Below are 57,671 nucleotides of genomic sequence, written 5' to 3'. Positions count from 1 at the left end.
AACAACGCCGCTACCAGATACTGACATTGCTTTAGTTGAAATACCTGACGTGTACCATTTCGCCCCAGGTAATTCGGATGAATGGAGCACGTGTGTTCCCTCTGCTAGCTCCGAACGGACGTTTCCAACAACCTGCGAATTCGGCTCTGATACCGCAGAAAGAACTGTTGTTCTAACCGGGGGTTCCCACATTGGACAGTGGTGGCCGGCGTTTGAAGGCATGGCAAGCGATTATGATTGGGACTTAATACTCGTTGAACGTAGCGAGTGCCAACTTGGGTTAGACCAAGACATTCATGAACCCGATTTAAATATCAGCGGATACTGCATGAGATGGAATGATGAGGCTGTGTCCTACATTCGTGACGAAATTCGACCAGACCTCGTCATCACGCTTGGGACAACAATGCAATTCGGGCAACCAGAAGCCGTAAACGCAAGTCAACAAGCAGCGTGGGAGCAGCTAGAAGGAATTCCGCTTCTGCTGCTACGTGACAACCCTGTGTTATATGAAAAACCAACCGAATGTCTCCAGCAACGCGCTGACATCAAAAATCCCGAAACCTATACACAGTGCACATTGAATCGGGATGACTATGGATACTCAAACAAATTTGATGATGCACATCATGCCGAGCATCCAACTAATAGCTACTACGTTAATACGGCCGCCATTCTCACCGTTGATGACACAATTCCTCCGGTAATCGGTAATGTGCTTGTATGGCGCGATAGCAACCACGTTACAAGTCTCTATTCACGAAGTGCTAGAGAGTTCTTTGAACGAGCTTTGAGCGAGTTTCAGCCCGGACTACTGAGATAGCAATTATTGAAAGTTTTCAAATGATATTAACGCCTGCATCGAAGCACCCTAGAAATCAGACGGTTATGAACCCCGTCAAGGACTTTCGCATGAATCCCTTTGCTACTTCTGAAAGAGGCTTGCTGAAAGCATTGGTGATTTCCACGATTCCGATTGCTTTATTCTTGCGCTATCTGTGGTCCCTTTCCTTAGGAAATGGCGATGAGCTATTCTTCTCAACAGCTGCAGGCACCTTCGACATTGGCCAGGGAACTTGGGCGCAGTGGAGCGATTTTTTCTATTGGTTGTGGTGGGAGCATACAGGTCGTACAGCAGACTGGATATCCGGCGCGATCTACCTTTTGGGCGATGGTGTTGGTCGCTGGCTTGCAAGCATTCTAGCTACCCTCAGCGCGGGAATCATAACATGGTGTTTATACAGGCTGTCCAAATATTTTGGATTAGCGCCCACTCCACCCGCGATCGCGGTCCCTGTCTCATTGCTGACACTTCTCTTTTCATACTCTGCCGCGGGCCTCACGCCACTAGTTAATTTGACATTTTATTCAGCTGCGGTCGCCAACTATTTCGTACCTGGCGCACTTATCTTTGCCGTGCTCACCATGGCGATGGTGAGTAACAAAACATCAACCCTGTATCTTGCCTCAATAATTGGTTCGATTACCGCAACAATGCACGAACAGGCAGCGATTATTCTCCTCGTTTTAGTAATTCTCCTTGTCGTGGCTGACCCACAGCGACGGCCTTTGCAACACAGGTTAATTAGCTCGCTTATTGTCCTTGCTGGCGTTGTAGAGATGTTCCTCTCGCCGGGATTACACGCAAAGTTAACTCGTGTTGCAGCTGCGCAACCCGAGGTTGTCACATCTGTACCGCACAAGATCTTAATCACCTTTTATACTTTTGGAGCCTATTACAGCATCATGGGGCTCCTAACATCTGCACTCGTAGTAGCGTACCTAGTGGCTTATATCTGCCAATCTCGACAAACCGTTTCGAGTTGGATCCTGATAGTAGTACTTGGAATCAGCACAACCGTTTGGCTGACAGGGATTCGCCAACTAGGGATAGAAAGCCCATTCTCCTCCCACACGTTAAACGGCCTTGCCTGCATAGTAATGGTTATTACCTGGCTGATTACCCCTCTGATTTCGAATTCGAACGCTGTTCGTTTCGGATCTGTTTTACTCATCGCGGCCGGAGGTAGCCTGGCTATTCCAGCTGCTGCAGGTCTCAGTGCAGTCAGAGTTCTGAACTTTCCAATCATCTTCCTAATGGGTTTTCAGCTTTGGACAATGCACCTTGGCGTACACGCCGCTACTACCAGCTCATTCAACAAAATGAACGTCAAACAGTTTTTGACAAGCGCTGCAATACCAACTGCTTTACTGGTTTTATCAATGCTTGCGATCATCAACACTACGATCGCATTCGAAGCAAATTCAAAGCCCGGACTGGAAGACCTGACGAAACAAGATATTGCCTGCAGTCAGGCTCGTTGTCCTGCCCAGGATCCACAGATACCATATCCGAAAGCATTTGCAGGTTATGGTAACCACGATTATGCCAGTACCCGCAGTGTCCTAGAATGGCTGGGACAGTAGTGTCGAGCCTTGGAGTCACCCAATGATCTCGCTTCCACGCTTAGCGATCGTCGTGCCTTGTTACAACGAGGAATCTGTACTTCCCATCACGATACCAATCTTTTTGGATGTGCTGAACGAACTAGTACGGGAACAGCTAGTTGCACAGAATTCAGCAATTGTGTTGGTGGACGATGGGTCCCAAGATACAACTTGGCAGATTATTGTTGATCTGGCGAAGAACAATAGACAGATCATGGGACTTCGTCAAAGCCGCAACCGAGGCCATCAGAGCACTGTCCTCGCTGGTCTGATGGAATGTAGCGAAACGTTTGACGTGACGATTTCGATCGACGCGGATGGACAAGATGATCCAAACGCAATGATCGAAATGATGCAGGCGTTCCACGATGGTTTTGACGTGGTCTACGGGATTCGCAACGATCGCCAAAGCGATTCTTTCTTCAAACGTTTTACTGCCGAACGCTTCTACAAATTTCTTAATGCCATGGGGGTCGAAGCACACCACAATCATGCAGACTACCGGCTAATGTCATCGAAAGTATTGAAAGAGTTCGCTCATTTTGAAGAGGTAAACCTATTCTTGCGCGGATTGGTTCCCCTCGTTGGGTTCAATAGCACCAGTGTCTACTATTCACGAGCAAAGCGTATGGCAGGGGAAAGCCATTACCCCCTTGGAAAAATGATTCACCTGGCAGTTGACGGTATCACTAGCCTAAGTGTCAAACCAATACGCATGATTAGTGGCTTGGGGGCATTGTTTGCGCTGTCTGCATTCGTACTCATGTTGTGGAGCATCGGCACACAGCTTTGGGGAAGTACAGTTCCTGGCTGGGCCAGCACAGTCTCAATCGTCGCATTCATGGGTGGAGTCCAGCTCTTATCACTAGGCGTGATCGGCGAGTATGTTGGGAAAATATATCTTGAGACTAAACGTCGCCCTAGGTACATCATCAGTGAAAGAACACAATCTACTGAATGAGTTTTAGACGCGCGTACTCGACATGTTCCCGTTTGTACGTCTCGTTTGTTGGAGCCTGGATTCATTCCACCAACTCACTCATTCAGCCGTTGTGCTCTCCACCTAAATAACATCGCTCCGTCACTGGGTTAAGTGGGTTTGATATATCAGGAGCCATTGTTGTTGTCATCCAGGCCATTGTCTAAGGAGTTATCAGCTCACCCTCCAAGGGGTGTGTCAACAGGAGTTGCTTTGTTGAAATGAAAACTATTTGCCTCGAACAAGGTTAGACTTAGTGATCTGGTAGAGCATCCATTGTTGACCGTAATGAGGTTTTGAGTGTATTCGTCGCAAACCCGTGTTTTGCATGTCAATAAGATCGCCGGTGTCCCTGAAACGCTCGTTGCTGAAGCCCAACTCGAAAGCTTGCCTTGGGCATTAAAAGAAATACCTTCTGGCAGTGGAAAAATGTCAACTGTTCTGAAGCGAAGGTTTGACGACCTTTTGAACTGGCCAAGGATAAAAGCTCAAGCAGATATTGTTCACGTTCATTACGCAACTAACGGATACTACGGTTGGAGCAGCAAACCTTTTGTACTACACGTGCATGGCTCAGACATTCGCCTGGACTGGCACAAGCCCGGACTGCGTGAAGTGATCACACGATCATTAAAGAGAGCGGACGTAGTCCTATATTCAACGACTGACCTGTACGACCACATTAAAATGGTGCGGCCCGATGCCATCTGGTCACCGAATCCATTACCCCATGAGTTCCTAGAACTCCACCAAGCCACCGAACCAAACGCAAACGTGTTCTTTTCCTCTCGCTGGGATGAATCCAAAGGCCTTGATGTATTAATCCCCCTAGCGCACATCCTGGTTTCTCGCGGAATACGTGTTACCGGGCTTGATTGGGGCACTCATAAGCATCTTGCCAGGGCGGCAGGTGTTGAGCTGTACCCACTGATGAGCCGATCGGAATTCGCCCGCGTCTTGGCCTCAGCTGGAGTTGTGGTTGGTCAGCTCAAGTTCCCGGTACTTTCAATGACGGATTATCAGACATTGGCGCTAAACAGACCGTTAATTTGTGCAGCCAGTATCGAAAACCCTCCGGCTAGTACGGTCACCACAGGCAACGAAGTAGGACTGGCACGAGATCCTAACTTAATTGCAGATGAGACTATGCGTTTGCTGGCTGAAGAAAACCCTAGAACAACTCGCCAGTGGGTGTTGGAACGTCACCATCCGCAGATTTGTGTTAAATACTTAGAAGACATATACACCAGTATCCTGTGACGTCTGCTAGCACAAGTGGCGAGCAATTTTTAGACTATTCGAGGCACGCAGTTGCACCAGAATCTACAACGCATGTAGTGGCTGTACGTTGCATTAGATTTGTAGTGGGCCGCAACTCGGGGGATTTGCAGATCGTTATTTTATATAAAGTAGCGCTCCCCCCTGAATCCACGATTTCGAATCCCTTGTCAACTGCAACATCGTACAATCCAGGTCTCATGACATTTGTGAAACCCCCGTTGTAGTAGGTTGGAGCATCAGAATAATAGTATTCAATACCATGTTCCTCTAGAATGTCGCAGATCTGCGCGTTGTAGTCGATCTGGTTGAAGTGTTTTAAGAGCATGGCATCGTCTTCATTCAGAGGCTGGTTGGGATATGGCCAAACCACGTGAATGTTCGACATTGTCTGAATGAGGGTTGTGCCTGAGGCCGGATCTCCGAGCACATACGCCTCAGCAGGAAGTGTTTCTTGGGTTCTCTTGATCATCGCCAACTCGTCCTTGTCGGCCAGAAACCTAACATCGTCCTTTTGTGGATGGAAAGAGCGAGAAATGTCAAGAATGGTTCCAGGAGAGATCCAAGCGTATGCAAGAGTTGTAGCGGTCAAGACCGCAACCCATTCATGCCAAGACCTCAACGCACTCAGGCGAGCTGAAACCCACGTCCATATGGTATTCGCCAAAATCGCTATTAGCGGGACAACAAAGATAGCGATTGCCATTTTGGGGCGGTCAGGATTGTTGTAATACAAGCTGGTGATTCTCCCGACCACTGGAATCGGAAAGAAACTTGCAAGGATTAATATCCACTGCGACAACCATCCGGAAACGACGACCCATCGCCGCTGTTTGACAGAAACGACCAGCGCGGCAACCACAGCTAGAAACACAAAACCATAAAAGGCGAGTGTGATTATTCCTCCGCGCGGCATAAACAAGGACACACTAGCGAACAGTTTCTGCGGCGCATTATCCCAGCCTACCTGCGGTAGACGATGGAATAGCACCCGCCTTGCTAATGTCGGCCCCTCTATGACGAACACTGCCACAGCAAGCAAAGAAAGCGCTGTCGCAAAATATTTAACTGCCGTACTAAACCTGTTCTGCTTATAAAGCTTGGCTCCAACTCGAATCAATTCGAAGACTAGATATACAAAGAATGCGAAAAGGGGCGGCAAGAGAGTAGATGGATGGATCCCTACTAATCCAATCACTGGGAGTGCCGTTACGATTCCCAAGATGAATAGGCTTTTTAATATAGTCAAAGGATCGGATTCTCGACGGATGTGGCGGATCGCGTAATACCAAACTGCCATGATTCCTGGAAGCACTACCATACCGAGTACAAACGGCCAAAGTGTTGTTGAGAACTGTAACCTCAACAAAGCTACAGGTACTAATGCAGACCCTAAAAAGCTCCACTCATAGAGCTCACGTTTTCCGCCTACAGCCACACTCCATACCCCAGCCCCGATTAACCATATGAGCGGAGTGATCAGCAACAAGGTGTTCACAGCAATGTACGCTTCACTCGGGCCCGCTGTGACAAGACTCAGCAATGCGTGCCAAGTGTTTGGATAATACCAGCCAGCTGGGTTAAGCCCCGCCATAGTCGCATTTGCTGTTAGCGGATATGCATCTGCGGTCTGTTCCATGAGCCAAAGCTGATTGTAGTGGTAGCTCACATCACCGCCTTGGATAGGATCAAGCGGATTCGAACTAATCAAGATAGGAACGACAACTATGAACCACACGAAAATGGTGAGGAAGACCCGGATAAGAGAGGTCTTCGCCATCTTTTCGCGTCTGGGCATGGTATTAGCGACGAATCTGACCCAACTCGTCCGGCTAACAAAAAAAGCAAGAATCCCGAGCACGATCGTGTACCCAATAAAGGGTACCAGCCCCCAAGGAATCGCAAGCACATGTGCTAGAACAGTCCAAGTTGCTACGATTCCGGCAGACCAAGCAGGTGCCTGCGCGAATCGTATCCCTACCGGGTTGCTGGCAAACAAAATCGAAGTTATCAGTAGTCCCGGGATAAAAAAGATTGCGATTATCGACAATGCCAGCGGCATTACATGTGCCCAACCGATTATCGATTCCATGTACTCATCCGATCAATCTACTATCTTTTTTCTTTAACCTGTCAAAGATGTATTGTGCAACTTGGAGCCCCGTGGATTCCATAGACCTGTTGTCTTTGACCCACTGGTGTAATGCTTCCTTATCCCAAAGGTCCTCATCTGCGTTGCTGTACTGACTCAGCAGCTCTTCCATAGCCTTTGCAACCGACTTTTCATCATAAGGGACACTCCGCCCCAAGTTATAATCAAGAATGTCATCATTAGCGGGCCCAGCTCCTGCATAAATAACAGGCGTGCCACATGACAATGAGGTAAGCACTTTCGTTGGATAAGCGAAGTCATACCCAATCCCAGGTTGGATCGAAACACAACTTGCAAGTGCCTGTCTTTGCCAACGAGCTGCCAAAGAAGCAGAAACAGTTGAGTGAACAAGCAGCGGAGAGTAATCCTTGCCTCGATCACGCGCGACACGCTCCAAACGTTCAGCGATTTGTTTTAGCGCTGGTATCGAATCACCTCGCGTGAGGTACAGGAGCTGAGCGTCGCCCTCATACGTATCCCATAACCGTTCAAAGGCCTTAGCAAAAAGGTCAGCGCCTTGCCATTGCGAAGCAGTCCCAGCGTAAATAAAGAAAGGCTCTCGCACGCCCATAGCTTCAAGTTCGTCCGCATAGAGAGGTTCTACATATGGGTTAAAGATCTTAGTATCTGCCCCGTTAGGAACCACTTCTACTGACCGCGCCCCCATGTCAATTACACGTTGAGCAACACCGTCCGACACCGCGATGCAACCATCAGCACCTCTGATCGCGAATTTTTCTAATCCTCGTACCACTTTTTTCACGACGTTAGGAACGTCCATTCCATCGGTAGCATCGGACCACACGTCCGCTGCATACCAAAAGTATGGAATTCTTCGGATTGTACTAGCGACACGCATAACTGCCCCTGTTGTCGGAGGAGGCTCAACAAGTAGAAAATCCACTCGGGGCGAGGTAAGTACACGAACAAAGGCTTGAAGGTCAAATGATGCATAAGATGCATATCCTTTGATATACCCCTCTGAATCACGTAAAACCGGAACGCGAACCACCTTCCGATCCGACTTCACTTCAATCCCAGGGGGAGGATTTGTAGTCAAAACACTAATGTCAACCCCACCCCGCAAGAGAGCTTCCCTTACAGCATCTAGGCGAAGCGATGCAGCAGATGCTTCTGGAGAGAAGATCCGACTAACGATCATTCCGGTAAGTAGCATTGTTTCCCCTCATTCATCTGAGAATCTGGCTATCGCAGACCTGTAGATATCTTCATGCTTTTTCACAAAAGTAGCTGAAGAGAATCTATCTCGCGCAATCTCACGGATCACCGTCGGCTCCCAAATACCTGGGTTACTTGCCACCATCTTCATCGCTTCTGCGAGTGCGTCAAAATCATCAACAGGAACTACTATGCCCGTATTTGGCCGCGTCATATGCAATCCACCAAACGTCGCTGTAGCAATGATTGGAATTCCGAGGCTCTGCGATTCGGCAAACACCGTGCCTCCCGCCTCTTTACTAGACGCAAGGACGAGAGTGTCATATCCCGCAAGGACAGTGGGGAGCGTTTCACGATCGACCTGGCCCAAAAAGTGCACGGCATCAATTAGCCTGCGTCCCCTAGCAAACTCTGCGAGCTCCATGATCCTATCCGGCGTGCCCCCGATAATGTCTAAGCTCGTGTTTGGAAACTCAGCGTGAGTTTTTCCGAACGCCTCAATAGTTTGCTCAACCCGCTTATTGTCGTCTAAATGCGAAATATGAACAAATCGAACTATTTCACTCTCGTTGCTCACCAAGGGCATTTCAAAAAAAGCATCGGGAACAGGAAGGCTAACTACGCCGAAATCTACGTCGTACTTTCTTCTAAGTTCTTTTGAAAACTCTTGCGAAACTGAGAGTCTAAAATCAGCAGACCTGACAGCCTGATAAATCTGAGCAAACCGCGCTGTGGTTTCAGATGCTTCTAGTGTTGACGGTCTGTGTTCTGTAAGACCGTAAGGAATGTTCCAGACGCTCGCTAAGTGTCGAGCGACAAGAATACCTGGAAACACAGAGTGCGCGTGAATGATGTCTGGCGTTCCCCACCGCTTGACATAGGTTTGCCCGAAGTGGCGAGCATAAGCCTCAATTATTGCCCTATCCCCGCGAATGATTCCCTTAGGAATCATCGGAAAGGAGTTTGCAACCAAACGGTCAGCCCCGTTGACTACCGTCTTCGAAGGTCGCCACTGCCAAAAGCTTTTCGCAGACAAAGCACAAACTCCGACTTCATGTCCAGCTCCACGCAGAATCGCTACCTGATCTTTGAAGAATGTGCCGTTGAACGGAAACTCTGGCGTCGGATACCAGGAAGGAGTCCATAATACGTGCATGGTCTAATCCTCTACTAGCAATCTCTTCACCTCAGCGGCACGCGCTTCCCAACTGTGCCCATGTCGATCACATTGCACCTGTTCGGCCTTTCTAGAAATCTCATCTGGGTTTAATTCCAAGCGTTTCAGCAACTCTATAATCTGTTCACTATCGTTTGGGACAACCCATCCCCAATCATTCTCCTTAACGATGCGCGAAGTCAGTGTTCCATCCGTTGCAATGATAGGTTTGCCTCGGCCAACGTATTCAAACAGCTTAACCGGGACAGCAAATGACCAATAGTGGCTTGGATCAACAGCTATGGCCGCAACATTTGCCCAATCGTAATACTCATCCAATTGTTTACCGCTGGCGTGAACTACACGAACGTTTGAGACCGAGATGTCATATTCATCCTTGACGCCTTCCCAAAGATCCTTGCCCGTACAAACCGTCAGTTCAATGTTTGGCAACGAGCTAACAGCTTTCACTAACTCGTGTAACTTGTAGTGAGCTCCAATACCGCCTACGTAAAACAATCGAAGCGGGGACGGTGGCACAGGCGAATCCACTATTTCACCGCCTGGCGGAAGTGCCTTAACCTTCGGAATACGCAGCTGTGCGATCTCGGCGGCCATTTCTAGCGAAGGCACAAAAATGACGTTTGCGAAACGCCTATACATCGCCAACTCGTACTTGTACAAGATCCGCATCGCGACACCGAGTGGTCTGCCAACCCTCTCAATATATTCGTCATAAACCCAGTACAAATCCCTATAAAAGACTGATACCGGGACTTCATTCTTGCGTAAGAAAGCAAAAATCTCAGCGTCTAAAAACATATGCGGAAAATGTGAAGCATCCCCGATCATTGCCGGAATAGTCGCCGACTCAGAATAAGCAAATTCAAACTGCTCTCCTGCTCTTATCATCGCTTTAAGCTTGTTAAACTTTTGTCTTCTTTGCGCGCTACTACCGGTTAGGTCAAACACCTCATAGCCAAGCGCTTCAAATGCCTCATACATTCGCACCGGACGTAATGCAGAGGCAGCAGCCGCTCGCGAATTCAGACTAAACGCAGCATGAAAGATCATTCTGGGCACGTTCTACACCTTCCCTAATGCGTACACAAGCATAAAATCTAGAGCCAGTCTATAGTGCACAGCACCACGCGCTGAATATTCCCACTTGTCAGCTCAGCTCACTAAAATGAGAACGAAGACGATGATGGAGCAAACCTGATGATTATTGCGGATGAAGAAAAGTGGACAAAACACCAGCTATCAATTGGGCACGTTTGGTGGCGTAACTCTTTAGGCATCCCGCCCGTGGACACTGCAACCACGTCCGTAACTGACTGGGCAAGATTACAGCCCGGCAATTGGGGCGCGATTATTCAACAAGGGAACCAGGTGTTCGCTTGCACAGATGGGCCTCGCTCCTACCCACTTCTCTATACGCGAGTAGACGGCGAGCTGGTTTTATCCTCTACCCCCAACGAGCTCCTCGCCAAGTTAGCTGCCCCTACCAGGAACCACTCAGCGGCAGAAGAGTTTCGGCACCTCGGATATGTCACAGGTACTGACACTCTAGTAGACGGCGTTTCTACCGTTCCTGCGGGAAGCGCTGTCACATTCGATGCAGACGCCACAACTTCAACTTCATCTCATACCGGTGCTTTCAAACATGAACTGCTTGACGTCCCTACCGAAGCGCATTTGCAGTCATTTTACGAAACACTACTTGAACTAACTAACAATATGGTCGTAAACAGCAACGGCCATCAAATCCTCATCCCCCTATCGGGAGGAGCCGACTCGCGTCTTATCCTGACACTTTTACGAGAAGTCGACGCGAAGAACGTCTTGACGTTCACTTACGGGGTAGGCAAATCCGAAGAAGGAGGCATTTCACAAAGCGTTGCGAATGGTTTGGGATTTGACTGGAAATACATCCAACTCGACCCCACCGCCGTTCATGATCGTTGGTACCGTCACGATACGACCAAGTTCTTGCAAGATACCTGGAGCGCCAATGCACTGCCCCATATCCAAGACTGGTTCGCGCTACAAGAATTATCGGAGGATCAGGACGTAGACGAGCGGGCCGTAATATCGCCCGGCCACACAGTAGTTGGCAACGAACACGACTCATGGTCTTTCGCTCCCGAAGTCCCTATCAGGCATCACGAGATGGCACGCATCATCAGCCATCACCATTTCATTTTGCAAGGCAACCCAAATTTCGCGCTCCGAAATAGGTACGCCCTTGAAAAACTGGAACAATTCTTAGACACATATTGGGCAGACTCTAATCCAAATATGCGAGCTCACGTACTCGCCCAGTACAACATCCTAGAAAGACAAGCCAAATACATTAACAACTCCGTGCGCGCCTACGAGCACTTCGGTTTCCAATGGGCGATGCCCATGCTCGAGACACCCGCATATGATTCATGGTTCTCAGTGCCAGCACGAACCTGGGGAATTGATCGAGCACCATATATTAAGTTCACCAATGACAAGTATCAAGAAATCGCTGGCATTGAACTCCCCAACTACCTTTCACCTGCAGAAAAACTCAACCCGACCTTCAAAAACCGGATCAAGAAGGTTTCAGACATGCTGGGAGTAACACACGCGATCAATCGCTCCTTCGGAATCAAGGCTTCCCTTAATCACCCGATGGCTTTTCAGGCTCTGGCAGGTAACCTAAGTAAGTCCCAGCTGGCACGGCAACTCATATCCGGCAAAGAGCTACTGGGAGTTTACGCGAACCTTTTCCTGGACGGAGATTGGGTGCCAGAAGGTGACATCGTTCCCTAACTAGAAACAGATTTGTCAAAACGCTTCGCTGCGAAAACAGACATTACGATCATTGCCACCAAGAAAGCAGCCATGATCAGGCCCAACACGTAAACCGTTTCCAATAACGGGTATGGGGACGCCACCAGCCAACCAAGCGGAGCGATCGTGTAGAGAATCGCGTAAACGAGCAACCAATGTTGGGTGCCGGTGACAACAAACATCGTCGAAATTGGCGAGGTGATGAGTAGCATCGCCATCCATGGGATAAGGGCACGTGCAAAATAACCAGACTGGCTAAAATCTGCTCCAAACAAAATTGGTAGCAGCCACGGCGCTATCAGCCACAGCAGGGCGAATGGAACAACTCCAATCAAAATTGCGCGTTTGATTACGTTCTTCACTTCCGGCGACATTTGGCCCGGCTCGATCGTAGAGAGCTTTTGGAAGAACACCTGTGAAACAGCCGAATTAATCAGGATTACAGGTACATTTACCACCTGGTTTGCGATGTTGTACTCGCCAAAATCGCCAATGGAGACTCTGCCAATAAGCAGATTAATACCATTGATTCTCACCGCATCAATCAGCACATTCGGGCCATTCAGTACAGGCATCTTCCAATGTTTGCGGGCAAGCTGACGCATGGGGCGAGCCCCGGATACATCTAGCGTGCGCAGATCCTTAGCTCGGATCCCAAGGTTAAAGAAGGCATATGCCTGCCCTACAATCTGGCCACCCACCAGACCGGGAAGAGTATGAACTCCTGCCCATCCAAAAACCACCTGACCGCTACTGGTTCCAACCTGTTGCACCACACGGTTTTTCGCAATGGTCTTGTAATCAGTTTTCCGGTTATACCAATACTGAAACAGAGTTGCCCCCGCCATAAAAAATGTGGTCAGGCCGGCCAGCGGCATCCAATTTGCAACCGATTCAGAATAAATATCGGCCACCACATCGCGCAGAGGAAACGCCAAAACCGTTATTACTAGAGAGTTGATCGCGATCAGACGCAGCGCCAGCATGGCAACTACTTTCGCGTCACGATCATCCTTCTCAAGCATTAACGCCATGTCATAGCGCCCGGCAGCAATCGCAACTGCAATGGCAACTATCGAATTGAAAGTGCCCAACTCGCCAATAGTTTCACGCCCATAAAGCCGGGTAATGATCATCATCATGAAGAAGACAATCACCTGGGCAAGCGCCGTACCTGTCACAAGCGTCAAGACGTGGCGAAGGAACGGAGAAGAAGCCGCGACACTCTTCACATACGCAATAGTCCGGTCGAACAACAACTCCCCCTAACAAAACTCAAAGATAAGGGCAGGGGCAGCCCCACTCCAAGTCGAAGCAGAACCACCCCTGCACCAAATCAATGAACTACAGATTCACAGCCTCACCAGACGCAGCTGAATCCAGCATCGCCTGGATTACCTTCATCGTCTGCAGGCCCTCACGCATCGTCACGTGCTCCGTGCCCGTACCAAGAATGGCATCACGGAAATGCTCATGCTCAACGCGGAGCGGCTCGCGCTTAACCAGGGCAAAACGGGTAACCTCACCCTCAGAAACACCGCGGAAAGCCGCGATCTGATCCCACTCAACCGGGAAACGACCATTCTCATAGAACGTCAAATCCGACATCGCAGTATCAGCCACAAGAGCGCCACGCTCACCCGTAACGATCGTGATGCGATCCTTGAAAGGAGTTAGCCAGTTCACCAAGTGACTCACCAACACACCATTCTTAAAACGGCCAGTGGCGGACACCATGTCCTCAAACTCACGGCCCGAACGGTAAGCCGTCTGAGCGTAAATCGACTCATACTCAGAACCCGCAACCCACGCTGCCAAATCCACGTCATGCGTTGCCAAATCCTTCACCACGCCCACATCCGAAATGCGAGCCGGGAACGGCGACTGACGACGAGTCACAACCTGGTAAACGTCTCCGAGGTACCCCTCCGAAACCAGACGCCTCATCTCCAACAACGCCGGGTTGCAACGCTCCACGTAGCCAACCGCGCCAACCACACCAGCCTCGTCAAATGCCTTCACCATCGCCTCACCCTCCTCAAGGGTGGACGCCAAAGGCTTCTCAACCAGCGTGTGTACGCCGGCCTCAGCCAGCTTCATCACAGCCTCGAAATGGTAGGCGGTAGGCACAGCCACAACAGCCGCATCAATACCGACCTCGAGCATCTGCTCAACGCCCGGCAGAACCTCCATGCCGCGAGCCACATCAAAGCGGTCACCGCCCGGATCCGCAAGCGCAACTAGCTCAAAGCCCTCCGTCTCCCGCGCATTACGCACGTGGTGGCGGCCCATGGAGCCAATGCCAAGAACACCAACTCGAATATCAGACATTAAGCACCAGCCTTAGCAAGAGCATTCACGGCCTCGACAATGCGATCCAAGTCAGCCTGCGAGAGCGACGGGTGAACTGGAAGTGAAACCACGGTCTTCGCGGCCTCCTCAGTTACCGGCAGATCAAGACCCGGAGCGTAAGGAGCGAGGGAGGGCAAACGGTGGTTCGGAATCGGGTAGTAAACGCCCGACCCAACCTGGTACTCCTCACGCAACGCCTGCATGAAACGATCACGATCAGTATCAACCACACGGATCGTGTACTGGTGATAGACATGCACTGCGCCCTCAGCAACAGCCGGAACAACAACGCCCTCAAGATTCTCTGAAAGGAACTTAGCGTTCTCCTGGCGCTTCGCCGTCCACGCGCCAACCTTCTTCAACTGCTCACGACCAATCGCGGCGTGAATATCAGTCATACGGTTGTTCAAACCAACCAACTCATTCGCGTAGCGCTGCTCCATACCCTGATTACGAAGCAAACGACAATTACGAGCCACCTCCGGATCCGAAGTGGTGATCATGCCGCCCTCACCGGCCGTCATATTCTTGGTGGGGTAGAACGAGAACGCCGCGAACGTGCCAAACGTGCCAACCATCTTGCCATCCAGCGAAGCGCCATGCGCCTGCGCCGCATCCTCAAACAACATGAGCCCATGCTTGTCCGCAATCTTCTTCAGGTCATTCATGGGAGCCGGATGACCGTAAAGGTGAACCGGCATAATCGCCTTAGTACGCTCCGTGATCGAAGTCTCCACGGACTTAGGATCCAAGCAGAAGTGTTCCAGATCAATATCAGCAAACACCGGTGTCGCCCCCGCAATCGCAACGGAATTACCCGTAGCGGCAAACGTAAACGACGGCACAATAACCTCATCACCCGCGCCAATACCAGAAGCCAACAGGCCAACATGGAGGGCAGAAGTACCGGAGTTCACAGCAATAGATTCAGCCCCCGGCGTCATCTGCTGCGTGAATTCCTCTTCAAACGCAGCTACCTGCGGGCCCTGCGCAACCATGCCGGAGCGGAGAACCGCAGTAACAGCAGCAACTTCTTCCTCACCAATCAACGGCTTCGCAGCGGGAATCATCTCTCGGGTCATTACTCGCTAACCTCTCTTAGCTCACTATCGCTAATCTGTTCAAAAATTTGCCCCGTCTTAGGGCACTGGAAACGTTTTTCACTACCTTCAACCGGTTGTAGCCTCACACCACTTTGCCCAACCCAACCAATCCGGCGGGCCGGAACCCCGGCAACCAACGCAAAATCTGGCACATCCTTTGTGACAACCGAGCCCGCCGCAACCGTGGCCCACTCGCCAACCGTCACAGGAGCCACACACACCGCGCGAGCACCAACAGAAGCACCACGCTTTAGCGTCACGCCCACGTGATCCCAATCAGACGCGCTCTTTAACGAGCCATCAGCATTAATCGCACGCGGGAACAAGTCATTAGTAAGGACAGCAGCCGGGCCAACAAAAACGCCATCAGCAAGCTCAGCAGGCTCATAAACCAGGGCATAATTCTGCACCTTGCAGTTATCCCCCATTTTCACGCCCTCGCCGATATAAGCGCCGCGGCCAACAATGCAGTTCTTTCCAATCTCAGCATTTTCGCGAACCTGCGCGAGGTGCCAGATAGAAGTTCCCTCCCCAATCTTCGCTTCAGCTGAAACGTCTGCACTATCGACAATTCTCGGCATAAATCCTCCGTTCAGTTACAGTCAAACTTATTCTACGCTCATAATCACAGTGAATAGCGGCGGTGAATCAGCGTTTTTACACTTAAAGATTGTAAAGTGGTTAACGTTTAGACACGTAAACTCAAAGAATCACAGGCATACATGCAACTGACAGACAAAACATGGCTCGTTGTTCCCCTATACAACGAAGGCCAAGTCGTGCGTGAAGTACTCACCGAAGTACGCAAAACCTTCCCAAACATCATCTGCGTAGACGACGGCTCTAGCGACAACTCCATCGCAGAAGCCCTCGCCGCCGGCGTCAAAGTTGCCGTACACCCCATCAACCTCGGCCAAGGCGCAGCCCTTCAAACAGGATTCAACTACGTGCTTGAAAACACAGACGCCAAATACGTTGTCACCTACGACGCTGACGGGCAACACCGCATCGAAGATGCGCTCGCCATGCTTGACGCAGCAGAACGCGAAGACCTCAGCTTCGTATTCGGATCACGCTTCCTCGAAGGCAAAGCTGAAACGGGCACATTCAAAAAACTCGTCCTCAAAACCGCAGCGTTCGTCACCCATATGCGCACCGGCGAAAGACTCACCGACGCTCACAACGGCCTACGAGTAATCCGCCGCGATGCCCTCGAACAAATCGAAATCACACAAAACCGGATGGCCCACGCCTCCGAAATCGTGTACCAACTATTCGACACCAAACTCAAATGGCGCGAAATGCCCGTACACATCATCTACACGGACTACTCACGGTCCAAAGGCCAATCACTACTGAACTCGATCAACATCCTGGTCGAACTAATCATGAAGTAGGAGCGCAAATGTCAGCAATACTTGGATCACAATGGTTCATCAAACTCCTGATCGTCGCTATCCTACTGGCCGCAACATACTTCATCATGAAGCCAGTAAAATCCGCGCAACACCTCGCAATGCGCCGCCTCACCATGATGATCTTCGTAGCCTTCGCGGTAATAGCCGCACTATTTCCCGCACTCCTATCACGCATCGCAATATTCCTCGGCGTTGGACGCGGCACAGACCTGCTACTGTACGGGCTAACACTCGCGTTCTTCAGCACCCTCGTCACCGCATACCGGAGAGACGCCGCCGTTGAACGCAAACTAACGCTACTGGCGCGCACCATCGCGTTGGATACCGTTCGCGACGGCAAACAAACAACCAACAAGCCCACAGAATCCGAGGACTAAGGTGGAAGAGCGCGAAACCAGAAACCTCCAAGAGGACGATGTTCGCAACCTCGTGCGCGACCAAGGTAAACGCACGCTCACCAGCGTGCCTAAACCAACCAGGCGCCGCCCGCGTTCAGCGCAAAAACCGCGACACACAGTGTTTCGCATCAAACGGCCCACCCTGCGAACCATCGGTGCGGCCCTTCTTGCCGTAATACTTTTTGTGGGCACCTCGGCAGGACTCTTGTACCACGACCTATCAAACCGCGTAGCAAAATCCGAACTACAAGTCGAACAATTCGCCCCCCGAAACGAGAAGCGTCCCCCCGTGGACAGCTTCGACGGGCGGCCCGTAAACATCCTCCTGCTTGGAACTGACTCTCGCGTAGGAGAAGGCAACTCCCGCTACGGAGACAACGAAGACGTCTCCATGCGAGCAGACGTGACAATCATCGCGCATATCTCGGAAGACCGCTCACGTGTACAGTTAGTATCCATTCCACGCGACACGATCGTAGACATCCCCTCATGCGTCCTCAAAGACGGAACCGAAACCTACCCACAAACCGGACAAATCAACTGGGCCATGTCCATCGGCTCAGAATACAACGAAGAAAACCTCGACGCCGGTGTGGGCTGCACCTGGCGAACCGTGGAAGAGCTAACCGGCATTCCCATTGACGGCTTCATACTGTTTGACTTTGCAGGGTTCGAAAGAGTCATAAATGCCCTTGGCGGCGTAGAAATGTGCTTCGAAGAAGACCTTTATGACGAAGCTGCGGAACTCAATATATCCGCCGGATGCCATGTACTCAACGGACATGATGCCCTCGCCTACGCCAGGGCGCGGAAGGAAGTTGGAAACGGATCTGATATTTCGCGCATTGGCCGCCAACAAGAGCTGATGGGGCGCATCTTCCACACCGCCCAATCGCAAAACTTGCTGACGGATTTCCCGAAGCTCTATGCCTTCTTGTCCGAATCTCTGGACATCATTAAGACGTCTTCAGACTTCTCGCGGATAAACACGTCCATGGGTCTCGCGTACTCACTATCCGGGCTTTCAGGTGATGGCTTACAATTCGTGACCATGCCACTCACCGAAGCACCTTGGGACCCCAACCGCGTAATTCCTACCTGGCAAGCAGACGAGCTTTGGGAATCCATCCAAAAGGATGCGCCCTTGCCTTCCAATATTTGGATCACTGACTCTGAAGGCAACGTGGTATTCCTCGAAGAACCTACCGAAACCAATCCAAACGGGGAAGGATTTGAAGGCTCCGACGGCTCTCAAGACGAGTATCTGAGGGACAATGATGGTGAGGGAGGGGGCCTGTGAACGACGGCGAGCCTCCCAAGAGCATCCCACCTAGCATTCCACCGCGAGAAGGCCGTAACCGCCCCTCCACGGAAGGTGCAAAACGCGTTCAGAAGAAGGCTAATGGGCGTTTGAGCAACGGGGCTACTGCTCCTAAAGCCAGCCCAAACTCAGCGTCAAACTCGCACGGACGCTCCGCTTCCTTCCCAGCGAAGCGTAACTATCGCAACTCCCAAGTTGCGCGTGACGGCGTTCCCAGCCAGCGTGAGCGCTCGACTAACTCTTCCGCCACACAAAAACCGATCCCGCCCCGCGAGCACAAGCCCCGCGTGGATCGCGCGTCATCTCAGCCGGAAAGGCGGCAAACTCCGCCCTCATATGCACCGGCATCAAGCCGATCGCGCGAGCAGGTTCCACCCTCGTACGCGCCAAACCGGCACTCATCTACATCGAGAACACCAATGGAACCAGCGCGCACCAACCGCGCAGTAGCGACCTCCTCTGCCTGGAAACCACAGCCTCGTCCAACCGCGCCCACTGTACCGAGCGCACCTCAGGCCGGCGCCGCCCGACGCAAACCAAACAGGCGTCGCCGCGCCATCGTAACCGTTCTGGTAATGCTGGCAATACTGATTGGATGGCCCTTGTTACTGCTCAGCTGGGCGGGCGGAAAAGTCGAACACGTAGATGCCCTGAGCGGGGCCGGCGACACGCCGGGAACTACCTACCTAATTGCCGGGTCAGACTCGCGCGACGGTACACAATTCACCGACGAAACCGAGGGACACAGGTCGGACACGATCATGCTGCTTCACCGTGCTCCCAACGGCAACGCCTACCTGGTGTCGATCCCCCGCGACACGTGGGTTGATATCCCCGAATACGGGGAAGGCAAAATCAACGCCTCATTCTCATATGGAGGCCCCGAACTGCTGGTAGACACTGTTGAAGAACTCAGTGGCATCACAGTTGACCACTACGTGGAAGTGGGAATGCAGGGCGTTGTCGACATCGTGGATGCTATGAACGGAGTTGAGCTCTGCCTCGACTACGACGTTGATGATCCTCGCTCCGAACTCGTGTGGCAGGCCGGTTGCCACAACGCGGATGGGCGCACTGCTCTTGCCTTTGCCCGCATGCGCTACTCCGATCCAAAAGGGGACATTGGACGCGCGGAAAGACAACGTCAGGTTATCGGAGCAATCGTGAAGACGGCGGCCCTTCCAACGAATTCCTTGAACCCTGTGCGGCAAATGAAGATATCCTCGGCCGCAGCTCAGTCTGTGACCACCGACCCGGATACATCGAGTCTTGAACTTGCGCGAATGGCATTGGACTTCAGAGCCGCAACGTCGAGTGGCAATACAGGTACTCCCCCGATTGCTACGATTGCGTTCGAAACCAGTCAAGGATCTGCCGTGTTGCTTGACGACGATGCGGATGAGTTCTTCCGCAAACTCGCCAACGGCTCCCTTACCTCCGCGGAGCTAAACGCCAACGGACTTCCCTAGCGTCGCTTTCAAACAGTTGCGGGGTGAGCGATCCATACAGATCGCTCACCCCGCTGTATTGAACTACGAAAATCTAGTTCTTCTTAAACAACTCGTTAGTGGCTGCAACGTCAATCTTGCGGGGACCTGCCTGCCAAGCGCTCCATGCCGACTCTACGATCTGTGCAACATCATACTCAGCGTTCCAGCCCAGATCCTCCGTGATACGGCTAGCGTTGCCAATCAACTGGGGTGGGTCACCAGCGCGGCGATCCTGCTCCTCAGCCTCAAAGTTAAGGCCACTTACCTCGCGACACGCATCCACAATCTCACGTACTGACGTGCCCTTACCCGTACCCACGTTGTAAACGTTGTGCTTTAGATCCGACTCGGATGCCAGGGCATCCAGCGCGTCAATGTGAGCGCGCGCCAAATCCTTCACGTGGATGTAATCGCGGATGCACGTGCCATCTTCCGTAGGATAATCCGTACCGAAAATGGCGGGAGCCTTACCGCGTGCCAAGCGCTCAAAAATCATGGGGATCAAGTTTAGTGTTGCCGGATCTCCCAAATCATCCCAGCCTGAGCCCGCCACGTTAAAGTAGCGCAAGCCGATCCAACGCAAGCCCCAGGCGCGCTCGCAATCAGCCATCATCCACTCGCCAATGAACTTCGTTTCGCCATAGGGATTAATCGGATGCTTCTCGATGTCCTCGTCAACCACTTCAACCGGTGGCATACCGTAAACCGCCGCGGAAGAGGAAAAGATCATCTGGTTCACACCAGCCTTCTCCATCGCCAACATCACGTTAGCCATGCCGCCCACATTCTGCTGGTAGTACCAGGCAGGGCGCGAGACCGACTCACCCACCTGTTTGCGGGCCGCAAAATGAATCACGGCCGTAACGTCCTCGTCCACCATCGTGTTCAACAAAGCCTCGCCCGACGCCGTATCTGCAACGTCAAGCTGTACGAGCTTAGCGGAACCAATGCGATCCTTTGTGCCGTACGAAAGGTCGTCAACAACCACAACCTCATCGCCGCGTTCCTGCAAAAGCCTAACTACATGGGCGCCGATGTAACCGGCACCGCCAATCACCATAATGCTCATAACTACAGTCTAAAACTCTCACTAATTGGTTTCTAAAGATCGTTGCAAAGTCTGGTTCTTCTGACTGGACTGCTCGGCCAAATCCTGCTGGAAACGCTCCATCTTCTGTTGCAAAGTCGGATCCGACATAGCAAGCATTCGAACCGCGAGGAGGCCCGCGTTACGCGCCCCGCCAATCGAAACGGTAGCAACGGGAACCCCGGCGGGCATCTGCACAATCGACAACAGAGAATCCATACCGTCCAGATATTTGAGCGGTACAGGTACGCCAATCACCGGTAGCGGCGTTGCCGAAGCGAGCATACCCGGCAGGTGTGCGGCTCCCCCAGCACCGGCAATAATCACCTTTAATCCGCGCTGCGCGGCTTCCTTGCCATACTGCAACATCGCTTCTGGCGTGCGGTGGGCAGAAACCACGCGCGCCTCGAACTCAACGTCAAACTCGCGCATAACCTCAGCAGCCTGGCCCATGACCTTCCAGTCCGAATCAGACCCCATTACGATGCCAACTTGAACCATGTCGCTCACTTTCCAAACAGAATATCGATGGCCTTGCCCGCCTTGTCACGAGCTGTCTTCACATCATCGGCACACACCGTTACGTGACCGAGCTTACGCCCTGGGCGCACGCTCTTTCCGTACAGATGGACGTGGACTCCGGGCAGCTGCTTCAGCACGTCCGGGAGGGCATAAGAGGCATCCTCGTACCTAGAACCAAGCAGGTTCTTCATCACCCAAACGCCCGGAATTGGTGTGGTTTCACCCAGGGGTAAATCTAAGACCGCGCGCAAATGCTGTTCAAACTGGCTGGTTAACGCACCGTCAATCGTCCAGTGGCCCGTGTTGTGCGGACGCATTGCAAGCTCATTGACCAACAGAACTGGCTCCCGACCATCAACAACAAACATTTCAACGGCCAGGACGCCCGTCACTCCAAGTTCGCGCGCAATCAGGTCACCAACAGCTTGCGCCCGCGCCGCGACCTCTTCAGATAACGAGGGGGCTGGCGCAATCACCTCAGAGCAAATGCCGTCTTCTTGGATCGACTCCGCGACCGGCCACTGCTTCACCTCACCGGAGGGCGTGCGTGCCAAGAGCACCGCAACTTCGCGGGTAAACGGCACCTTTTCCTCCAGCAAAACCGGCCCGGTAGCCAGCCAATCATCAACGCCGCGAGCGTCCGCAACCACTCGAACACCCTTGCCGTCGTAACCGCCCGTCGGTGTTTTTGCGATAACGGGCCAGCCGACCTCATCGCCAAACTCCGCCACGTCCTCGCGGCTGGTAGCCTGCGCCCACCTGGGCACTGGCGCCCCAATGTCCTGCAGTTTCTTGCGCATGGCGAGCTTATTTTGCGCATACAAAAGGGCGCTTGCCGGCGGCTGGATAGATATACCGGCGCACTCGGCAAGGATCTGGGGCGGGATGTGCTCATGCTCGAACGTAAGCACGTCGGCGCCCTTGATCAACGACTTCATGTCATCGAGGCTCTTCGGATCACCCACGGGCGCATTCACGGTGACCTGCGCGGCCGAACCGTCACTGGCTTCGACCATGGTTTTTAAAGTAATTGCCAGCTCAGTTGCTGGAGGGACCATCATTCTGGCAAGCTGTCCGCCGCCAACCACAGCTATTGTTCGACTCACCCGTTCAGCCTATCGCGCACGGCTCGATAGCGGCGGCCCGTCTCACCTGCAGGCCGCCCCCCTCGCTTTAGAATCTGCGCTTGCGCCTGCCCACCGACACCAGCATTCCCTCTGGCATCACAACGTCCGGGTCCAAGCTGGTTGGCATTGCCGGTAGTGAGACAGTGAAGACTGCGGGTTTTGCCTGCGTCAGTTCTAGCCGGCCGCCCGTTCCTTTAATGAGGTCGCGTGCCAGCGGAAGGCCAATGCCCGTAGATCCATGCGCAGAGACGCCCTTTTCAAAAATCATCTCCGTCATGTCTTCGGCTATGCCTTCGCCTTCGTCAGAAACGTCAATCAGAACTCCACGCGACGATGTTCCCTTGCGGCACACCACTCGGGTTGTGCCCGCCCCGTAACGGAGCGAATTCTCAATCAGCGTTGCCAAGACCTGCGATAGTACCGACGCTGACGCGAGCACGGGCTGCGCGGCCTCGTCTGTGAAAATCAGCTCTCGGCCCTCTGCCTCGAATGTTTCCTCCCACTCTTCGCGCTGCTGATTAAAAATTTCGAGTACGTGGATTGCCTCCGCGTTACCTCCTGCGCTCTTGGTTGTGGTCAAAAGGTCGCCAATCACCTGCGTGAGGCGCTCAACCTGTTCAAGGCATACACGCACCTCACTTTGAATCTCCGGATCATCCGTGATGAGCTCGATCTCCTCCAAACGCATGGACAAAGCCGTGAGCGGCGTACGCAACTGGTGTGAGGCGTTAGCAGCGAACTGGCGCTCCGCAGCAAGCCGGCCAGCCATGCGCTCCCCTGTGCGCACAAGCTCTTCTTGGACCAGGTCAATCTCTTCAATACCGGAAGGATTCACGCGAGCCCGAACCTGTCCGGAACCGATTTGTTCTGCCTGCGCAGCCAGATAAATAAGGGGCGCGGAAATGCGTCGTGATCCACGCAAAGCTAACCAATAACCAACTGCAAGGGAGGCCATAATACCGGCGAGAAACACCGCAACAAGGCGCGCGATTGAGAGGATTGTTGGCCATGCCGAAATCTCGCTACGTACCGTAGTACCCGACGGCAAGACAACTGAGGCGGTCATGCGAGGAGCACCAACATGTCCTCCTCTTTCAACAAGGCCAGCTTCACCCGGATTGTTCACACGCACGTACGCGCTACTGAGCAGATCGTTTCCCAGCACCCAGTTGTCAAGGTTGCGCTGTGTGAGCTCATCCCCCGATTGGATTCTGCGCTCAACCATGTTGCCGAGTAGTTGCGTGCGCGACTGGAGATTATGCTGTGCGGACTGCCAAACCAGACCGCCGCCAATGAAAAGCGAGGGAATGCCCAGAATTAAGACCGCCACGGTCACAGCCGTGGCGATCATTTTAATAACGCGTGCGCGCATGTGTTAGGCCCGCTCTTTTTCGAACCTGAATCCCATGCCGCGAACGGTGGTGATGTAGTGCGGATCCGCAGCGTCGTCGCCCAGCTTGCGACGTAGCCAGGAAACATGCATGTCGAGAGTCTTGGTAGAACCGGTAGGATCCGAACCCCAAACCTCGCGCATCAGCACGTCGCGCTCGACCACGTTGCCCGCCTCACGAACGAGGACGCGGAGCAGGTCGAATTCCTTAGCGGTTAGTTGCAACTCGCGGTCTTTCACGAATGCGCGGTGCGCACCCACATCGACGCGAACGTCCTGCACGGTGAGCTCACCGTCAGCCTCTTCGGTTCCCGTGCGACGCAACAGCGCGCGAACGCGGGCAAGTAGCTCTGCGAGGCGGAACGGCTTTGTCACGTAGTCATCCGCGCCAGCGTCAAGGCCGACAACCATGTCGACCTCGTCCGCACGAGCAGTCAAAATCAAAATCGGGGTGGACAGCCCAAGTTTGCGCACCTGGCGAGCTACATCCAGCCCGTCCATATCGGGAAGTCCAAGATCAAGAACGATGAGGTCGGCACTATCAACCTCGTTTAGAGCTCCACGACCGGTGCCGTGTGCCCTAACTTCGTAGCCCTCACGGCCAAGCGCGCGAGCTAGGGGCTCTGCAATAGCAGGATCATCTTCAACCAAAAGAACAGTAGTCACGCTTTTATAGTAGGCCATATTTGGGCATTGCACACGCCTTGAGGAAGTAAAATGTAATGCGACATCAAGATACTTTTTACTATTTGAGCGTGCCTGTAATCAGTTTTTCGCTACATATAGACGTTTCCTATACGAATTGTTCGCGAAATTGAATGATTAAAGTTTAAAGAGATTCAATTGGCAAATGTTCAACAGGTGGACGGTCTTCAACGCTCACCTGGAACGGGACTACCCGGCCCACTCCTCGCAGATCAGCTTCCTTGGCTGCCGACACGCGATACCAAGGCCCAGCCTCGCCGCGCGCGATCTTGCCGGCGGTTTCTCCGTCGGTAATGATTTGCCCAACCGGAGCTACATCAACCAGCCGCGAAGCGAGATTCACGGGCGGCCCAAAGACGTCCCCCGACCTCGAAAACACTGCCCCCTGCACAATCGATGCGCGTACGGGCAACATTTTGCGCATACTGTTTAAGCGCTGCATCAGTTCGGTAACTACGCGCAGTCCGGTTGGCAGATCATCAGCGATGTAGAACACGGCATCGCCAATCATTTTCACTACGCGCCCTCCCGCGGACGGGATCACGATGCGGCACACGGTTTCGAACTGGTCGATCAGGTCAACGAGGTCCTCTTCGGGAAGTGAAACGGACGAAGACGTGTAGGAGACCATGTCCACGAAGCCGAGCGTGCGAATAAGTGGGAAGCTGTTTGTTTCCCGTTCGCGACCACGGTGCGAAACTTCCTGATCGACGCGCGTAATGATTGATTCAAGTTGGCGTTTCCAAGAGTAAATGAGCTCCTCTTCAAGGAAGGGCAGGAATTCGCGGAACTTGTCTAACGTGACGAGCCTGGCGGACGTGTCATCTAATGTGTATCTGCGCGCCACGTCATCGACGAGGGCCTCCATCTGCCACAGCACGAGCCGGTCCGTAATGTGTGCTTGCGCGCGTACGAGCGACAGCCCGGTCTGCAGGTCAATGCGACCCGAGTCGATCAGATCGGACCAACGCTGGTATGCCTTGAGGTCCTGCGTGGTGAATACAACCTCGCCTTCGACAGCCGGAGCGAACCCCATGGCAACCCAATAGGAATTAACGCGGGTTACTGGGGTTTCGGTGCGCGCCGCTATATCTGCTGCGCTTAGCGTTGGTTCGCCGCCCAGCAGGATCTTCCTGTAGGACCCTGTAGTTGAAGGCGACTGACCGGCGTCGGGGGTGTTATGCATCACCTCAACTCTAGTCTTTTGGTGAGCTGGTTAGCGACTGTTTAGAAACCTGGCAGCAGCCACGGGCCGTTTTGCGGTTTATTTCGCGTTATCCATTGATTTATTGTTGGATTTCGCCTTATACTTACTTGTCCTTGACAATCGTATTTTTGTTGCGCTGGTTTTCTAAAAATATTTTGGAGGCCACCACCGCGTGCGGAGTTAGGGATGGAAAACTACATAGGGGGATGATCGGTTTCGACAGCGATCTTCAATCGATGTGAAGCGGGCCGAGGATGTCTACTGACCTCGTTAACCATGTATTCAAAACAATAGGTGCTGAACAGAACCGCACCGACTTTGCCCTCGCTGCCTAATCTAGCGAGCAAGTCCGTCAGCCCAAGCAATGCTCTGAGTTTGGTTCCTGGCGTCGTTTTATGAGCCACTGGGTTGCCACCGTGTTGAGAGGCGGTGACCGACACTTTCTCAACTGAGCCACCTAGTTGCAGGTTTGCATGTTGCTAGTGGCTGAGAAACTTATTGCAAACTGCGCCCGGAGAAGAAATTGGGGTGGATCGTTGGACCCGGGTTCAATTCCCGGCATCTCCACAGTGTGCCCCGGCAATTCGTTGAGTTGCCGGGGTTTTCTTATACTTTTCCCCGGTATTTCAACGGTTTCGCCCATCCCCCACATGTACTAACGTGTGCCACGAGGCACTATTAAAGTCCTTTAGATAGAACCTAGATAGAACCTCAGAACTCGACACAAAGGGGCGCTATGGCGCGCGGCAGCGGCGTTGGAAGCGTCATATGAACTGCTCCCCATTAGTTGGACTGAGAAGCACCGACCCGTATAGACGAACAACTAGACAGCCACACAAACGCCAAGCACGATTGCGAAAGTCACCGCACACAACCAATAGACTGTTGCGGACGAAAACAGTGCCTGCTAGTAGCAGTGGAAAAGAACAACCCCCTCCGGAAACCCCCTGTATCTCAAACACTTTTCTCGATAGATTGAGCTCATGGCAGACAAGAACCTAATGGATCGTACGGTGGATGAATTAGCCGGTTATGTTCTGTCGCCTGAAGAGAACAGGCACTATTCAGATGAAGATCTGAAGGAATTTCTAGCTAATTTAGGTTTCCCCTCTGAATGGCCTTTCTTTATCCCACGTCTTCGCGGTGAAGTGAGCTGGGATTACATCGACTACTACGAGTAGAAATACGGATGGGCTCCTCTAGCCCATCAAAAATTCACAGTTTCATCCCAGCCCGTTCGGGCCGGGGCGTTGTTATAACCTAGACAGCTCGGCCGCCGAATAGCACGATAGCTGCAAGGGATTGCTCGAACGCACGCCGGGCACGGACCGCTTGTGTGATCTCGCACCCGGCGGCATTGTTAGGCAACTAGTGCCTCACTCCCCGCTAGCTTCGCTTTCCACCGCAGATTTGCGGGCATTCTCCACCACCTGCTTGAACAGTTCCTTTACCGCAGGATCGTTAACCGCCGAACCTGGAATCATGAACCCGCCCGGATGCATGGGATTGGTAGAGCACTGACCATTAGGCTTGGACGTCAAACTGTACAGCCTTACGCTTTTTCTATCGCCAACGCAAAGTGCTGTACCCTTCTCGCGGAACTCGATCCGGGCGTCGGGATGCTTCCTCACATACGCCAACATGTTTTGCAGTTCTTCTTCAGAGTGATTCCAAAATGTCCACACTTGCTCATCGTTCCCGAAAGTAACGTAGTTACCCTCGACGCCGATGATCTCAACCGGATAGATCGGGCCTCTAGTAGAAATCTTTGCCTGGATCCAATGCGGCCTATGTCCCGCAATCATCAACTGGCAGGGGCTAACAGGGAAAAGTGGGTCCTTGCTCATAGTGAGCTCCTTAAAAATCGCGCGTCCGCCAAACTTCTGTTTAGCGGCGGATCTTCCCTCAGGGGCACCGTGTGCGACACGCGGTTGCCAGCCAACTAGCCGAGGGGCTTAACGTTGGACTTCTTGATCCACCGACAGGATACCCCAAACGGAGCACCTGTCAAGGCATAGCTGTTAGGCTTGAGCGAAGCTCTTACACAAGTGAGGTCGAAATGGATCAGCAACAATTTGATGGCCTAGTAAAGCTCTTCGAGGAAGCCAAAGATGGCTCTGGGAACCCGCTTCAAATGGAGTATCTGCTCGTCAAACAGGGCAACAGCGAATACCTCCACGCCTTCCGCGGACACACCGGACCGTCAGATATTCGATCGATCTCTAAGACTGTCCTCGCCCTCGTTCTTGGCACCGTCATCGAATCGCGCGATGATCTAACCGAAGACACACCGGTATGGCCGGTGCTCAAGAACCTGTGCGAAGTCAAAGACCCAGAAAACCTTGAAAAGTGGCAGCACATCAAAATCAAACACTTGATGAACCACACCATCGGGTTTGACCGCATACTGATGATGCGCGGCGACATTCAAGACATGGACCCCGCTGACTACATCAACTACATCGTCAACGAACCAATCGTGCACGAGGCGGGAACTTACTACCTGTATTCCAACGCAGGCTTCTACCTTATGTCCATCTACCTGCAAGAATTCCTTGGTGAGGACCTAGAGGACTACATCAGGCGCGCGCTATTTAACCCGCTTGGCATAACCGATTACAGGTGGGAGCGCTACGGAAAAAACCTGGCCGGGGCCACCAGACTATGGCTACTACCCCACGACATGCTGAAGATAGGCGAGCTACTACTTGAAGGCGGCAAGGGCATTGTGAGCCCACAGTGGATTGAACGCATGAAGCAATTCACCGCTTTTACCCCCCGCGTGGACACGCCTACAAACCCGTACTTCCGCCGTCATGCCTACGGCTCCAGCCTGTGGCTCTCCAACCGGGGCAACATTTTCTTCGGCCACGGAACCGACGGGCAAACCCTCGCAATCATTCCCGAACGAGGCGCCGTGGTGATCACTACCGCAACTCAAAAGGACGTGAAGCGGCTAGAGGAACTCGTGGACAAGGCCGTGGAGCTGCTCTACTAGCGGCCGCTAATCCTCGTCACGGATAATCAAGTGGTGGGGTGTTGCTCTTACACTAGAGCAACACCCCACCACTCTTAAGCCATCAACCTGCTTTCACGCGCGGCGGTCAGGCCCGATTAGCGCACCTAATTAGCAGCCGGGTTATCAGCCATTCGCGCGTTCACGTCTGCGAGGTCATTGTAAACATCCGCATTCGCCCAAGCGAGGAACGCCTTCTTGAACACCTCGTAGTACTCGTTGTATACCGCATGGTTGTCTTCGTTCGGGTAGATAAACCCGCGCGTGTGCACCATGTTGTCCACCGCCACGTCAACGGAAGGCAGTGCTCCCGCGCCAACACCGCCAAGAATCGCAGCGCCGAGCGCAGCACACTCGGACACGATCAGGCGCTCAACTGGGCGGCCATAAATGTCGGCTTGCACCTGACTCCAGAACACAGAGTTCGCGCCGCCACCCGAGAGGCGAATCGTCTCGAACGGCTCCTCCATCGCATTTTCCATTGCCTCCACGCTCATGCGCAGCTCATAGGCCACACCCTCGAGCACGGCGCGCGCGGAATGAGCACGAGTATGGATCTGCGTAATGCCCAGCATGCCGCCTCGCGCATTGTCATGGAAGTACGGATTCGCCTGCGAGTTGAAGAACGGGAAGAAGATCAGCCCATGCGAGCCCACCGGCGCCTTCGCCGCCTCAAGCGTGATGAGGTCATACGGGCTCAAATCAAGTTCAGCGGCCGCTCTTACCTCCGGCTGGCCGTAGGTGTCACGCCACCAGCGTAAGACCGCGCCCGCGGCGTGTGCAGTGCCCTCCATGTCCCAACGGCCCGGGATCGAATGAGCTCCAAACGACACGCCGCTTTGCAGATTCGCAGCCATGTTCGGAGCTTGGTCAAGCTGGGCAACCATGACAGCAGCCGTGCCGAGCGACAACTCTGCCAGCCCCTGCCTATTCACACCCGACCCTACGGCAGCACACTGCTGGTCACCGCCGCCCGGCGAGAGCACCGTGCCCTTCGCGAAACCGGTCTGTTCACTGGCCTGCGCGCTAACCTCGCCGATAGGGCGAAGTTCGTGCAATAGAGGTGGCATCATGTCTAGGTCAAGTCCCGCACGGTCAAATAGTTCCGGCGAGTATTCCAAGGTTTTGATGTCGAACATGCCGTTGTAGTTAAGCGCAGACGCATTTGCAAACAGCTCGGTTGATCCAAGCTTGTGTAAAATCCACTCTTGCCCGTTAACTATCTTCCAAGTCTTGGCATAAACCTGCGGCCAGTTCTCTTTCAGCCACATCAGTTTGGGATACACCCACAGGCTGGAAATGTTCAAGCCTGAAATTTCGTAGTAGCCCTCCTCGCCAAACTCCTCCTTCATCCAGCGAGTCTGCTTGCCCGAGCGCCCGTCAGACCACACAATCGCGTCGCTAAGCGGATTCCAATCCTCATCAATCGGAATGAATGAGCCGCGCTGCGACGAAACTCCGATCGAAACAATGTCTTTCACATCGCCTGGGAACGAGGCTGTTGCCTTCCTCGCGGCATAACAAATACCGTCCCAAAGCTCATGCATATCCTGATCCACCCAACCAGGATGAGGATGCTTAGTGCGATATTCCTTGTAACCGCTGCTAATGATCTTGCCGGCACCATCGAAAATAATGACGCTTGCGCCTGTTGTTCCTGCGTCAATACCGGCGAAATACTTGCTCATGCCTTCACACGCCTTTCGTCGTTAACCACACCTTTGTGGCCGTCCCATCACCATACGGGAACGAGGAGACAATTTGGCGCTTTCTCAACTAAATGAGAATCCGGCGTCCCCGTTGTAGGCGGGCGCATGCGCGGAGACCTGTCTTAGCGGTGATTCAAAGCCTCTCGGGCGCACTCAACCAGAGGAGCAATCGAGTCACGGTTCGTGTGATCGTAGCCCTGCGCAATATTATCGGCCACGGCTACAGCCCACTCTCCGCGGTCGCGGTACTTCTGCACTCGCTTAGCGAAGATCTTGAGTAGCGTCTTTTCAGCTGCGGGTAGGCCTTCATAGCGGACCCCGCCCTCGAAGTAGAAGAACGGGAACTCGCCCTTGGCCAGCTCGTTCCTGGTGAACGTGCGGGCTGCGCACTTCCAATCTCGGTCCGGGTGCTGCGGCGTTCCCCCGTTTGCCCACACGATTACGCGACCTTGATTCAAAATGCCGGCATCTTTTGCCATCTTGCGGAACTTTCTGAAGCCTCGGATGATCGCCATTCGCACGCCAGCGCCGTAGACCACCAGGTCATATGACGCTAAGTTGATGCGGCCACTCTTCACGCCCTCGACTACCTCCGACAATGGGTGAAGATCAGCCTCGAGGTCTTCTGCGATCCAAGTCCCATAGGTCTTAGAAAATCCGGTCAGGGTGTTGTAAATGACCAAAACTCTAGGTGCGCTTTTAGCTTCATCCGCCATTGTTTCCATCCTTCATTCATGAACCGCATACGAATATACACGGCTAAGACCTCGACTTTTTGTTGAAATACAGCGTTTTTTACGACAACCGTGTCAGAAAACTAACGATGAAGAAACAGCCTTAAAAGCGAGCTTTCATATATTTTGTGGGTTTTCGCAGAAATCCTGTTGATTTTTGTTAATCGTGTGGATACTCTGATGGTGCATTCAACGAAGAATGGAGATTCTAATGACACCTGAGAACAAGCACCACCTGGGTGCCGGCCCCCTTGTTATTGCTATCGACTCGTCCACCACGTCCACCAAAGCGATCATTGTCGACGCCACCGGACACGTGCTGCACACCGCGAAACGCAACATTCAGTTGCACACGCCCGCGATGGACTGCTACGAGCACAACCCGATTCGCTGGTGGGAAACCACGCGAGACGCGATTGGCGAGGCAGTGGCGGCGCTCTCCCCCACAGACCGCGAGCGCATTGAAGCAATCGGCATTACGCACCAGCGCGAGAGTTTCGCACCTTTCAAGGCCGATGGCACACCGCTTCGTAACGGAATTTTGTGGCTTGACGGCCGCGCAACCGAGCAGATCCGCAAGTACGGTTCTGCACACATCCACCAGCTGTCCGGCAAACCTGCAGGCGTGACCCCCGCGATCTACAAGATGGCTTGGGTTGCCCAGCACGAGCCGGAGGTGTTTGAGAAGGCCGACAAGGTTGTCGACGTCCTCGGCTACATCACTTTCAATCTGACCGGGCGCTGGGCTTCTTCACAGGCGGCCGCGGACTCGCTCGGCCTTTTCGATATTGAAAAGCGCGACTACGCGGATGAGCTTCTTGAGATTGCAGGCGTGCGCCGCGATCAAATGTCTGAGCTTGTTGAACCAGCTAGCCCAATCGCGATGCTCAAGGATGACCTGGTGTCCGAATGGGGCCTGTCAAAGTCGATTCCAGTAATCGCCGGCCTTGGAGATGGACAGGCCGCCGGTATTGGCGCGGCAGCAGTTACGCCGGAGATTGGTTATCTAAACCTCGGCACCGCAGTGAATGCAGGTGTTGAATCCCCGGTCTACAAGTACGATCCAGTATTCCGCACGCATGTCTCAGGCATTCCCGGCAACTACGTATTTGAGGTCCTGCAGTCTTCCGGTTCCTACCTGGCCGGATGGTTCCGCAAGTCGCTGGGAGACCCGAAGCTCCTGGGCGAACCCGATCCGGCTCTGGATGAAGCAGCTTCAAAGATTCCTGCCGGTTGCGAAGGTCTCGTGACACTCCCCTACTGGAATGCAGTGCAGTCCCCGTACTGGGATTCCGTTGCGCGCGGCGCCGTGGCGGGCTGGCGCGGCACCCATTCGCGTGCGCACATGTACCGTTCGATCCTCGAGTCGATCGGCTTCGAGATGCGCTACAACCTCAACCACATCGAGGAAGGCACGGGTGTGAAGCTTCAGGGCCTACGCATCATGGGTGGCGGCACTCGCTCCAAGCTGTGGCGCCAAATCATGGCCGACTGCACGGGCCTGCCCCTCACTGTCTGCCTCGAAGATGAAACCTCCGCCCTCGGCGCCGCAGTTCTTGCAATGGCGTCCACGGATGCGTACGAGGACGTCCAAAGCGCAGCCGTTGGCATGGCCCGCTATGGCGATACCATTGAGCCAGACATGGATGCGCATGAAAACTACAAGGAGATTGCGGACATTCAGCACGAGCTTTACCCGAAGCTCAAGGACACTTTCGAACGCCTCCACGATCTTTCCTTGAAATACCCATCCACGAAGCCCGAGTCCCCTGCGGCTGAGCTTTAAAGATACGGAAAGGAACAACATGTCGATCATTACCGTACTGGGCGCCGGAGCTATGGGTTCTGCGCTGTGCACGCCACTCATCGATTCGGGCTGGGAGGTACGCCTGTGGGGAACGTGGCTCGACGACCACCTCCTCGATGCGATTGAGGCCGGAAAGCCGCACCCGCGCACCAACGAGCACGTAGCCGAGGGCGTCAAGCTCTACCGCAGTGGAGAACTTAACGACGCACTCGACGGCGCTAACGTCGTGGTCATGTCGGTGGCTTCCGTGGGCGTCGAGAAGATTACGGAGCTAGCCCTTGACGGAATCGAGAAGGCCGAGGCACTTTGGCTGACATCCAAGGGCTTTAATGAAGGCCCGGATGGCAACATCCAGCTGCTGCCGGACGCAATCAGGCGGATTGCTAAGGCTAACGGCAAAACCGTCCCGCCGATCGTTGCAATCGCTGGTCCCGTTAAAGCCAATGAGTGCGCGGCACGCAAGCCCACCGCAACGATCTTTGGCTCGAAGGACAAGGACCTGGCCACGCGTTTCGCTCGCGAAGCCCGCTCCGATGTTTACTGCATTGAGCCGAGCGGCGACGAAACCGGTGTGGAAATCTGCGCTCCCATGAAGAACGTGTATGCCATCGCGCTTGGTATCGCGGATGGCCTTGAGGAGGGAACCGGTGTGCCGCACCACAACCTCAAGGCTGCAACGTTTGCGCAGGCTGTGCGCGAAATGTCCCTGCTTGGGCAGTCACAAGGCGCAGATCCGGCAACCGCTTTCGGGCTAGCTGGCGTTGGAGACCTGGAAGTCACCGGCCTGTCGGGTCGCAACAAGGTTTATGGTGTGCGCCTAGGCCGTGGAGAAACCGCAAAGGAGGCTCTAGCCGAGATGAATCGACTGGAGCAAACCGTTGAGGGCGTACCGGCAGCAGGCCTGGCCGTTGGCTTTGTGAAGCAACACGCGCCCGACTTGGTGGACGAGCTTCCGCTACTAGCGGCTGTAAGTCGCATCATTTCGGGAGCTGTAACCGACGTCAAGACGGAAGTTGCAGCCGCGGTACTCCCCAAGAGACCGTAACTTTTACCCTTGGCCCCGCGAACCTGACGGATCGCGGGGCCAAGTTTTAGTATTGAATAGTCTTCTAGACTGAAGCAGTATTTCAACTAGGGAGGGCAGAAATGGACAAGAGGAGCATCCACGGACCTAAAGCCCGCAGAAACTCCATACTCTCCCACTTGCTGACCCACGGAAACTCCACGGTTGAGCAGCTCGCAGAGCTTCTTTCTGTATCGCAAATGACCGTCTACCGCGATGTTGCCGAACTTGAATCACTGCAACTGGTACAACGCAGAAACGGATTGATCAGCCCCGCGGCATCCTCTCTGTCAGAGTCCTCTGCTCACCTGCGCCAGCAGGCGAACCGGCCCCAGAAAAAACGCCTCGCCAAGGCCGTGATGAAACACATCACGCGCGGGATGTCACTACTAGTTGACGATTCCACCTCCAATATTTCACTCGTTGAAGACCTATCGGAGGTTACTCCTATAACGGTTGTCACCAACGCGGAGTTCATCGCCAAAATTGTTCGACCTCAAGAAGACGCCAAGCTCATATTGGTGGGCGGAGAATACGAGCCCTGGGCCGACTCCTACTTTGGAGACATCACCATCAAATCGCTTGACCAGCTGAGAGTGGACCTCTGTGTCATGTCCGCCACCGCTCTCACCGCCACGCACGCTTTCCACCCGGACCAGCGAGTGGCTGATGTTAAGAGGCAAATGCTTGCTTCTGCAGATAAAAAGATTCTCGTCGCTGATTCCAGCAAGTTCACCAAAAACGCGCTCTATAAAGTTGGGCCGCTAACTGATTTCGACCTCGTCATTACAGACTCTGAAACTCCAAAAACCGTGTTAGAACAGCTTGCCGATCAAGACATCCTTGTTGAAGTCGTGCGGTAGCCCTCCTGCGCCACAGCGCTTCCGCAGGCGATAGGCGTTTCGGCCCTCTGCCTCAGCAGACAAAACGTGACCGACCTCGCATCCTATTTGTAATGATTCTCAGGCTTAACTGAAGAAAATTATCAGGATGCATACAGATTCACCCTGCTTAATACTCTTTGGTAAATAAAAGAACTGACGCAAAGGAATATTTTCAGATGTCGTTTGTTAAACGAGCTTGGCTTAACGTCTCTCGCAAATTAGCCAAGTCGCTTACAATCTTTCTAGTTTTATTAACCGCCTGCACGCTTCTTCTATCCACCTTCGCGGTGCGAGAGGCTGTGGCCCGCACGAGCGACGAGGTGGGCTCAGAACTGCTAGCTGGCTTCTCGGTACAAAATAATCAGCGCACGAACCCCGGCACTGCTCGAGGTGCAGGAAATGTTTCTCGCGCCCAGATTGAAGCAATCGCCAAGCTTCCGGGCATCACGAAGTACGTGGCTAACATGAGCTCGGTGGCAGACATTGAAAATGCCGAGATTTTCAAACTAGATGGCGCAGCATCTGACTATTCACAAGAGAGAGAAGAAAAGTTTGGCAACGCCGTGATGGTGAACGCGGTGAACAAGTCAGACCTCGCCACCCCCTTCCGCGCGGGAACCTTCACCCTGGCGCAAGGCCGTCACCTCACCGACAATGATCACCACAAAGTGATGGTGCACGAAGAGTTTGCAGCTAAGAACAACCTGAAGGTTGGAGACACGCTGCGCATGCGCGGCAACATTTACGACCCGGACAACCGGTTCCAATCCGACGCCGCTGTTGATGCAGAGATCGTTGGCACCTTTAGCGGCAAAAACGCTCGCCCGGCCGCGCAGCGCCTAGAGCTATACCAGAACGCTATATTTACCGACCTTGATACAGCGCGGACCTTGAACGGCACTACGCCCGAAAATGAGATCTACCAAGATGCTGGCTTCTTCGTTAACAGCGTCAAAGACGTGGACAGTGTTATGAAAGCTGCCGCAGCTCTACCCCTAGATTGGGACCACTATGAGCTAGTGAAGAACACGGACATGCTTGGAGCACTGGCGTACTCGCTTCAAAGCATCAACTCCCTCGTTAATGCCACTTTCATTGGCACCCTGATTTTCACCATCGTGGCACTCGCACTGGTCCTCGCCCTCTGGATGAATGAGCGCCGCAAAGAAACAGGAATCCTGCTGGCCGTAGGCGTAAGTAAGGCCAAGATCTTCGCGCAGTACTTGACGGAGAACATTTTCGCTTTCGTTGTAGCCGTCGTAGCATCGTTTGGCACTGCCACCTTGCTTGCGCAGAAGCTGGGCGACGGCATTGTTTCGCGCGCGTCTGCTCAAACAAGTGCGCAACTTAACGGCGGTCAGAACTTTGGTACCGACTTCTACACCTCCACGATTCAAAAGACTGTGGATCACGTGAACGTTGTAATCGAACCATCGCACCTGGTCATGGTTGGGGTTGCCGGCCTGATTCTCGTAATCGTTGCGACCCTGATTGCTTCGGCACCGATGCTTTCGAAGCGTCCAAAGCAACTGCTAACTCAGATCGGTTAAGTAATGCAGTTTTGGACTCAAGCGGGTTTGGCAGTAAGGCGCCACCCCAAGAAAAGCGTCACGCTGGCAGCCATCATTTTCGTTATTTCAGCTGTTTTCATACTGCAGGGCATAGTTAGCGCAACCGTAAACACCGTAACGAACGCGGCTACCGAGCGAATTGCTCCCGGATTCACGGTTACTTCCACTGCGGGAGATTTCCAAGAAGAGGCCGCACAGAAGCTACTAGATTATGACCGCCTGACGGGCCACAACTTTGTGCTACACACCGCGGCAGAAGCGCAGCAGCTCGGATTCGTTTCCGTAACTGGTGCAAGCGACGTGAGCAAGCTACCGACTTTTGCAGAAGAAGATGCCCAGATAGATGAGGCTTCTTTACAGAAACTGCAGAGTACCCAAAGCATCATTTTGCCTGAACTGATTGCGCAGCAGCTGGGTATAAAGGCTGGCGACAAACTGACGCTCGGTAAGGACTCTAGCGAAGTTGAATTAGAAGTTGCGGGGGTTTACAAGCAGGATATTTCTGGTTCTAAGAACCCTGACGTGTCGGTGTATGCAAGCCTAGAAACTGCACAAAAGCTGGCGGGCAAAACGGCGGTTTCCAGCGCCACCTACCTGACCAAGGCAGACGACGTTGACCACGCAATCAAGTTCGCGAAAGAACACGCCACGCAAGGTCTAGAGGTTGCTAGCAATACCGGAGGCGCCGCAGACCTGCTGGGATCGGTATCCGGCTTTGCAACCCTACTGTTGCGGTTGTTGCGCGTCATCTTAGTTTCAGGCGGATTGATCCTGGCTTTCGTACTCGCATTCTTTGTGCGTTCACGCATCCACGAGATCGGGATCTTGCTAACCATTGGTTTTTCGAAACTGCGGATCTTCGCCCAGGTTGCCACAGAGCTGATTATGCTGACTATTCCAGCGTTCATTGTTGCACTGATTGCCAGCGAGATCGCGGGGCATTTCCTCTCCGCACAGATTTTGCAGTCAGCTACTGACGGACAGATTAGCGCCGTCCCGTTGAGCGCGCTAAGCAGCTCGGCTATTGCAGCTTTTGGTGGAATCATCGCCATTGTGCTGGCGGCCTTGCTTATCGCGATTCTCCCGATCTTGCGGCTTCCACCTAAACGGATTTTGGCCAAAATGAGCTAACCCCTCGCCCACTACTTTTCACTTACAAAATAGGAAGATTTCCATGACCACGCTAAAACTTGAAAACGTATCTTTTAACTACTTGGCCGGACAGAAGAATGTCCTCGACAACATCAGTGTTGAGTTTGAGTCCGGGAACTTCTACGCCATTATTGGCAACTCTGGAACTGGTAAGTCAACGCTACTTAGCTTGTTGGCGGGCCTTGATGCTCCCACCCAAGGAACCATTTCGATGGATGGCGAAGACATTGCTAAGCGCGGCTACACGCACCACCGGCAGCACAACATTGCTTTGGTGTTTCAGAATTACAATCTGATTGACTATTTGACTCCGCTGGAGAATGTTCGCCTGGTGGATTCGAAGGCGAAAGTTGATTCGCTTTTGGAGCTAGGTATTTCTGAGGAAGAAGCGAACCGTAACGTGATGCAGCTTTCTGGTGGGCAGCAACAGCGAGTTGCTATTGCGCGCGCACTGGCCGCAAAATCGCCCATCATTCTTGCCGACGAACCTACCGGCAACCTCGATGGCGACACCGCTAGCGAAATGGTGGCTATCCTGCGCAATCTTGCCCACGAGCAAGGAAAGTGCGTCATCGCTGTTACGCACTCAAAGCAGCTGGCACGTGAAGCTGACGTGGTTTACCGCCTGAAGAACAAGAACCTCGTCAAGCAATAACGAGCAGAGGCTTGCCGGTTCGGCTTAGCAGCAGCCGGCAAGCCTCTGGAGATACCTAGCAAAGGGGCGCGCACCGTCTGGTGCGCGCCCCAACCGCATAAAGGCCCGCCTTAAACGAGGATGCTTAGCGCGTTAGCAAACTCAGCTTCGCTAACCTTCATGAGCGAGACAAACGACTCATAATCCTTAGCTCCCTGCGGAATACGTAGCCCATGTTTTATGACGAAAGTATCGTCACGGGGCTTCTCGTTATTCTCATATATGGAGCCTTTATTAAGCCACAGCTTATGAGCACGTGTTTCACCGCCTTCGGGATACAAGAAGTACCCCACGCGTGCATCAAACCTATACATGTATGCCAAAATCTGTAAGTAGTCTCGATTGCGAATATTCTCAATCGGCTTATATTTCGCATCTGCGACTATCCGGTTATCGTGATCCCTACTCACAAAATCGGGGTAGACCCATCCGGAGCTATTCGAAAACAAATGATGCCGCCCCTCTGAGCTTTTGTTTCTTGGGTGGAAGTAATCTGCACTAATGAGCGAGTTCACGTACTCTTCCCACAGCCAAGCGCCGTCGAAAAGCACGCCGTAGATTTCTCTCTTGCCTGAACCAACAAAATGTTTGCGCTGCTGCAGAATCAACAGACACAGTTTTTGCAAGCTTGCGTATTCGCGAAAATAAGCGTGGCGTATCAACCGTTTCGTGTTCTGGTTTATAACTCTTCTGCGTTCATATGCTCGATACGGCCCAGTCACTTCTCGCACTAGTCGCACGTCATCTTTTACCTGCGCCAAAAGAAATTTGCCGTTCGGCTTTAAGCTGATGACCTCAATGGTATGCCGGACTAGCTGCATCATCGCATTGTCAAAAGAAAATTGGCGTTCGTTAAACTCAACCTTGCCGGTGAATGGAGTGTTTTCTTTAATGTGGCGAGCGATGTCAATGGTTCCTCTGATCGTCGCTTCATTACGCTGGTAAGTAACGTACTGCTTGTACAGGCCCTTACGCATCGCTTGCTTCAAAAAGCGTGGAAAGAGGAATATAAGATACTCGAATACCTGGCCGTCGTGGTCAAGATCGGTATTCAGGTCAACTATATTGGGTAACCCGAATACGCGGGCCAACAAGTAACGGAAGAAATGGTCTTCTGTGTGGTTACTAAAACGAGATTTGATTGTTAACCGCTCATCTCCAAAACCGATAAAGCCCATCAGGTTGCTAGTTCTGTACTCCCCGCGTGAGTGAGAAATGACGACATTCTCCGCATCCAAATCTTCAGATTCTTTGAGGGCGTCCTGAACTATGAATACGCCTTCGGATTCAAGATCGCGGAAAGGTTTATTTGCCAGTTTTCCAAGTAAACGAGGAGTCTGCGCGACCTGCTCGGGCAATAACAACGAGTTGTCATTAATTTTCAGGTTTTTCATTCAACGCGCTTTCAGAAGTATCAGGGTAGCCGTATGCCTTCGCAAACTTCGCCATGATTTCTGCTTCACCATAGAGCCCTTGGACGTATTCACGCAGGAGCGGCTCGAGGTAGTCGGTCCAGAGTTGATCGAAACTTATGTCATCCAACTTCAAGAAGTACGCGGGCCCTATTTCATAGTTCTCATTCAGGTCTTCCACGCCGGTTATAACCCGGTTAAGCGCAGTCATCCGTTGCTGAGCCTGCACGCGAACTTCGGGATCATTTATATTGTCTAAAATCGCAATCTGATCCTGGGCACGAAGTTCAATGAAACGGAAGCGCCTACGCATAGCAAAATCGAAAGAATCAACTGAACGATCTATATCGTTCATCGTTCCAATAATGTAAACATTTCGTGGAATGTAAAACTTCTTCGTCTGATCCAAATGGAGGTTGAAATATTGGGTTGCTACCCCGCCGCGTTCACCTCTATACCCTGGATCGACAGCGAAGAATAGCTCACCGAAAATCTTGGAAATCTCTCCGCGGTTGATCTCATCAATAATGAACACGTACTTCTTTGCTTGAATCGGCTCGACTTGGCGAGCAGACGGAGTCTTCATGAACTTTTTGATCTTGTTACAAAGAACAAAAATGTATGAGTGTTCATGCTTGTGATTCACGGTATTAAGGATTCTCTTCAGATCCTTGACTTTTCTAAGTTGCCCCTCGTCTGCAAGAACGGTTTCTATATCAGCCAGGTTTAGAACGATCCGACTCGTAACCTGATTTCCGGGGATAGACACATGCACGCGTGTGTCATCCACGTTTGTTACAAAAAACTCGTTTCCATTTGTTGTCTTAAAAGGAGTCACACCCAGATCGATTGATTCAAAGAAGTCTCCCATTGCCTCTTTAACGGAGCTTTCCCGACGGATCCGGTCACCCGACTTCTGCCTATCCTCATAGTTTTTACGGGCCTCGTCCACGAACTTCTTGAAAATCCCATCCTGAAGTTCGAATCCCATCGTGCCATCATCATTGATGCGAGGGCGAAGCCCTTCTACGAAATCCGAGTAGTCGTAGCTTGGGTGGAACTGAACAAACCCAACTTGTCGTTTTTCGTCGTCCTCAAGCTCAGTGAAATCTTGAGTTCTTCCCTCAGAAATAATGTCAGCCGCTATCTGCCTGGCCAAATATGTCTTGCCTGTTCCGGGAGCGCCCCTGAAAATGATGTTCTTGGAATCGATGAGGGTCTGGGAATACTTATTCCGAAGAACGGCGCCCTCAGCAGTAGCGTCTTCCTCTTCCTCATTGGCCAACTCCACATCCCCAGCGTCAAAGCTACCTTTTTCCCGGTAAACAAGTTTAAATTTGTCACCTGGGTTGCCGAATCGCTTCAGACATTCCTGTACCAAGTGAAGGGTTGAGAAGATGTTCCAACAATGGATGACGAAGCTACCCTGATCGCTGCGATTATAAATTAGGGTGGCGAAAGTATTTTGCCCGCTATAGCGCTGATACTCCTTTTTGCTGTAGAAAATACCTCTGTACTCGGTAGCGTCTGGAGATTCCTTGCCAATAGGAAACTGAAGCCGTTCGTCCAAACTGAGCTGTTTGATCTGCTGCTCGTATAGCTGGAAAGCCAAATAAGGTAGCGTCATATTGGAAATGTGGCGTTCCCGAGGCTCCCTAGCTCTCTCTATCTTTTCGCCCTGCGCATTTTCAAACCAGACGCGCAAAGGCTTGTACTGGTCCCCCATTTTGAGATCATCCATTGTGAAACGAGGATCAGTTGAAACTATGTTTTCAGCGGTAATCGTCAACGTGAACTGCTCGAGCGCCTGCGTAGTTGATTCGGCTTCCAGCTCTAACAAGCTATCTGATACCGCCATCGGTATTCCCTTCTGTGCATTCAAACCTGTTCAAACTAACGACCTCGCGGTGTGCGCGGAGCATTAGGACCCGTTTACTATCTTAGAGATCTAACACAGGTAGCACACTGCTTCGTCTTGTCCTCTCATTCCAAAGTCATGTAAGCGCTCTGCATGTTGCATTTCTTATTACCGAAGCGGGCTTCGGGTACATCATCTAGCCGCGCGTCTTCATGTAGCTAAAACCGGATCACGACTACTGCTTTGCCCTCTATTTTGTGGGATGACACACGGCTGGCTTGCTGGAGCGCCAATTTAGAAACAGATCCAGAAGACATTCAGAAGTTTCTAAATTTTTTGCCAGAAACGGCGGTTATTTATAGAAAGTCAATTTTCGACACGTCGGTTTTAGGGAGCATTTTTACCCAAAGAACGGTTCTCTAAAGTAACAGTAAAGGAGAAAACTGAGTGTCTAAACCTTCACGAATCGTGGGGCTTGATGTAGCGCGATCACTCGCGATCATCGGAATGATAGTTATCCACATGGCCTCCCTACTTTGGAGTACCAAAGTAATGCTCTCTGGCCTACCTGCATCATTATTTGCCATCATCGCCGGCGCTACCATGATGATTATCGGTAGAAACTACACCAGTACCACTTTCTTACGGTTAATTGCCCGAGGTGCCTTGATCATTCTCATTGGCCTGGCACTACTTCCCGTTGGTGGCGAGATTCAAGTGGTCCTCATCGTAATGGGCGTAGTAATGATGCTGGTTTCCTGGATTCCCGCATTGGGAACATGGTGGAGGCTCGTTCTATTTATCGCCGCCACAACTGCCGCGACAATTGTTTATGCCCCTATCGAACTGCCACAGATTTATCCGCTACTTGCATGGATCGCATATTTCATTGGTGGCATGCTTCTTTTCGACGTGTACCTGCGCGGCCGACTACAGCGCAACCCCGCTGCGAAAATCAGCACTAACACTCGACTGAGCTGGATCGTAACCACTATTAGCGTTGTTGTCGCTGGTATCGGCATCTATTTCCGATTTGACCCAAACATTCCCAGCTGGCTCAGCTTTACCGGTCACACCGGCGTCCTAGGCGAGATCATCCTCTCCGTTGCCGTCGCAGCCGTGGTGATCCACCTGTGCCTGATTGTAGGAGACCACTCACGAATCGTGGTTTATCCCTTCGCAGCCATGGGAACAATGTCGCTAACCATTTACATTCTGCACATTCTCACCGCTTTCTACTGGCAGCAAAACATCGCGTTGCATTCCACTTTGTCAGCAACCGGTTTCATCGTATTGTTCCTCGTCGCAGCCAGCCTTTGGAAGAAGTTCGTAGGACAAGGTCCTGCTGAGAAACTCGTTGCCACCACAATCAAGGCCATTGTTCCTTCCAAGAAAGAGAATTAACCGTGAAAAAATCATCTTTTTCGATCGCGGCCATTGTCAGCGCCACCCTACTAATGACTGCCACTCCAGCCTTCGCACTCGAATATGGCGATCCGGCACCAGAAAATGCGGAAAGCAGTTCCGTTGCCGCGCTCAAGATGGGCAAAATCGGCAACTTCGGTGACTGCACCGGAACGCTCGTTGCAGACCAGTGGGTATTAACGGCACGCCACTGCCTGGAATCTGTCAATAATGAAGGAACCCAGGCACGCATCGCCGGGAAAGTCTACAACGCTGATTCTTGGGCTCTTTCGCCCACATCTGACGCGGGGTTACTTCACCTGACTGAAAAAGTAACTAACGCTACCCCCGCAAAAATCTCTCACGATACTCCGAGCCCAGGGCAGACAGGAACTCTTTACGGTTGGAGTAGCAGCTCGTCCATGGCACGATCCGGACAGCTACCGATGGCCAAAATGGTTGTCAAAGAGCTACTAGGTGGCGCGCCTTCCGGTTCTGACACGCCGAGTTCTCCCGAAACCCCTTCCGAGTCCGAGACTCCTACCGGCGCTAACACGTCTACAGAGACTGCCCCGCCACAGGCTCTACAGTCAGCACCTGGAATGTCGCAGTCTGGCCAAACCGAATCTGATCCTGAAGGGATGGCGGAGGTCCCAGCTGACAACTCCATACAGCCTAGGATCGAAACCTCCATCCTGGATGTGGAATCAGTTTCTGGAGCTGGCATGCAGGGCGGTGACTCTGGTGGCCCGTTCTTTGTTGACGGAAAACTTGCCGGACTTGCAACCGCGGGAACTGCTAATGGGGACCCAGACCTACCCTCCCCTAGCGCCGCAATTACCGCTCTCGCAGGCACCGCTGAATGGATCGACAACATTGTCTCTGGCCGCGACACCCAAAGCGTTCTAACTGCAGAAAACACTCCTGCACCGCCGAAGAACATTCAAACCAGCGGCGACAACATTTGGGGATACCTAGCGATAGCATTCGTAGGCCTTGCTGTTGCAGCAGTCGGGTCACGTATCCGCAATGCGCGCCAGTAACAACACCTACACAATCGCCTACAAATAGCGAATAACCCTCGAAAGCCGCCTCCCAGAAAATGCTGGGAGGCGGCTAATAATACGAGCAGTTTCACAGTAATCCGGCGCGAACCCCACCCCATCTGTGCTGAGGCTTATTACCGATCAGCATTTTTGAACCTACCGGGACCGTAGAAAGCCATTTGCCGCTCACCCCACCAAGCGAGGAACTCCTCCGCAGTTTCACCATTGTGCTCGCAATCGAAAGCGGAATCGAATGATGCGATGATTCCCTCACTCGCCTCGGCAAGCGCCGCAGCGACCAGCCCATAACCTGTCGAAGCTACAGCGGGGCCACCAAAGTTCCTGTATTCAAACCAGTAATGGTCTTGATCCAGCACCTTTGCAAGCCGATCAGGAGGAAGCAGGCCCTCAAATTCTTCCACTATTTGCCACAAGCCAAGATGTTCTGGCTTCGACTCGAATGGGTAAACCAAGTCCTCCTCACAAATCCGGTCTTCATCCTCCACAGGCAAGCAACTGGGCCACGAGCTGGAATCCCACTGCCCGTTAATCCAGTAGGCAAACCCCAAATGCATCCGTGGCTCCCACACCACGTCTTTATCGACATAGCGAATTTCTGCATCTTCACTTGGATAAAAAGCCTTCACTTCGATAGTTGCCCCAACGCGGTACCTGTCGAGCAGGCTCTGGAACAGTTCTTGTGTGCGAGCGCGCGTTCGTTCAACCAGAGGCATGAAACCATTGGTTGGATAGACTTTGATCGTCGTTTACATGCCACCATTTTACGGATCGCAAGAATGGTTTCATCACCAAGGAGCAACTAGAGGGCGAATACTCATACGGCTTAGAGATCGGTTTGAGACGCTGATAGAAAGTTTTACTTCTCACCTTCGTCTTGTTTTCCTACGATCATGAAGCAGACGAGAGCGAGAAGCCAGATGGGGAGAGTGAGCAGCATATTTCTCGCGTAGTTCTCTGTAAACAGGATTGCGAAATCAGCAGCTCCAGCAACCAGAAGCAAAACGATTCCGGCCCAGCTCAGGAATCCACCACGCGACCTTTTCTTCTTACTCATAAAGCCATTATAAAAATCGCGGCATTACGGCATAGACGATCACAGGTGCCTTTTCCTTGTTTTATGCCACCACTGTTACGTCCGTGCACTTCTTCTACTCCATCGGCGTGACCAGTACAGAACTGGGTGCATACCAACAAGGTTGTCCCATTTACGACGTTCCGAACTAAGATCAGGAATGCTCAATCGCCTGGTAAGGCTGCTTCGATAAGGTCGCGGCCAGTCGCATAACTTTCGCTACTGCCCGAGGCAATCATTTCTCGAGTCTCGCGGATAGCTCGGAGACTTTCCTCGTTTGGACGCTTGTAATCGAGAGACAAAGGAATCGAGTTGGTATTCACCATTTCCGTGAAAAACGCTCGCACGACGGAAGACAGGTCAAGCCCGTAGGATTCCACGACACTTGCCGCCCCGTCCTTCAACTCACTATCGAGACGGATAGTCAGATTACTTGACGCCATTTTCCCTCCATTCGCAGTTTGCACTCACAGCTTGCAACGCTTGTTAGTGCACAAAAAGGTGATGTGTGCCCATTCAACTGCCGGTAAACGCGCATTTTCGCGCCCCTGTGGCTATATCCGTCAGCGAAAGGGTAAAACTCAACACCCAAGGTCAGTCCCAAAGCAAAACAATTCCGGCCCAGCTTAGGAACCCACCATGCGACTTTTTCTCTCCACCCATAAGGACATTATAAAAATGGTGACACTGAGCAGAAACAATACTCGGAGCATCGTTAAGCCTCGCCTCGCATCAACGACGTCTGGGCATTCTATACCGCCTGGCCCTCTACTCTGTTATCTACGGAACCCTGCTAGCCTTGCGAGGCCTCTTTCCGAAACGATCGCCAGAGAAGAAAATGAGCGCAGATACCGTGCCAAATGCCTAACAAGCCGCGTCAACGCATGTCGATTCGTCTACCTTTCCAGTGATCCGTGAGCCACCGGTCGTGGCTAGTAATGATCAATGTGCCCGTCCAGCTTAATAGTGCCCTCTCAAGGGCTTCCATTGAGGCTAAATCAAGATAATTCGTTGGCTCATCGATAACGAGTATGGCAGGAGCAGATGCAAGGGCAGTCGCAATTTGCGCGCGACGTTGATTGCCGGCCGATAATTCTGGAACGGGTATGGACCACATTGCCGGATGCAAGAATCCTTTGCCAACTTCTCCGACTCCATCGCGCCAAACATCGGTGTTGAAGCCTGTGTCATTTTCTTTAGGCAAATGCTGAGGCACAAGGCTGATCGATTCGTCGCGCGCAATAATTCCACTCGCTACGGTCCCAGCAGGTGGATGTCCACTATAAATCCAATTCAAGAGTGTAGATTTTCCGGAGCCATTCGCACCTGCGACCAGCAAATGTTCACCGTATGAAATATCAAAGCTAATGGCGTTCAGGCGATGCATAACGAATGCTTGCCTGCACGATACTGCTATTCCTGTGCGCGTGGTTGGAGCCTCAAATTCGAATGACAAGTTGTAGTTACGTGGTTTGCGCACCTCTTGACTTATTAGGGACTCTAATCGCTTGTCATCGTTTCGCATTCGGCGTTCAGCCGTTGTGGCAGCGCGATCTGCAAAATACTTCTTCGCCTTCCCTTCAGCTGTTGCTAAACGGACTCCGCCTCGGGAGATTCTGCTGGATTTCTGCCTATGTTTTCTCAACCTGTATTTTTCGCCTTGTTGTAAATCATGCAGCTCATCATGTTTTTTCTGGGCTCTGATTTTTTCTTTCAGGTAGTTGGAATAGTTTCCCACACACCGATAAAGACTCGACGTTTCACACGTTCCATCAACCTTCGCAACCTCGTTCCATACAGTCGTGTCCATGTCGTAGATGACTGTTGCTGTATCTTCAATGAAGGCACGATCGTGGCTTGCCATCAAAACCGGACCTTTCCAGTCATTTACCGTCTCGGTGAGAAACCTAATCGCTTCTACATCAAGGTGATTGGTAGGCTCATCCAAAATCAACACTTCAGGTTTCAAGATGAGAGTGGCCGCCAGTTGCAGGCAAACTCGCTGGCCTGGAGATAGCGTCCCAACATGGCGATTAAGCCCAGAATCTGTGAAAGCGCTCAAGCCCAACTCGGCCAATACCTCCGCAACCCGTGCATCCAGCGTCCAAATGTCGAAGCTTGTCATCTGGGCTAGTAGCTGATCATATTCTAGCCCCATTTCAACGAGATTCGCGTCGGCCTCCAGCCGATCAGATACGTAATAAAAGCGGGTAGAAATGCTTCGAAGTGGATGCAGCGCTGCGTCGAGATATTCACCGATGCTCCCATCAAACTGTTCAGCCTCAGGCATTTGGAACAACTCTGTTGCGAGTCCGCTAACTCTTGCCGTCCCCATTTCGGGAGCCAGATCGCCAGATGCGATCCGAAGCAACGTGGTTTTCCCGCACCCATTGGGGCCGATCAGACAAGCTCGCTCACCTTCACCAATATGCAGATCAACACGGTCCAATACTGGCTTAGATGAATAAGAAAAAGAAACATTATCTAGGTTGATTGCAGGCATGATGATCTCCAGGACGCAACGATTGTTAGGGCGGCGTCTCAGCTGGGCTGAGTAGAGATCACAAAGTCATCGGACATTGCTCCTCGAGAAAACAATAAGTCTAAATTCTAAAATTCAATATAGTCGAACTCCAAGCTACTATCTACCAATTGGAGTCCCCCCAACTCTCTAGCAATGGCTTTACTCAATAAACATCAAGAACTCGCGCTCCGCGCTTTGCAAGCCTTGCCCCCGCAATCGAGCCATGTTTCGTCTCACGTCCAAGATAATGGGCACATGAGCAACACGAGCAGACCACTAAACGGCCTACTAATCGGCACCGCATCCGCAGCCACCCAAATCGAAGGCGGCGACACCAACAACAACTGGTAAGAGTGGGCACAAGGCCCCAATATTGCGGACGGCTCAACGCCGTTTCGCGCAAACGATCACTGGAACCGTTGGCGCGAAGACAACGAGCTCATGGGCGAACTCGGGTTCCCAATCGCCCGCATCGGCCTCGAATGGTCGCGCATCGAACCTGAACCAGGCCACTTCGACCATGCGGTAATTGACCGCTACCGCGAATAACTCGCAGACCTCAAAGAGCGCGGAATAAAGCCCCTCGTGACGCTCCACCACTTCTCCAACCCGCTCTGGCTAGAGCGAAGCGGACAGTGGACAAACCCGCTCAGTATCAAAGCCTTCCTGCGCTATGTCCGCTATGTTGTGCGAGCACTATGCGACCTCGTGGACGAGTGGGTGACAATCAACGAACCCAACGTTTACGCGACTCAAGCCCACCTATTCCACGAAGGCCCGCCCGGAAACGTCAGCTTGCGTGACACCTTGAAGGTCATGCGGCACATGGCCATCGCGGTTGCCACCCCCAACCTGGCCTCGCCTATGCTTGCAGCATTCGCCCTGCTAGTACTGGGCGGCTACCCCGGCCTCTACGTAATGTCAGCATCGCTTGCATTAGTCGGCGGAATATCCGTAATGATGGTGCGAGGAAGCCGGTAAGCGAAACCGAATAAGCGAAACCGAATCAATCCGGACTCAGGCCCTTGAAACACGAAAGTTCAGTGCCCGGCCTGCGTTAGGCCGTGTACTGGAGGGCTATGCGATCTTCCGGATGACGGTCGTTCACGTAGAGGACGGCGAGGAAGAACCACTCCGCTGGCTTCATCAAAACCCACACGACATCGGCCGCCCACTGCGATCTGATCAGCTTGGCAACCGGGAAACCATACGTGTCATACAAGCGGCGAATAACCCGATGAGTTCTAGGCACGCGCTCTTCCAACACCTGCTCAAACGCATTGGCCACAAGCAGCTGGCGATTCACAACCACCGGCCTACCATGACGCAGGCCCATGCGAATAGGTTTTACCACCGCTCGGTGTCCGCCGGCGGCCACAGTGCAAAGGTAGTGCTCGTCAAAAGACACATTCTGGGGAGCAACCTGTTGCGAAAGATTCCAGTCGCTGGTCTCGGTAAACGCCCTCACCACCATGCTCGGCGATTGCCCAAACAAAGCTAGAATCCCTACCACCACCGCAAGTAGCGGGAGCGCCACCATGAACCCCAGAAGGGGCCAGCGCTTTGCATCTGCCACCATTGCATCCAGTTTGCTCAATATCGAGGAGCCATCGATGCGGCCTCGTCTATCTTCATCAGCTTCGTAGGCGCGAACTTGGATCGCAACTATTTTCACCACAATCGCAAGCACAGCCAGCAAAGGAAGAATCAGCAACGCGTCGAGGGACTTTTCAAAGGTGGTGATCTGGATAGTCCACGCCAGGCCGAGCGCAGCGCCCAAGTAGAGCCCCGCAATCGCGATCACAACTACGAGGGGCGGCAACTGCTTGGCCTCGTTAAAACGCAAGATGAGAAATCCGAGCAAGAACAGTAGCGCTATAAACATCACGTGCGGCCATGCCCGCGTGTAAATCGGCGCGTGGGTCTGGTAGTTCACCAGCTGAACATGCCAGTCCGCAGTAGGCACAACCTCTTTGAAGAACCCCAGGTATATGAACTCGTAAACCACTATGACACACAGGGTCCAAACGTCCAGGCCCGCATCAAAAACCGACAGCTCCTTGCCGTTCGCGGCTTTAGCCGCACGGATTATTTGGCTGACAGTCAGCGCCACTGGGTAGCCTGCCGCGAGCGCTATTAGGGCTCCTCCAAGCAGAATATCAACCAGAATCTGTCCGAGAATCTGGCTCGCATCCGAAGGAGGCTGGGATACTAGGCTGGCAATCGCTCCGGCAACTCCGATCAACAGGGCCAAAACGATTCGCGAAAACGAGGGGTGTTTGCTGGCGTAGCGGTACAGCTTCACTTGTCCTCCTCCCCTGCAAACACGATACACGCGTTCTCTAAAGTCTTGAACTAGCGCAGGACGATGCGGCCACGTATTGATTAGCCTTGTGGACACCGAATACGCAACAGGGGCGCGACTCCAGATAGTTTGAAGTCGCGCCCCCGCATATGCGTATGGTTAGCGAATCTTGTTGATCACCGCTGTAGTTCGCCCTACAACGAGTGGCATCCTATCGGGCTAGTCCTCCAGCCAGGCGATGATATTGACCTGCGCAGAGTCAACCTTCTCGATACGTAGGGGACCCATCGTGACCAGCTTAAACTTAGGCGAATCACCCAGCGCCACCATCGACATGTCTTCAACAGCGGTGATGAGGTGGTCCGAGTAGTTGCCTAGTAGCCAGTGGTGAGCCTCGGGGCCGTGATCATTAAGCGGCGACGCTACCGAGAGCCAGTCCATGCCCACGCAACGCAGATCCGGGAACTCCTGCGATAACCACTTTGCCAGCTCCGTGTGAATAGCTAGACCTTCACGCTTGTAGATCTCAGGATCCTCGGTACGATACTTCTCGAATCCCGTGCGCAGTAGCAAAAGCCCCTTACCCTTAAGTTCTTCAGCGAAAGGCTCTACATCTTCCTTGGTGATGACCTCGCCAGGCTTGCACTTATGCGGCAGATCAACAACTAGCACCTCGTCACCCATGTAGACGAAATACTCCATGGGAAGATCTTCAAAGTTTGTACCAGTGGTATTGAAATGATGCGGGCCATCCATGTGCGTGCCGAAGTGGTTTGGCAGCTCCATGATGTAGGCGTTGAAGGGATATCCATCAACGCCAGCTTGGCGATCCTGCCTGAGCTTCAGCACCGGCTCTCCGGGGAAAGCAACATCATTTTCACTCATTTTGTGTGACAAGTGTACGAACACCTTTGTTCTCCTTCACTGTTAACTCGTCAAGGTTATTTAAAACGAACATCTCTTGTTCTCAGAGCTCTGACCTCTTGTGTCTAAGCATACGTGACCTGCGCGAACATGTAAACGGATTAAATAAAATTGGGATGATCGGTGATGCGCCGGGCTCCTGCAGTGGTCGACCTTAGAAATCGTGCATCTGGGCGCGTCTTGTAATACTGGCTTCATGTGGATTTCTAACGCGCGCGACCAGTTTGCGGAAAAGATCAAACAAAAGGTGGCGGGGCCGGATAGACAGGCTCGCGCTGATCTGATTTGGCGCACTCCCGGTGAACGCTGGTTCACTAACGATGATCCGATAACCCGCGTGAATGGCGCTCCCACTATGTACATGGCTGGCATCCGCGCCCTCTTGTTGCAAAGCCTACATCCGCTTGCAATGGCTGGCGTTGCCGGGCATTCGGGTTACCAGGATGACCCTTGGGGTCGATTACAGCGGACCGCAGAGTATGTTGCTACCACAACGTTTGCGCGGATTGAGGACGCCGAAAAACTGATTGCTCACGTGCGCCGTATCCACACGTTAGTGAAGGGAGAACTACCTGACGGCAGGGCATACGCAGCGTCGGATCCGCACCTACTAACCTGGGTGCACTGCGCTGAGATTGAGTCATTCATGATTGCCTACCAGCGGTTCAGCCCAACTCCCCTAACACCTGAAGAGTGCGACATGTACGTGGCACAGTCAGCGATTTCTGCACAGCTGCTTGGCGTAGTTGATCCACCTTTGACTGTGGCTCAGCTTTACGAGAGGCTTGCGGCTTACGGCCCCGAGTTAGAATTCTCCGCCGCTACCGCTGACGTTATTGACCTGCTGATCAATAACCCTCCTTTGGAGCTCCCGATGAGGTGGGGCTACGACATGCTGAAGGTTGGCGCTATTTCGCTACTGCCAGATTCAACGCGAACACTGCTGGGTCTCGAGGACTCAAACGAGCCTTCGCGAGTTAGCTTGGAGGATTTTTTGTGGAGGCGACCCGTTGCGCGCGTTGCTATTACCGCTTTGCGCTGGACGGTTGGCCAAACGAAACTATCGGCCGAGGTTGAACGAGCGGCAGAACAGTAGCCCACCATCCGTGGGCCGCCTGACTACGACCTGGCGGCACTCTTCATCGACTACCAACTAGCAACCAAGAAACACGTAAACACATTCTGGATGCTAAAGGAGCACTAGCGGAAGCGCTACGGACCTATTAGACCAAGCGGGCGCCTAGGCGAACAGCTAGTTCTTCCGCATCCGCTGGCGTGTCCACATCCATGCAATACCAGTTCCTGTCCACAACTTTGACCGGCTCAAGTGCGGCAAAACCGTGGCGAATCGAACCATTGCGCTCTGCGGGGACCTCGCGCAAAGTAGCAAGGCGATAGCAGCCATGCAGAAACTGTGGCCACGCCCTCGCATCCTTCGGAACAGGGACAGAAGCCTGGGCCTCGTCAATCTTGCTACAAAGCTCGCCCCAAAGCCTGGGTGACAAAGGGGCATCACACGTCATAAGGGCAACTATCGCGCTACCCGGCAGGTCTTTAAGTGCGGCAACGCCCGCGGCTAGGCCCGCGAGCGGACCCCCGTAGGGAGGATCTTCAAGCGTTAGCTCCACGCCTTCGCGCACCGCCAACTCGCTTGGAGCCACAACAACTATTCGGCCGTCAAACCCGGTGCGGTCAATCTCATCTAGAACAATGTCGATGAGGCGAGCGTTGCCGATCTTGTAGTCAGGCTTAGATACTCCCCCGAGGCGTTTGGCAGTTCCACCGGCGAGGACGATAACTGCGTCTGGAAGCTGCAAACTTTAACCTTGCTGCGTTGGGTCTACCGGAGGTTGCCCCTGCACCGGGCCGGTTGGATACTGCCCCTGTGCTGGCTCTGCAGGAGGCTGCGCGCCAGAGCCGACCTGCGGATTACGCAACTGCATAAGTGTGAACACCGCGCCCACGATCATCGCGATGCCTGCAAGCGTCAAGAAGATAAGGCCGATTCCAATCGAGGCGCCAGTGTCGCTAAGACCGGAAATGCTGCCAATACCATCGATCACGCCAAAGAGGCCGCCAATCAGACCAACCACGCCAGCGGCAATGCGAACTCCGCGGCTTGCAGACATGATCGTTGCAATTCCCAGAGAAATGACCGCAAGCATGAGGATCAGCAAGAATACGCCCTCATTGCCCACAAGTTCACTGAAGTAGTTGATGGAGAAACCAAAAATGTGAGCGATTGGCAGGAACAGCGAGATCAGGCCAAGCACGCCCGCACCCGTCAGGATTATCGGACCGTAAGCGAAAATCTGGCCCTCACTTGATTTGCCCTGCGTTTCGCGCACCGAGTTCTTCGCCACCTCGAACGCTTCGTTGGCCGCGGGGGCCACCTTGTGGTCGTAGAAGCCTTTCATTCCTGAGGCGAACTGCTTGGCACCGTCCTTAATCTGCTGCATGGATGCGTCAGCCTGGTTCGGGGCCGTGTTGGCCGCCTGCGGACCGGATTGCGTGGCCTCACCCTGAGGGCTACTAGGTGCCGACTCGTTTTCTGGCTTCACTTCCGGCGCGGGAACGCTCTCGCGCGGCGTTTGCGATTCTTCAGGCGTAGGTTCGGGCAGATTTTGGTCGGTCATAACTTCCTCCTGGATAGACCTCACACGTGTCGTTCGCAGATTATCACCTTACCAATGTCAAGAAACGGTGGATTTCAAGAAATCAGTGACGGATACCGTTCGGTTTCGCATTATTCTCCGAGTAAGGAAATGGAGCCGAAAGCGAAATTTCACGCTTATGTAGCACTTGTTAGGCTATACGATTCCTAAGCCTGATCAGAACCATTATTTTGCTCTGATCGGCGCGCATCTTGCTTGAAACGTTGAGAATTCTGAAACTCCTGGAACTGCTGAAACTCCTGGAACTGCTGAAACCGTTCGAACTGACGAAGCTCTGCGGCAAGGTACGCAGGAGCTGGCATATAGGCAGGGCGTTGCCGAAGAGTCAATACCGCTCCCACAATAACACCACTTGCAACAACCAATGGCACCAGCCAATCGATAAACATGGCATCGTCAGAACCCATAGCCAGGAGAAGCGCCAAAACGCTGGTGATCACATTGAGGATGCCCGTTATCAGTCCTACCACACCGGTCGCGGTCATGATGCCACGCTGACGACTAATCTGCGAGCCAATTGCCATAGCAACAGTAATTATGAACGGGAAGAAGAGGAACATTCCATAGATCGCTATGGCCCGACCGGTCACCATCGGCAGAAAAGACACTACGAGCGCCAAAAATGCAAAGACCAATAACAGGAGTGGCCCATTACTCTTGGCTTTTTCAACTGCGTCCTGCCGGGGATTCTCAAGCGACAAATTATGCAGAGCGTTGTGTTCGAACGGCTGCGGTGGCTTACTTCCATCGTATGCAGATGTGTATTCATTGAAATTCGGTTGGCTCGCGCTATTCATTAATGCTCTCCAGAAGCGGACAAGGTTCGAGACTTGTTCGTAGGTTACCAGTTTTACAACCGGGGAATTTCGGATTACCGTCACCTATCTGAGCGAATCGATTACCTTCGCGAATACAAAATCTACAAAGTGAGATTTTATCCCCCCCTGAGGCCGGGCACCCCGTAGTGAGATATTCGTGGGACGCAATATTCATTTCAGTTGAGATTTCTACTCATACGACTTCTACCTGCATGCGTTTGTAGGTGCGACAAATCTTTGTCCGTGTAGCTCATTAGAGTGATTCAAAAGCACTTTGCGGTGTTTAGTACGTCGCGGCGCAGAATTCGGCTCTGCGAAGAGAATCGATTGTACCCGTTACTCTGGCGATTATTCGCGTTCGGATAGAAGGAGAGTTTATGGCCGCTAAGAAGAATAGGAAGTGTCCAGAACATATCCTCTGGGACACGGCCGACAAGCTGCGCGGCAATCACGAGCCATCTGGCTCACTCAAAAACTCATGGCGTAGCTCTTCGACGGGGACGCCAGAACTGTAAACGAGCACTTAGGTAATATCTTCCGTTCAGGCGAACTCGATCAAGACTCAGTTATCCGGAAATTCCGGATAACTCAAACTGAAGGCGCACGCCTCCACGACAAAACACCAGGTGGAGGAAGCCAAACAAATTTTTCGCAAAATAGTGGCTCAAATGGAGAGATGCCACATAAAAAGCACTTAAAACTAGACTCTGCCACCATATTTTGAACAATAGAAGTATGGAAAATAGCGAAAATCGAGACACGCAACATACGAAACCAGAAATAACAGATACGCCACCAACGGAAAATACAACCACCGCAACCTCTGAACTTGCGGCGCTACTATCCGAAGAAGAACAAATCAACGCGGCAGACCTACAAGAAAAGCCCGTTGAACTAATCTCTGAAACTGAAGATCAATCCATCAGCTGGCCGGTAGTTATCCCCGCCATGCTCCTCATCCTCGCAATCGTAGTTTGGGGCCTCGGCAAACCAGCCAACTTTGAAGCCACCGCAAACAGCATGCTCACCTGGGTACTAACCAACCTCGGCTGGGCGTTCGTACTCTTCTCAACCATCTTCGTCATCTTCGTCATCGTCATCGCCGCCTCCAAATTCGGCAAGATCCGCCTTGGAGCCGCCGACGAGCAACCCGAATTCTCCAACGCATCATGGATCGCCATGATGTTCGCAGCCGGCATGGGCATCGGCCTCATGTTCTACGGAGCGTCCGAACCCCTCGCCTTCTACCGCGACGGCGTACCAACCCACCAGCCGCGCGAAGTAGGCACTGCCATGGCATCCGCCATGTTCCACTGGACGCTACACCCCTGGGCCATGTACGCCATCGTCGGCCTGGCCATCGCCTACTCCACCTACCGGATCGGCAGGCGCCAACTCATCTCATCCGCATTCACCCCACTCATCGGTGAACGCCACGCCAACGGAGCCATCGGCAAAACCATCGATGCCCTCTCCATCTTCGCAACCGTATTCGGAACCGCATGTTCACTGGGCCTGGGCGCCCTCCAAATCCGCGCCGGCCTAGAAGTTGCCGGCCTCGTCGAAGATCCTGGCACCGGCCTCATCATCACAATCATCGCAGTGCTAACCCTTGCCTTCCTCCTCTCAGCAATGTCTGGAGTTGGCCGAGGCATTCGCTACCTGTCTAACGTAAATATGATCCTCGCGGCCCTACTAGCGCTGGCAGTGTTCGTGCTCGGCCCCACCATTGCGCAGTTGAACCTACTGCCCGGCTCCATCGGCGCATACCTATCCCAGTTCTTCGAAATGGCAGGCCGCACCGCAGCCTCCGCAGACGGCACCGCCGGCCCCTGGCTATCCGGATGGACCATCTTCTACTGGGCATGGTGGATCTCCTGGTCCCCCTTCGTGGGCATGTTCATCGCCCGCATCTCCCGTGGACGCACCATTCGCGAATTCTGCATGGGCGTAATGCTAGTGCCAGCCGGCCTATCAACCGTCTGGTTTGCAATCTTTGGCGGCAGCGCCATCTTCCTCGAATCCAAAGGCCAATCAATCTGGGGTGACGGCAGCGCGGAAAGCCAGCTGTTCAACCTGCTTCACCAGCTACCGGGAGGCTTCTTCTTCGGCATCATCGCCGTCGTCCTCCTAGGCACCTTCTTCATCACGTCAGCGGACTCGGCCTCCACCGTCATGGCATCTATTTCACAAGGAGGACGCTCCTCCGCCTCCCCGTGGTTAGCCGGAATCTGGGGCCTACTCACGGCATCCATTGGCCTGACCCTGCTGGTCTCCGGAGGCGACGGAGCCCTCTCAAACATTCAATCCGTAACCATCGTTGCGGCCACGCCATTCCTATTCGTGGTTGTAGCGCTCATGTTCGCAATCGTTAAGGACCTTCGCAACGACGTGGTCTACCTAGACCAGCGCTCACAAGAAGCGTTCCAACGCCAGCTCGCTATTGAGCGCCGCCACCGCCGCGAGCGCGAAGAGATTCGCCGCCGCAATCAAGCTATCCGCCACGCGGTAGGCGCCAACAAACGCAAACAGTAAACCTCTACAGATAGTATTTGAGCCCACCTTTCCAGGTGGGCTCAAATACTGTTTCTAGGTCAGCCTAGTTTTACTGCATCTTCCGGCGACGAACCGTCACAGCGGAGATACCCAGGGCTCCAAGTCCAAGGCCAAGGATCGCAAGAGCTGCGACCTCAACACCCGTCTTGGCCAGCGGCTTGCTCGGCTTAGCAGGAGCAGTGTTGCACTTGTCAGCCTTCATCGCAGTCCAAGACCACTCAGTCTGAGCGCCTGGAGCAAACTCGAAGCCATCCACCGGCTCGGCCTTGACGATGATCGTCTTGCCGT

General features: G+C 52.9%; 50 protein-coding genes, 1 other RNA gene, 1 pseudogene and 1 riboswitch (1 of these 53 only partly in view). Of the genes and pseudogenes, 23 read left to right on the top strand and 29 right to left on the bottom strand.

Annotation, left to right across the window (positions count from 1 at the left end; genetic code table 11):
* The 4 genes from HMPREF2891_RS03850 to HMPREF2891_RS03835 form a co-directional block, all read left to right on the top strand.
* Window positions 1-823: the 3' end of an acyltransferase family protein gene (locus HMPREF2891_RS03850; RefSeq protein ID WP_222566258.1), read on the top strand. It extends 1,307 nt beyond the left edge of the window; only the last 823 of its 2,130 coding nucleotides appear in the window; its start codon lies off the left edge, out of view; the stop codon is at window positions 821-823.
* A gap of 65 nt (window positions 824-888) precedes the next feature.
* Window positions 889-2,427: a hypothetical protein gene (locus HMPREF2891_RS03845; RefSeq protein WP_222566257.1), complete on the top strand. Its 1,539-nt coding sequence runs from the start codon at window positions 889-891 to the stop codon at window positions 2,425-2,427.
* Window positions 2,428-2,449: 22 nt separating this feature from the next.
* Window positions 2,450-3,409: a glycosyltransferase family 2 protein gene (locus HMPREF2891_RS03840; RefSeq protein ID WP_070663921.1), complete on the top strand. Its 960-nt coding sequence runs from the start codon at window positions 2,450-2,452 to the stop codon at window positions 3,407-3,409.
* Between the two features lie 318 nt (window positions 3,410-3,727).
* Entirely contained in the window at window positions 3,728-4,687 is a 960-nt protein-coding gene (locus HMPREF2891_RS03835; protein WP_148131706.1) for a glycosyltransferase, read from the top strand.
* 34 nt (window positions 4,688-4,721) lie between these two features.
* Here the strand turns inward: HMPREF2891_RS03835 and HMPREF2891_RS03830 are convergent, their stop codons facing one another.
* Genes HMPREF2891_RS03830 through HMPREF2891_RS03815 form a run of 4 tightly spaced genes read right to left on the bottom strand, consistent with a single transcriptional unit; the run spans window position 4,722 to window position 10,266 of the window.
* A complete protein-coding gene (locus HMPREF2891_RS03830) occupies window positions 4,722-6,797 on the bottom strand; it encodes a DUF6541 family protein (RefSeq protein ID WP_070663919.1) in 2,076 nt (691 codons plus the stop codon).
* A gap of 4 nt (window positions 6,798-6,801) precedes the next feature.
* Window positions 6,802-8,034 carry a glycosyltransferase gene (locus HMPREF2891_RS03825; protein ID WP_070663918.1) on the bottom strand — a complete coding sequence of 411 codons (1,233 nt, stop codon included), beginning with the start codon at window positions 8,032-8,034 and terminating at the stop codon, window positions 6,802-6,804.
* A 9-nt stretch (window positions 8,035-8,043) separates the two neighbouring features.
* Window positions 8,044-9,192: a glycosyltransferase gene (locus HMPREF2891_RS03820; protein WP_070663917.1), complete on the bottom strand. Its 1,149-nt coding sequence runs from the start codon at window positions 9,190-9,192 to the stop codon at window positions 8,044-8,046.
* A 3-nt stretch (window positions 9,193-9,195) separates the two neighbouring features.
* Complete coding sequence (locus HMPREF2891_RS03815; protein WP_070663916.1) at window positions 9,196-10,266, bottom strand: glycosyltransferase; 1,071 nt, start codon at window positions 10,264-10,266, stop codon at window positions 9,196-9,198.
* 147 nt (window positions 10,267-10,413) lie between these two features.
* On the opposite strand from HMPREF2891_RS03815, the gene HMPREF2891_RS03810 reads away from it, so the two are divergent.
* Complete coding sequence (locus HMPREF2891_RS03810) at window positions 10,414-11,997, top strand: asparagine synthase-related protein (protein ID WP_070663915.1); 1,584 nt, start codon at window positions 10,414-10,416, stop codon at window positions 11,995-11,997.
* Here HMPREF2891_RS03810 and HMPREF2891_RS03805 read toward each other — a convergent pair.
* The 4 genes from HMPREF2891_RS03805 to HMPREF2891_RS03790 form a co-directional block, all read right to left on the bottom strand.
* Window positions 11,994-13,274, bottom strand: coding sequence for a lipopolysaccharide biosynthesis protein (locus tag HMPREF2891_RS03805; RefSeq protein WP_070664244.1), 1,281 nt, complete (start codon window positions 13,272-13,274; stop codon window positions 11,994-11,996). The two genes, HMPREF2891_RS03810 and HMPREF2891_RS03805, sit on opposite strands and share 4 nt — an antisense overlap.
* 88 nt (window positions 13,275-13,362) lie before the next feature.
* On the bottom strand, window positions 13,363-14,349 hold the full coding sequence (locus HMPREF2891_RS03800; protein ID WP_070663914.1) for a Gfo/Idh/MocA family protein: 987 nt from the start codon (window positions 14,347-14,349) through the stop codon (window positions 13,363-13,365).
* A complete protein-coding gene (locus HMPREF2891_RS03795; RefSeq protein ID WP_070663913.1) occupies window positions 14,349-15,452 on the bottom strand; it encodes a DegT/DnrJ/EryC1/StrS family aminotransferase in 1,104 nt (367 codons plus the stop codon). Before HMPREF2891_RS03795 ends, HMPREF2891_RS03800 begins: the two co-directional genes overlap by 1 nt.
* Entirely contained in the window at window positions 15,452-16,054 is a 603-nt protein-coding gene (locus HMPREF2891_RS03790; RefSeq protein ID WP_070663912.1) for an acyltransferase, read from the bottom strand. The genes HMPREF2891_RS03795 and HMPREF2891_RS03790 overlap by 1 nt, the downstream gene beginning before the upstream one ends.
* A gap of 141 nt (window positions 16,055-16,195) precedes the next feature.
* Here HMPREF2891_RS03790 and HMPREF2891_RS03785 point away from each other — a divergent pair, with 141 nt between their 5' ends.
* From HMPREF2891_RS03785 to HMPREF2891_RS09365, 4 genes are all read left to right on the top strand, one after another.
* A complete protein-coding gene (locus tag HMPREF2891_RS03785) occupies window positions 16,196-16,870 on the top strand; it encodes a glycosyltransferase family 2 protein (RefSeq protein WP_070663911.1) in 675 nt (224 codons plus the stop codon).
* A gap of 8 nt (window positions 16,871-16,878) precedes the next feature.
* Window positions 16,879-17,268 (top strand): DUF2304 domain-containing protein, encoded by a 390-nt coding sequence (locus HMPREF2891_RS03780; protein ID WP_070663910.1) that lies wholly within the window; start codon window positions 16,879-16,881, stop codon window positions 17,266-17,268.
* A 1-nt stretch (window position 17,269) separates the two neighbouring features.
* A complete protein-coding gene (locus HMPREF2891_RS03775) occupies window positions 17,270-18,589 on the top strand; it encodes an LCP family protein (protein WP_070663909.1) in 1,320 nt (439 codons plus the stop codon).
* Between the two features lie 440 nt (window positions 18,590-19,029).
* Window positions 19,030-20,079 carry an LCP family protein gene (locus HMPREF2891_RS09365; RefSeq protein WP_148131705.1) on the top strand — a complete coding sequence of 350 codons (1,050 nt, stop codon included), beginning with the start codon at window positions 19,030-19,032 and terminating at the stop codon, window positions 20,077-20,079.
* A gap of 73 nt (window positions 20,080-20,152) precedes the next feature.
* Here HMPREF2891_RS09365 and galE read toward each other — a convergent pair whose 3' ends face one another.
* The 6 genes from galE to HMPREF2891_RS03735 form a co-directional block, all read right to left on the bottom strand.
* Complete coding sequence (gene galE, locus HMPREF2891_RS03760; RefSeq protein WP_070663907.1) at window positions 20,153-21,169, bottom strand: UDP-glucose 4-epimerase GalE; 1,017 nt, start codon at window positions 21,167-21,169, stop codon at window positions 20,153-20,155.
* Between the two features lie 21 nt (window positions 21,170-21,190).
* Entirely contained in the window at window positions 21,191-21,688 is a 498-nt protein-coding gene (gene purE / locus HMPREF2891_RS03755; RefSeq protein ID WP_070663906.1) for a 5-(carboxyamino)imidazole ribonucleotide mutase, read from the bottom strand.
* 5 nt (window positions 21,689-21,693) lie between these two features.
* A complete protein-coding gene (locus HMPREF2891_RS03750) occupies window positions 21,694-22,815 on the bottom strand; it encodes a 5-(carboxyamino)imidazole ribonucleotide synthase (RefSeq protein ID WP_083311234.1) in 1,122 nt (373 codons plus the stop codon).
* 67 nt (window positions 22,816-22,882) lie between these two features.
* Window positions 22,883-24,208: an ATP-binding protein gene (locus HMPREF2891_RS03745; protein WP_070663905.1), complete on the bottom strand. Its 1,326-nt coding sequence runs from the start codon at window positions 24,206-24,208 to the stop codon at window positions 22,883-22,885.
* A gap of 3 nt (window positions 24,209-24,211) precedes the next feature.
* A complete protein-coding gene (locus HMPREF2891_RS03740) occupies window positions 24,212-24,892 on the bottom strand; it encodes a response regulator transcription factor (protein WP_034506722.1) in 681 nt (226 codons plus the stop codon).
* Window positions 24,893-25,055: 163 nt separating this feature from the next.
* Window positions 25,056-26,117 carry an adenylate/guanylate cyclase domain-containing protein gene (locus HMPREF2891_RS03735; RefSeq protein WP_070621225.1) on the bottom strand — a complete coding sequence of 354 codons (1,062 nt, stop codon included), beginning with the start codon at window positions 26,115-26,117 and terminating at the stop codon, window positions 25,056-25,058.
* A 223-nt stretch (window positions 26,118-26,340) separates the two neighbouring features.
* Here HMPREF2891_RS03735 and ssrA point away from each other — a divergent pair.
* Window positions 26,341-26,708: a transfer-messenger RNA gene (gene ssrA / locus HMPREF2891_RS03730) on the top strand.
* Window positions 26,709-27,121: 413 nt separating this feature from the next.
* The gene (locus HMPREF2891_RS03725; RefSeq protein ID WP_070663904.1) at window positions 27,122-27,319 is read left to right on the top strand and encodes a hypothetical protein; all 198 of its coding nucleotides are present in this window, start codon (window positions 27,122-27,124) and stop codon (window positions 27,317-27,319) included.
* A gap of 195 nt (window positions 27,320-27,514) precedes the next feature.
* Here the strand turns inward: HMPREF2891_RS03725 and HMPREF2891_RS09525 are convergent, their stop codons facing one another.
* Window positions 27,515-27,985 (bottom strand): hypothetical protein, encoded by a 471-nt coding sequence (locus HMPREF2891_RS09525; RefSeq protein ID WP_148131704.1) that lies wholly within the window; start codon window positions 27,983-27,985, stop codon window positions 27,515-27,517.
* Window positions 27,986-27,999: 14 nt separating this feature from the next.
* Window positions 28,000-28,114, bottom strand: a riboswitch (SAM riboswitch).
* Between the two features lie 83 nt (window positions 28,115-28,197).
* Between HMPREF2891_RS09525 and HMPREF2891_RS03720 the strand changes: the two genes are divergently transcribed.
* Complete coding sequence (locus tag HMPREF2891_RS03720; RefSeq protein ID WP_070663903.1) at window positions 28,198-29,136, top strand: serine hydrolase domain-containing protein; 939 nt, start codon at window positions 28,198-28,200, stop codon at window positions 29,134-29,136.
* 125 nt (window positions 29,137-29,261) lie between these two features.
* Here the strand turns inward: HMPREF2891_RS03720 and HMPREF2891_RS03715 are convergent, their stop codons facing one another.
* Window positions 29,262-30,842 carry an FGGY-family carbohydrate kinase gene (locus HMPREF2891_RS03715; protein ID WP_070663902.1) on the bottom strand — a complete coding sequence of 527 codons (1,581 nt, stop codon included), beginning with the start codon at window positions 30,840-30,842 and terminating at the stop codon, window positions 29,262-29,264.
* Between the two features lie 143 nt (window positions 30,843-30,985).
* Window positions 30,986-31,579, bottom strand: a complete 594-nt coding sequence (locus tag HMPREF2891_RS03710) for a flavodoxin domain-containing protein (protein ID WP_070619441.1) — start codon at window positions 31,577-31,579, stop codon at window positions 30,986-30,988.
* A gap of 229 nt (window positions 31,580-31,808) precedes the next feature.
* On the opposite strand from HMPREF2891_RS03710, the gene HMPREF2891_RS03705 reads away from it, so the two are divergent.
* The 6 genes from HMPREF2891_RS03705 (at window position 31,809) to HMPREF2891_RS03680 (ending at window position 38,729) form a co-directional block, all read left to right on the top strand.
* The gene (locus HMPREF2891_RS03705; RefSeq protein WP_070663901.1) at window positions 31,809-33,383 is read left to right on the top strand and encodes a xylulokinase; all 1,575 of its coding nucleotides are present in this window, start codon (window positions 31,809-31,811) and stop codon (window positions 33,381-33,383) included.
* 19 nt (window positions 33,384-33,402) lie between these two features.
* Complete coding sequence (locus HMPREF2891_RS03700; RefSeq protein ID WP_070663900.1) at window positions 33,403-34,449, top strand: NAD(P)H-dependent glycerol-3-phosphate dehydrogenase; 1,047 nt, start codon at window positions 33,403-33,405, stop codon at window positions 34,447-34,449.
* A gap of 101 nt (window positions 34,450-34,550) precedes the next feature.
* Window positions 34,551-35,330, top strand: a complete 780-nt coding sequence (locus HMPREF2891_RS03695; protein WP_070663899.1) for a DeoR/GlpR family DNA-binding transcription regulator — start codon at window positions 34,551-34,553, stop codon at window positions 35,328-35,330.
* 197 nt (window positions 35,331-35,527) lie between these two features.
* Complete coding sequence (locus tag HMPREF2891_RS03690) at window positions 35,528-36,901, top strand: ABC transporter permease (protein WP_034506516.1); 1,374 nt, start codon at window positions 35,528-35,530, stop codon at window positions 36,899-36,901.
* A 3-nt stretch (window positions 36,902-36,904) separates the two neighbouring features.
* A complete protein-coding gene (locus HMPREF2891_RS03685) occupies window positions 36,905-38,053 on the top strand; it encodes an ABC transporter permease (RefSeq protein WP_070663898.1) in 1,149 nt (382 codons plus the stop codon).
* A 43-nt stretch (window positions 38,054-38,096) separates the two neighbouring features.
* On the top strand, window positions 38,097-38,729 hold the full coding sequence (locus HMPREF2891_RS03680; RefSeq protein WP_034506521.1) for an ABC transporter ATP-binding protein: 633 nt from the start codon (window positions 38,097-38,099) through the stop codon (window positions 38,727-38,729).
* 110 nt (window positions 38,730-38,839) lie between these two features.
* Here HMPREF2891_RS03680 and HMPREF2891_RS03675 read toward each other — a convergent pair whose 3' ends face one another.
* Together HMPREF2891_RS03675 and HMPREF2891_RS03670 are read right to left on the bottom strand one after the other, a co-directional pair.
* Window positions 38,840-40,162, bottom strand: a complete 1,323-nt coding sequence (locus tag HMPREF2891_RS03675; protein ID WP_070663897.1) for an McrC family protein — start codon at window positions 40,160-40,162, stop codon at window positions 38,840-38,842.
* Window positions 40,143-42,038: an McrB family protein gene (locus HMPREF2891_RS03670; RefSeq protein ID WP_052038726.1), complete on the bottom strand. Its 1,896-nt coding sequence runs from the start codon at window positions 42,036-42,038 to the stop codon at window positions 40,143-40,145. The genes HMPREF2891_RS03675 and HMPREF2891_RS03670 overlap by 20 nt, the downstream gene beginning before the upstream one ends.
* A gap of 447 nt (window positions 42,039-42,485) precedes the next feature.
* On the opposite strand from HMPREF2891_RS03670, the gene HMPREF2891_RS03665 reads away from it, so the two are divergent.
* Window positions 42,486-43,442, top strand: a complete 957-nt coding sequence (locus tag HMPREF2891_RS03665; RefSeq protein ID WP_070663896.1) for a DUF418 domain-containing protein — start codon at window positions 42,486-42,488, stop codon at window positions 43,440-43,442.
* Between the two features lie 2 nt (window positions 43,443-43,444).
* Window positions 43,445-44,485 carry a trypsin-like serine protease gene (locus tag HMPREF2891_RS03660; protein WP_070663895.1) on the top strand — a complete coding sequence of 347 codons (1,041 nt, stop codon included), beginning with the start codon at window positions 43,445-43,447 and terminating at the stop codon, window positions 44,483-44,485.
* Between the two features lie 137 nt (window positions 44,486-44,622).
* On the opposite strand, the gene HMPREF2891_RS03655 is transcribed toward HMPREF2891_RS03660, so the two are convergent.
* The 4 genes from HMPREF2891_RS03655 to HMPREF2891_RS03640 form a co-directional block, all read right to left on the bottom strand.
* Complete coding sequence (locus tag HMPREF2891_RS03655) at window positions 44,623-45,222, bottom strand: hypothetical protein (protein ID WP_070663894.1); 600 nt, start codon at window positions 45,220-45,222, stop codon at window positions 44,623-44,625.
* A 143-nt stretch (window positions 45,223-45,365) separates the two neighbouring features.
* Window positions 45,366-45,563: a hypothetical protein gene (locus HMPREF2891_RS03650; RefSeq protein WP_070663893.1), complete on the bottom strand. Its 198-nt coding sequence runs from the start codon at window positions 45,561-45,563 to the stop codon at window positions 45,366-45,368.
* A 182-nt stretch (window positions 45,564-45,745) separates the two neighbouring features.
* Complete coding sequence (locus HMPREF2891_RS03645; RefSeq protein ID WP_070663892.1) at window positions 45,746-46,024, bottom strand: type II toxin-antitoxin system RelB/DinJ family antitoxin; 279 nt, start codon at window positions 46,022-46,024, stop codon at window positions 45,746-45,748.
* Window positions 46,025-46,458: 434 nt separating this feature from the next.
* On the bottom strand, window positions 46,459-48,084 hold the full coding sequence (locus HMPREF2891_RS03640; RefSeq protein ID WP_070663891.1) for an ABC-F family ATP-binding cassette domain-containing protein: 1,626 nt from the start codon (window positions 48,082-48,084) through the stop codon (window positions 46,459-46,461).
* 393 nt (window positions 48,085-48,477) lie between these two features.
* Here HMPREF2891_RS03640 and HMPREF2891_RS09750 point away from each other — a divergent pair.
* Window positions 48,478-49,086, top strand: a pseudogene (locus tag HMPREF2891_RS09750) (family 1 glycosylhydrolase).
* A 76-nt stretch (window positions 49,087-49,162) separates the two neighbouring features.
* Here the strand turns inward: HMPREF2891_RS09750 and HMPREF2891_RS03625 are convergent.
* Window positions 49,163-50,410 (bottom strand): DUF6688 domain-containing protein, encoded by a 1,248-nt coding sequence (locus HMPREF2891_RS03625; protein ID WP_070663888.1) that lies wholly within the window; start codon window positions 50,408-50,410, stop codon window positions 49,163-49,165.
* Between the two features lie 219 nt (window positions 50,411-50,629).
* Entirely contained in the window at window positions 50,630-51,319 is a 690-nt protein-coding gene (locus HMPREF2891_RS03620) for a cyclase family protein (RefSeq protein WP_070663887.1), read from the bottom strand.
* A gap of 211 nt (window positions 51,320-51,530) precedes the next feature.
* Here HMPREF2891_RS03620 and HMPREF2891_RS03615 point away from each other — a divergent pair, with 211 nt between their 5' ends.
* Window positions 51,531-52,430 (top strand): oxygenase MpaB family protein, encoded by a 900-nt coding sequence (locus HMPREF2891_RS03615; RefSeq protein ID WP_070617846.1) that lies wholly within the window; start codon window positions 51,531-51,533, stop codon window positions 52,428-52,430.
* A gap of 127 nt (window positions 52,431-52,557) precedes the next feature.
* Here the strand turns inward: HMPREF2891_RS03615 and HMPREF2891_RS03610 are convergent, their stop codons facing one another.
* From HMPREF2891_RS03610 to HMPREF2891_RS03600, 3 genes are all read right to left on the bottom strand, one after another.
* Complete coding sequence (locus HMPREF2891_RS03610; RefSeq protein ID WP_070617848.1) at window positions 52,558-53,151, bottom strand: molybdenum cofactor guanylyltransferase; 594 nt, start codon at window positions 53,149-53,151, stop codon at window positions 52,558-52,560.
* Window positions 53,152-53,154: 3 nt separating this feature from the next.
* Window positions 53,155-53,970 (bottom strand): NfeD family protein, encoded by an 816-nt coding sequence (locus tag HMPREF2891_RS03605; protein ID WP_070663886.1) that lies wholly within the window; start codon window positions 53,968-53,970, stop codon window positions 53,155-53,157.
* 185 nt (window positions 53,971-54,155) lie between these two features.
* Window positions 54,156-54,806, bottom strand: a complete 651-nt coding sequence (locus tag HMPREF2891_RS03600) for a hypothetical protein (RefSeq protein WP_070663885.1) — start codon at window positions 54,804-54,806, stop codon at window positions 54,156-54,158.
* Between the two features lie 756 nt (window positions 54,807-55,562).
* On the opposite strand from HMPREF2891_RS03600, the gene HMPREF2891_RS03595 reads away from it, so the two are divergent.
* Window positions 55,563-57,362 carry a BCCT family transporter gene (locus HMPREF2891_RS03595; protein WP_070617860.1) on the top strand — a complete coding sequence of 600 codons (1,800 nt, stop codon included), beginning with the start codon at window positions 55,563-55,565 and terminating at the stop codon, window positions 57,360-57,362.
* Window positions 57,363-57,432: 70 nt separating this feature from the next.
* On the opposite strand, the gene HMPREF2891_RS03590 is transcribed toward HMPREF2891_RS03595, so the two are convergent.
* Window positions 57,433-57,671: LPXTG cell wall anchor domain-containing protein (locus HMPREF2891_RS03590; protein WP_148131717.1), on the bottom strand; the 239-nt coding region annotated here is incomplete at its 5' end.

The organism is Actinomyces sp. HMSC065F11 (assembly GCF_001813085.1).
GTDB classification, from domain to species: Bacteria; Actinomycetota; Actinomycetes; order Actinomycetales; family Actinomycetaceae; genus Gleimia; species Gleimia europaea.
Note: the sequence above shows the minus strand (reverse complement) of the source record. Positions and strands in the feature narration are given on the sequence as shown.

Excerpts from the sequence above, each read along its gene's own strand:
- HMPREF2891_RS03800 (WP_070663914.1), bottom strand. The coding sequence starts at position 14,349 with ATGTCTGATATTCGAGTTGGTGTTCTTGGCATTGGCTCCATGGGCCGC.
- HMPREF2891_RS03790 (WP_070663912.1), bottom strand. The coding sequence starts at position 16,054 with ATGCCGAGAATTGTCGATAGTGCAGACGTTTCAGCTGAAGCGAAGATT.
- HMPREF2891_RS03845 (WP_222566257.1), top strand. The coding sequence starts at position 889 with ATGAACCCCGTCAAGGACTTTCGCATGAATCCCTTTGCTACTTCTGAA.
- HMPREF2891_RS03735 (WP_070621225.1), bottom strand. The coding sequence starts at position 26,117 with ATGCATAACACCCCCGACGCCGGTCAGTCGCCTTCAACTACAGGGTCC.
- HMPREF2891_RS03815 (WP_070663916.1), bottom strand. The coding sequence starts at position 10,266 with ATGATCTTTCATGCTGCGTTTAGTCTGAATTCGCGAGCGGCTGCTGCC.
- HMPREF2891_RS03675 (WP_070663897.1), bottom strand. The coding sequence starts at position 40,162 with ATGAAAAACCTGAAAATTAATGACAACTCGTTGTTATTGCCCGAGCAG.
- HMPREF2891_RS03645 (WP_070663892.1), bottom strand. The coding sequence starts at position 46,024 with ATGGCGTCAAGTAATCTGACTATCCGTCTCGATAGTGAGTTGAAGGAC.
- galE (WP_070663907.1), bottom strand. The coding sequence starts at position 21,169 with ATGAGCATTATGGTGATTGGCGGTGCCGGTTACATCGGCGCCCATGTA.
- HMPREF2891_RS03615 (WP_070617846.1), top strand. The coding sequence starts at position 51,531 with ATGTGGATTTCTAACGCGCGCGACCAGTTTGCGGAAAAGATCAAACAA.
- HMPREF2891_RS03840 (WP_070663921.1), top strand. The coding sequence starts at position 2,450 with ATGATCTCGCTTCCACGCTTAGCGATCGTCGTGCCTTGTTACAACGAG.
- HMPREF2891_RS03830 (WP_070663919.1), bottom strand. The coding sequence starts at position 6,797 with ATGGAATCGATAATCGGTTGGGCACATGTAATGCCGCTGGCATTGTCG.
- HMPREF2891_RS03710 (WP_070619441.1), bottom strand. The coding sequence starts at position 31,579 with ATGGCGGATGAAGCTAAAAGCGCACCTAGAGTTTTGGTCATTTACAAC.
- HMPREF2891_RS03670 (WP_052038726.1), bottom strand. The coding sequence starts at position 42,038 with ATGGCGGTATCAGATAGCTTGTTAGAGCTGGAAGCCGAATCAACTACG.
- HMPREF2891_RS03785 (WP_070663911.1), top strand. The coding sequence starts at position 16,196 with ATGCAACTGACAGACAAAACATGGCTCGTTGTTCCCCTATACAACGAA.
- HMPREF2891_RS03680 (WP_034506521.1), top strand. The coding sequence starts at position 38,097 with ATGACCACGCTAAAACTTGAAAACGTATCTTTTAACTACTTGGCCGGA.
- HMPREF2891_RS03685 (WP_070663898.1), top strand. The coding sequence starts at position 36,905 with ATGCAGTTTTGGACTCAAGCGGGTTTGGCAGTAAGGCGCCACCCCAAG.
- HMPREF2891_RS03745 (WP_070663905.1), bottom strand. The coding sequence starts at position 24,208 with ATGCGCGCACGCGTTATTAAAATGATCGCCACGGCTGTGACCGTGGCG.
- HMPREF2891_RS03820 (WP_070663917.1), bottom strand. The coding sequence starts at position 9,192 with ATGCACGTATTATGGACTCCTTCCTGGTATCCGACGCCAGAGTTTCCG.
- HMPREF2891_RS03795 (WP_070663913.1), bottom strand. The coding sequence starts at position 15,452 with ATGACCCGAGAGATGATTCCCGCTGCGAAGCCGTTGATTGGTGAGGAA.
- HMPREF2891_RS03695 (WP_070663899.1), top strand. The coding sequence starts at position 34,551 with ATGGACAAGAGGAGCATCCACGGACCTAAAGCCCGCAGAAACTCCATA.
- HMPREF2891_RS03720 (WP_070663903.1), top strand. The coding sequence starts at position 28,198 with ATGGATCAGCAACAATTTGATGGCCTAGTAAAGCTCTTCGAGGAAGCC.
- HMPREF2891_RS03715 (WP_070663902.1), bottom strand. The coding sequence starts at position 30,842 with ATGAGCAAGTATTTCGCCGGTATTGACGCAGGAACAACAGGCGCAAGC.
- HMPREF2891_RS09365 (WP_148131705.1), top strand. The coding sequence starts at position 19,030 with ATGGAACCAGCGCGCACCAACCGCGCAGTAGCGACCTCCTCTGCCTGG.
- purE (WP_070663906.1), bottom strand. The coding sequence starts at position 21,688 with ATGGTTCAAGTTGGCATCGTAATGGGGTCTGATTCGGACTGGAAGGTC.
- HMPREF2891_RS03655 (WP_070663894.1), bottom strand. The coding sequence starts at position 45,222 with ATGCCTCTGGTTGAACGAACGCGCGCTCGCACACAAGAACTGTTCCAG.
- HMPREF2891_RS03600 (WP_070663885.1), bottom strand. The coding sequence starts at position 54,806 with ATGAATAGCGCGAGCCAACCGAATTTCAATGAATACACATCTGCATAC.
- HMPREF2891_RS03700 (WP_070663900.1), top strand. The coding sequence starts at position 33,403 with ATGTCGATCATTACCGTACTGGGCGCCGGAGCTATGGGTTCTGCGCTG.
- HMPREF2891_RS03780 (WP_070663910.1), top strand. The coding sequence starts at position 16,879 with ATGTCAGCAATACTTGGATCACAATGGTTCATCAAACTCCTGATCGTC.
- HMPREF2891_RS09525 (WP_148131704.1), bottom strand. The coding sequence starts at position 27,985 with ATGAGCAAGGACCCACTTTTCCCTGTTAGCCCCTGCCAGTTGATGATT.
- HMPREF2891_RS03640 (WP_070663891.1), bottom strand. The coding sequence starts at position 48,084 with ATGCCTGCAATCAACCTAGATAATGTTTCTTTTTCTTATTCATCTAAG.
- HMPREF2891_RS03810 (WP_070663915.1), top strand. The coding sequence starts at position 10,414 with ATGATTATTGCGGATGAAGAAAAGTGGACAAAACACCAGCTATCAATT.
- HMPREF2891_RS03825 (WP_070663918.1), bottom strand. The coding sequence starts at position 8,034 with ATGCTACTTACCGGAATGATCGTTAGTCGGATCTTCTCTCCAGAAGCA.
- HMPREF2891_RS03705 (WP_070663901.1), top strand. The coding sequence starts at position 31,809 with ATGACACCTGAGAACAAGCACCACCTGGGTGCCGGCCCCCTTGTTATT.
- HMPREF2891_RS03725 (WP_070663904.1), top strand. The coding sequence starts at position 27,122 with ATGGCAGACAAGAACCTAATGGATCGTACGGTGGATGAATTAGCCGGT.
- HMPREF2891_RS03690 (WP_034506516.1), top strand. The coding sequence starts at position 35,528 with ATGTCGTTTGTTAAACGAGCTTGGCTTAACGTCTCTCGCAAATTAGCC.
- HMPREF2891_RS03595 (WP_070617860.1), top strand. The coding sequence starts at position 55,563 with ATGGAAAATAGCGAAAATCGAGACACGCAACATACGAAACCAGAAATA.
- HMPREF2891_RS03605 (WP_070663886.1), bottom strand. The coding sequence starts at position 53,970 with ATGACCGACCAAAATCTGCCCGAACCTACGCCTGAAGAATCGCAAACG.
- HMPREF2891_RS03650 (WP_070663893.1), bottom strand. The coding sequence starts at position 45,563 with ATGAGTAAGAAGAAAAGGTCGCGTGGTGGATTCCTGAGCTGGGCCGGA.